Raw genomic sequence first — 56,307 nt, forward strand, 5'->3', positions numbered from 1 at the left:
GAGACACCAGGACATCCTCCCTCCAGACCACCGTCTGGAATCAAGGTGTCCGGCCCCACGGGGCAACTCCACGTGATTGGGGAGGCATCACGCGTGATTGGGGAGGCATCACGGTGATGCCCCGCCAGTCACGCGAGATGCCCCTCGGCACACGCATGATGCCCCGCTGATCACGCGAGACTGGCGGGCGAGCCCGTGCTGCGGGTTCGATCCGCGGGTCAGGTGAGGGAGAGGGCGATGCCGTCGAGGATGTCGTGCTCGCTGACCACCAGCTCCGTCGGGCCGCCGCGGGCCGCCAGCTGCTCGGCCAGGGTCTGGACCACCACCGCGCCGCCGCCGATCACGTCCACGCGGCCCGGGTGGATCACCGGGTTCGCCGCCCGGGTGGCGTGGTCCTCCATGAGCAGGCGGGCCGCGAGCCCGTCGATGTCCGCCGCCGTCAGCTTGGACAGGTGCACCCGGTCGCTGTCGTACTCCGGGAGCCCCAGCGCGATCGCCGACAGCGTGGTCACCGTGCCCGCGACGCCGATCCAGGTCTTGGCGCGGGCCACGTCGACGACGTCGAACGCGTCGGTGAGGACCTTGCCCGCCAGGTCGCGGGCGGCGGCGATCTCGTCCGCCGACGGCGGGTCGCTCTTGAGCGCGCGCTCGGTGATCCGGACGCAGCCGATGTCGACGGACTTGGCCGCGAGCACGTCGGCCCGCCTGCCGTCCCAGGTGCCGAGGACCAGCTCGGTCGAGCCGCCGCCGACGTCGACCACGACGAACGGGCCGTCGTCCGGGTCCTGCTCGCCCACCGCGCCGGTGAAACTGAGCCGCGCCTCTTCGTCCCCGCTGATCACCTCGGCCTCGACGCCGAGGGTTTCGCGCGTCATCCGGAAGAACTCGTCCCGGTTCTTCGCGTCGCGGGTGGCGGAGGTGGCGACCATCCGCACCTTCTCCACACCCTTGCGCCGGGCGGCGATCGTGTAGTCGGCGAGCGCGACGCGGGTGCGTTCGAGGGCCTCGGGGGCCAGCTCGCCGGTGGCGTCGACGCCCTGGCCGAGCCGGACGATCCGCATCTCGCGGTGCAGGTCGCGCAGGTCGACCGTGCCATCGTGGCGCGGGGTCAGCTCGGCGACGAGCAGGCGGATGGAGTTGGTCCCACAGTCGATCGCGGCAACACGAGGCATGCGGTCACCCTAGCTGGCGGGTGTCGTCGTCCCGACGGTCGTCGTGGTCGGGGTGGTCGACGTGGTGACCGAGGTGACGACCTGCCCGCACGTCGGCTTCGGCGACGTCGACTCGGCCGGCGGCGTGCTCTCGCCCGGCGGCGTGGACGTCGGCGACGGCACGGTGGTGACGCTCGTGACCGTCGTCGTGGTCACGGTCGTGGTCGGTGGCACGCAGGTCGGCGACGACGTGGTCGGCGGCGTGCTCATGCCCGGCGTGGTCGGCGGCGGTGAGGAGACCGTGGCCGGCGGCACCGGCGGCGGCGGGATCGCGGGCAACGGCGGGGCCGCGGCCGCGTTCGGGGCGCCGACCGGGACCGTGCTGTCCGGCACCTGCATGATCCCGTTGCGGTAGGCGTCGGCCCACAGGATCACCGTGTTCACGTACGTGTCGGAGTTGTTGTACCGGTAGATCGCCCCGCGCAGCTGGTCCGGCTTCGCCAGGTCGAACCCGCCGGAGCACAGGTACCGGCCGGTGGCCAGGGCCGCGTCGAAGAGGTTGTTGGGGTCGGACTTGCCGTCGCCGTTGCCGTCGGAGGCGTAGCCCTTCCAGGTCCCCGGGATGAACTGGGTCGGGCCGACCGCGCGGTCCCACACCGGGTCCGTGTCGAGCAGGCCCTGGTCGGTGTCCGGGATCGCGGCGAACGCGCCCTGGCCGTTGAGCTGCGGGCCGAGGATCGGCTCGCGGGTGGTCCCGGCACTGTCCACGTAGCCGCCGCGGGCGTGGTTGGACTCGATCCGGCCGATGCTGGCGATCAGGGCCCAGTCGATGTGGCAGGCGGGCTGCTCGCGGCCGAGGATGTCGGCGGCGTTCTTGTACGCGGCGAGCGCGGTGGCCGGGATGCCGAGCGGGCCGTCGGGGAGCTCGTAGGCCGGCAGCGGCAGCGGGGTGGGAGCGCCGGGGAGGGTGCCGTCGACGGCGATCTGCTGGATGGCGGCGTTGCCGGGGTCGTAACCCTGGCCGAGCGCGGCGTCGCGGGTGTGGTCACCGCTCCCGCCGAGCCAGCCGAGGGTGCCACCGCCGGCGGCCAGCGCCGGGACGACCGCGATGACGCCGGCGATCAGGGGGTACGCGGTGCGGTGGCGGATCCCGAATCTCCGGGCGTAGCTCCCGACTGCGTCTGGCAGCCGCCGCACCCGCATGTCTTAAAGCCCTCCTGGCCGGATCGATCACACCTTCGGGTGACAGCCTGCCGTAAGTGCGGCAAGGTTTCATCCCATCGAGAGGCACGATCGAGGTTTTCGCTCACCCAGACCAGTTATCTGTTCACACGGCGCGAGTGTTACGCGGCGCAGTCACCCGTGGGCCACCCGTTCGCCTCAAGCAGGGCCAACGTCTCGTCACCGAACGGGTTCACGCCCGGGCCGACGGCCAGCGAGTGGGCGACGTGCACGTGCAAGCACTTGACGCGGCCGGGCATGCCCCCCGCCGTGACCTGGTGGCCGAGGGGCTCGATGGCGTCCCGCTCGGCGAGGTAGGCCTCGTGGGTGCGCTGGTACTGCGCGGCCAGTTCCGGGTCGGTGGTCAGCCGCTCGGTCATTTCCTTCATGATCCCGGAAGCTTCGATGGTGCCGATCATCGAGTTCAGCTTCGGGCAGGTCAGGTAGTAGAGCGTCGGGAACGGCGTGCCGTTCTCCAGCCGCGGGCTGGTCTGCACCACGGAGGGGTGCCCGCTCGGGCACCGCGCGGCGATGGCGCGCAGCGCTCGCGGCGGCCGCCCGAGCTGCTCCGCGATGATCTCGCGGTCGGCGTCGGTGACGGGCTCGAACCGGTGCTGCTGCGTGCTGTTCACGCCGACCAGGCTAATGCGTGGGCCCCGCCACCGGCCCCGCGCCCCAAGCGCCCCAATGTGGCGTTCGGTGCGTTGAACGCGACCAATGTGGCGTTCGGTGCGTTGGACGCGACCAACGCCACATTGGGGCGTTCGGGCTCAGCCGCCCGAGACCTGGTTCCAGAGGTTCTCGTACCAGGAGCTGCCCGCGACCTGCTGCGGCCCGGACGGCGGGGCCGCGTCGGGCGCCTTGTCCTCCGGCAGCTGGACGATGTACGGCGTCTCGCCCGGCTTGACGTACCGCAGCCGCCGCCGGGCTTCGGCCTCGATCTGCGCCGGGTCGCTCAGCTCCGCCTTGCGGCCCTGGAGCTGAGCGACCTCCTGCTGCAGCTGGGCCTGCTGGGCCTGCTGTTCGCGGACCTCGGTCCGCTGGGAAAGGTACGTGCGCAGGGGCACGGCGATGGTGAACGCCAGCGCGCACACCACGATCGCCACCACCGCCGCGCGGCGGGTGGTGGACATGCCGAGCACCTTCGCCGCACCCGACGCGCGCTTCGCCGCCAGGCCCCGGCGCAACCGGGCCCTGGTGGTTTCCGCGTCGCCGGTGCGGCGCCGCGCGGCTTCGGGGCGGCGGGCCGGCGCGGGCCGGTTGGCCCGCGTTGCCCCGCCGCCACCGCCGCGGCGGCCGCGTGTCCTCCCCCGGTCCGCCATGGGCGTCAGGCCTCGGCGCTGAACCGCGGGAAGGCCAGCTCGCCGGCGTACCGGGCGGCGTCACCGAGGGTTTCCTCGATGCGCAGCAGCTGGTTGTACTTGGCGATCCGCTCGCCGCGGGCCGGGGCACCGGTCTTGATCTGGCCGACGCCGGTGGCGACCGCCAGGTCCGCGATGAAGGTGTCCTCGGTCTCGCCGGAGCGGTGGCTCATCATCGACTTGTAGCCGAACGACGTGGCCAGCGAGATCGCGTCGAGCGTCTCGGACAGGGTGCCGATCTGGTTGACCTTCACCAGCAGCGCGTTGGCGGCGCGGCGGGTGATGCCCTCCTCGAGGCGGTCCGGGTTGGTGACGAACAGGTCGTCGCCGACGATCTGGACCTTGTCGCCGACCTCGGCGGTCATCGTGACCCAGCCGTCCCAGTCGTCCTCGCTCAGCGGGTCCTCGATCGACACGAGCGGGTAGTTCGCCAGCAGCTCGCTATAGTAGCCGGACATCTGCTCCGCGCTCTTCTTGCTGCCTTCGAAGGTGTACGCGCCGTCGGCGAAGAACTCCGTCGCGGCGACGTCCAGCGCGAGCGCCACGTCGCGGCCCGGGGTGTAGCCGGCCTTCTCGATGGCCTGCAGGATCAGGTCGAGCGCCTCGCGGTTGTTCGCCAGGTTCGGCGCGAAGCCGCCTTCGTCGCCGAGGCCGGTCGAGAGGCCGCGGCCCTTCAGCACCGACTTCAGCGAGTGGTAGACCTCGGTGCCCCAGCGCAGGGCCTCGCGGAAGGTCTCCGCGCCGATCGGCGCGATCATGAACTCCTGGACGTCGACGTTGCTGTCCGCGTGCGAACCGCCGTTGAGGATGTTCAGCATCGGCACCGGCAGCACGTGCGCGTTCGGCCCGCCCAGGTAGCGGAACAGCTCCAGCTCGGCCGACTCGGCGGCGGCCTTCGCGACGGCCAGCGAGACGCCGAGGATGGCGTTCGCGCCGAGGCGGGACTTCGCCGGGGTGCCGTCGAGGTCGACCAGCTTCTGGTCGACGATCCGCTGGTCGACGGCCTCGATGCCGACCATCTCCGGGCCGATCTCGTCGAGCACCGCGGCGACCGCGCGCTCGACGCCCTTGCCGTTGTAGCGGCCGGTGTCGCCGTCCCGCAGCTCGACCGCCTCGTGCTCGCCGGTCGACGCCCCCGACGGGACCGCGGCCCGCGCCAGGGTGCCGTCGTCGAGAGCCACCTCCACCTCGACCGTCGGGTTGCCGCGAGAGTCCAGAATCTCGCGCGCGCCTACCTGCTCGATGAGAGCCACGCCATGCTCCTCGGTGCGTCGTGCCTGCGGTAACGCGCCCAGCCTAGCCTTCGCGGGAGTTCACCCGTTGGAGGACTCACCGCCCGCGCGGACCGCCTGCCAGCCCGGCGGCAGCTCGACGGTGTCGGACGTCTGCTGCCAGAACGTCCAGCTGTTGCCCCCGACATCGGCGACCGTGAACACGCGGGCGCCGTAGGGCTGGTCCTGCGGCGGCTCCAGCTCGCACTCGTCGCCGAGGGCGGCTTCGACCCGCTCGTAGGTTTTGTCGACGTCGTCGACGTAGAGGATGTTGAGCTGGCCGACCGGGCCGTCGACGCCCTTGGCCTGCCAGTAGTCCGGCCCGACGCCCGCGAGCTGGATCCGCGCGTCGCCCGCGCGCAGCGTCGCCTGGAAGACCTCGCCGGCGCCGTCGCAGAACCGGACCTCTTCGGTGAACCCGAAGACCCTGGTCAGCCAGGCGAGCGCCGCCGTGGCGTCGGAGTAGTAGAGGTAGGGCGCCAGGCCCCGGTACCCGCTGCTCATGGCGGCACAGTCCATCACGTCCCCCGTTTCCAGGCGTGTGCAACCCCCTCCCCCGGGGGTAACGTGGGAGTGACCATGACGGACGCCGCAGCTGCTTCGCAGCCTCCCGAGGAGTCGCGGTTCCATGCCTTCCGCCAGGCCGAAGCCCTGGTGGGCCGCCGTCGCCCGCTCGACGCGCTGAAGGCGTTGCAGCCCCTGCTGGAGTCGGAAGCGGACAAACCGTCGGTGCACCTGCTGGCCGGGCGCGCGTACTTCCACTCCGCGCAGTTGCGGCGCGCCGAGCAGGCGTTCACCCGGGTGCTGGAGCTGGACCCGACGGACCACTACGCGCGGTTCATCCTGGGCCGGACCCTGCAGCGCCTCGGCCGGTTCGTCGAGGCGCTGGCGCAGATGCGGATGGCGTCGGCGATGAACCCGGTGCCGGAGTACCTCGAGGCGATCAACGAGGTCAAGGCCCGCATCGCCCTGCGCGAACCGTGACGTGACCAGGGCCGAACGGCCCGGGAGACCTCAGCCTTTCGGCCGATCGGGCCAGGCCCCTCGACCGATGTCCCGCACCCCCTCGTCCGGCGAAGCTGGTTCCAGACCGAACAGGGAGGACCACGATGTCGATCTTCGTCACGCTGGGCGCTTACGCCGGACTGCTGCTGCTGGTGCTGATGGCCGTCACGCCGTTCGTCGCCGACCGCGAGCTCTGAACCCTCAGGGCGCGACGCTCGCCTCCGCGTAGGCGTCCGCCGCGCTGAAGACGTCCTGGCCGTACGCCAGGGCCTGGTTGTAGAACAGGATCGCCCGCCACCAGCCGGCCGGGGTGCCGAGGTCGTCGCCCCCGGAACACAGGAACCGCGCCGCCGTGAAGGCCGCGTCGTCGATGTTCTGCGGGTCGGGCGTGCCGCCGTCGCCGTTCGCGCGTTCCTGGTACTTCTTCCACGTCGACGGCAGGAACTGCATCGGGCCGATCAGGTGGTCCCACGACTTGTCGCCGTCGAGTTTGCCGCCGTCGCTGTCGTGCACCGCCGGGACGCCCGGCGAGCCGTCCAGCGGCGGGCCGACCACCGGCTTCGCCACCCGGCCGTCCGCGCCGATCGCCGCGAGGTCGAACTCCCCGCGCTCGGTCTCGACCCGGCCGATGCCCGCGAGCGTCGCCCAGGAGAGGTGGCACGTCGGCTTCTGGCGCTGCATCCACATCTCCGCCCGGCCGTACGCCGTCAGCACGCGCACCGGGACGTGTGTCTTGTCCGCGACGCGGGTGGCCCACGCGTCCAGCTCGACCCGGTCGGACACCTGCGGCCGGTCGACCGGCGCGGCCAGCCCGGCTCGCGGTGCTTCGGCGCCGGGCTGCGGACGCTGCTCGGGAATCGCGAGGGCCGGCTGGACCGGCGGCGACGCGACCGGCGCGGCCGGGTTCCGGACACCGATGGTGACGACCAGCACCACGCCGGTGAGCACGAGTCCCACCGCGAGGGCCGCCCGGCCGAGGTACCGCCTGGGCGGGCCGCCCGAGGGCGACGACGGAGGCGTGTCGGTCGGCTGAGCGGTATCGGCCACCCGAACAGGTTACGGACGCACTCAAGAGGGACGGTGTCGTCCGGGGGCTTCGCCCCGGGCCGGGGGCTCCGCCACCCGAACCCCTGAATGGCGGAAGTCGAGCGGCTGGCCAGGCAAGCGGAGGGTAAAAACCCTCCCCCTGCCAGCGACATCACAAATTTTGTTATCGAGTCGACGCGCAGGCCCCTGACCTGCGGTTACCCTAACCTAACTTTCGCCGTCAGTCCCATTTGCCCGGTTCCGTCGTCGCGCGCGGGCGTACGCTCGCTGGACTTACAGGTGAGCCTTACCTAAAACCATCTCGAAGCAGAAACCCAGGGAGGCGGACCGGTGTTGTTCTCGAGTGCGCTGATCGGGCTGCGCGAAGGCCTGGAAGCCGCGCTGGTCGTCAGCATCCTGGTGGCTTTCCTCGTCAAGACCGAGCGGCGGCACGCGCTGCGCTGGGTGTGGCCCGGCGTCGGCGCCGCGGTGCTGCTGTCGATCGCCGTCGGCGCGATCCTCACCTACACGACCGCCCAGCTGTCCTTCGAGCACCAGGAGCTGCTCGGCGGGAGCCTGTCGATCGTCGCCGTCGTGTTCGTCACCGCGATGATCTTCTGGATGCGCAAGGCTTCCAAGAGCATCGCCGCCGAACTGCGCGGGAAGATGGACGACGCGCTGGACGTCGGCCCCGCGGCCGTGCTGCTGCTGTCGTTCCTCGCCGTCGGACGCGAAGGACTGGAGACCGCGGTGTTCTTCTACTCCGCCGTCCAGACCGCGCAGTCGGACACCGTGCAGCCGCTGATCGGCTTCGCCGTCGGCATCGCGGCCGCGGTCGTGCTCGCTTGGCTGCTCTACAAGGGCGCCGTGCGGTTCAACCTGAGCAAGTTCTTCACGATCACCGGCGTCCTGCTGGTGTTCGTCGCTGCGGGCGTGCTCGGCTACGGCCTCCACGACCTGCAGGAGGCCGCCTTCCTCCCCGGCATCGGCACCCTCGCCTTCGACGCCTCGGCGACGCTGCCCGAGACGTCCTGGTACGGCGCGCTGCTGAAGGGCATCTTCAACTACTCGCAGCAGACGACCGTGCTGCAGGCCGTCGCCTGGGTCGCCTACGTCGCCATCGTGCTGCCCCTGTTCCTCAAGCCCAGCAAGAAGACCGCGCCGGCGCCCGCCGTCGCGGCCGCCTCGAAGGAGTGACCGTGCGCAAGACCCCCTCGCTGGCCGTACTGGCCGGCGCCGCCGTCCTGGTGACGCTGGCCGCGTGCGACAGCAAGAGCGACACCCCGGGTGCCGCGGCGGGCGGCGGCCCGATCAAGGTCTCGGCGTCCGACACCGCGTGCGAGGTCTCCGCGACCACGGCCGACGCCGGCAACGTGACCTTCGAGATCACCAACAAGGGCACCAAGGTCACCGAGTTCTACCTCTACGCCGAGGGCGACCGGATCATGGGCGAGGTCGAGAACATCGCCCCGGGCCTGAACCGGCGGCTGATCGTCGAGGTCGCCGACGCCGGCAAGTACCAGACCGCGTGCAAGCCGGGCATGGCGGGCAACGGCATCCGCGGCGACTTCACCGTCACCGGCGGCGTCGCGAAGCAGAACGACACCAACGCCCAGAAGGCGCAGGCCACCAAGAGCTACGCCGACTACATCGCGAACAACACCGGGGCGCTGCAGGACGAGACGGTGAAGTTCGCCGACCTCGTCAAGGCGGGCAAGGCCGACGAGGCGAAGGCCGCGTACGCGCGCACCCGCGTCTACTACGAGCGGATCGAGCCGGTCGCCGAGAAGTTCGGCGACCTCGACCCGGCCATCGACGTCCGCGAGGCCGACCTCGAGCCGAACCAGCAGTTCACCGGGTTCCACCGGCTGGAGAAGGACCTGTTCAAGACGGGCCTGCAGCCCGACAGCGCGCAGATCGCCGACAAGCTGGTGACCGACGTCAAGGACCTGGTCGCCAAGACCAAGACCCTCGAACTGTCCGCTTTGGACCTCGCGAACGGCGCGAAGGGCCTGCTCGACGAGGTCGCGACCGGCAAGATCACCGGCGAGGAAGAGGCCTTCTCCCACACCGACCTCTGGGACTTCCAGGCCAACGTGGACGGTTCGAAGGGCGCGATCGCCTCGCTGCGGCCGATCCTGCAGGCCAAGGACCCCGCGCTCGTGTCCACTCTGGACAAGGAGTTCGCGAACGTCCAGAGCCTGCTCGACAAGCAGCGGGCCGGTGACGGCTTCAAGCTGTACACCGACCTGTCCCAGGACCAGGTCAAGGAGTTCGCCTCGGCCGTCGACGCGCTGAGCGAACCGCTGAGCAAGGTTGCGGAGGTCGTCTCCAAGTGACGTCGGCAGAGGGCACGCGGGTCTCGCGGCGGAAGCTCTTCGGCCTGGCGGGCGCGGGTGTCGCGCTCGCCGGGGCCGGGGCCGCCGCCGGCATCGGGATCGACAAGGCGACGAGCGGCAACGCCGAGGCGTCGACGAACACCGTCGACTTCCACGGCGAGCACCAGGCCGGGATCGTCACGCCGGCGCAGGCGAACCTGCACTTCGCGGCCCTCGACGTCACCACGAAGGACCGCGAGAAGCTGCGGCAGCTGCTCAAGACGTGGACCGACGCGGCCCGCCGGATGACGGCGGGCCAGGAGGTCGTGGCGAACGGCGCGGTGGGCAGCGGCGCGTACGCCCCGCCCGGCGACACCGGCGAGGCGCTCGACCTGCCGCCGTCGAACCTGACGCTGACCATCGGGTTCGGGCCGTCGCTGTTCGACGGCCGGTTCGGCCTGGCGGGCAAGCGCCCGCCGCAGCTGATCGACCTGCCGCTGTTCCCGAAGGACAAGCTCGACCCGGCCCGCAGCGGCGGCGACCTGTGCATCCAGGCCTGCGCGGACGACCCGCAGGTGGCGGTGCACGCGGTGCGCAACCTGGTGCGGCTCGGGTTCGGCGTCACCGAGGTCCGCTGGTCGCAGCTCGGCTTCGGCCGCAGCTCGTCGACGTCGCGGGCGCAGCAGACGCCCCGCAACCTGTTCGGCTTCAAGGACGGGACGAACAACATCAAGTCCGAGGACACGGACTTCCTGCGCGACCAGGTGTGGGCATCGGCGGAGGACGGCCAGGCCTGGATGGCCGGCGGCAGCTACCTGGTGGCGCGCCGGATCCGGATGCACATCGAGACGTGGGACCGCGAGACCCTCGACGGCCAGGAGAAGATCGTCGGCCGCACGAAGGGCACCGGCGCCCCGCTGGGCCAGACCGCGGAGTTCGACGAGCTCGACCTGGACGTCGGCGGCGCGGGCGGCGAGAAGGTGATCCCGGAGGACGCGCACGTCCGGCTGGCCTCGCACCAGGCGCTGAACGGCGTCCGGATCCTGCGGCGCGGCTACAACTTCGTCGACGGCTCCGACGGCCTCGGGCACCTCGAAGCGGGTCTGTTCTTCCTGGCGTTCAACCGCGACACCCGGAAGCAGTACGTGCCGATGCAGCAGGCGCTGTCGTCGAAGGACGCGATGATGGAGTACGTCCAGCACACCGGCTCCGCGCACTTCGCCATTCCGCCGGGCCTGACCCGCGAGTCGAGCTGGGCGGACGCGCTGTTCTCCTGAACCCGCTTGCCTAAAGTCTTTAGGTTGATCTAGCCTGGCTTTAGGCAACCGGGAGAAGGATGATGGTTCGAGCAGGGCTGACCACGGAACGCGTGGTGCGCGCCGCGGCGGAGCTGGCCGATGAGATCGGCTTCGACCGGGTGACGCCGTCGGAGCTGGCCCGGCGGTTCGGCGTCCAGGTCGCCAGCCTGTATTCGCACGTCAAGAACGCTCATGACCTGCGGACGAAGGTCGCGCTGCTGGCGCTGGCCGAGCTCGCCGACCGGGCCGCCGCCGCGCTCGCGGGCCGGGCCGGACGGGACGCGCTCGTCGCTTTCGCCGACGTCTACCGCGACTACGCCCGCGAGCACCCCGGCCGGTACGCCGCCGCGCAGCTGCGGCTCGATCCGGAGACCGCGGCCGCGAGCGCCGGCCCCCGGCACGCCGAGATGATGCGCGCGATCCTGCGCGGCTACGACCTGACGGGGCCGGACGAGACGCACGCCGTGCGGCTGCTGGGCAGCGTCTTCCACGGGTTCGTCAGCCTCGAAACCCGCGGCGGGTTCGACCACAGCCCGCCCGCCGCGCCCGAGAGCTGGGTCCGCATCCTCGCCGTCCTCGATTCCCTCCTGCGTGATTGGCCACGATCTTGATCGACGTCCCCCTGACCACGGACCTCGTCCGCGGCGCCCTCGAACTCGAACGCACCGGGCGCGGCCTGGTGCCGCACCGGCTCCCGGCTCGCGCGCGGGCCCAGAACAGCGATCCGCGGCTCGCCATGGCCGAGGCGCAGCCCGCGGGCGTCCGGCTGCGGTTCCGGACCACGGCGGACGTCGTCGAGCTGGAAACGCTCCCGACGAAGCAGGTGTACGCCGGTGCCCCGCCGCGGCCGGACGGCGTGTACGACCTGCTCGTCGACGGTTCGCTCATCGCCCAGGCGAGCGTGGCCGGCGGCAACACCCTGACCGTCGACATGGCGACCGGGGCGTCTTCGCTCACTGCGGGTTCCCCCGGTGTCGTCCGGTTCGCCGGGCTGGGCGGGCACGCCAAGGACGTCGAGATCTGGTTGCCGCACAACGAACTCACCGAGCTCGTCGCCCTGCGGGCCGACGCGCCGGCCGAGGCCGTGCCCAGCGACCGGAGGGTGTGGCTGCACCACGGCAGCTCGATCAGCCACGGCTCGAACGCGGCGAGCCCCGCCACGACGTGGCCCGCGCTCGCCGCCACCGCGGCCGGCGTGGACCTGGTGAACCTCGGGTTCAGCGGCAACGCGCTGCTCGACCCGTTCACCGCGCGGGCCCTGCGCGACACGCCCGCCGACCTGATCAGCGTCAAGCTCGGCATCAACGTCGTCAACGCGGACCTGATGCGCCTGCGCGCGTTCGGGCCCGCCGTCCACGGCTTCCTCGACACCATCCGCGACGGGCACCCGGACACGCCGCTGGTGGTCGTCTCGCCGCTGTACTGCCCGATCCACGAGCAGACCCCCGGCCCGGGCGACTTCGACCACGCGGCACTGGCGCGCGGCGAGGTCCGGTTCCGCGCGACGGGCGACCCGGCCGAGCGGGCGGCGGGCAAGCTGACGTTGGAGGTCATCCGCGACGAGCTGGCCCGGATCGTGGCGCAGCGGCAGGACCCGCACTTGAGCTACCTCGACGGCCTGTCGCTGTACGGCGCGGAGGACTTCGCGGAGTTACCGCTGCCGGACGACCTCCACCCCAGCCCGGCGGCCCACCGCCGGATCGGCGCGCGGTTCGCCTCGCTGGTGCTTGACTTCAAGGGAGCTTGAAGTTGGAGGCTTCGGGCATGTTCACCGAAGCAGAACTCGCCTACCTCGCCGCCCAGCCGCTGGGCCGGCTGGCGACCCAGCAGCCGGACGGAACCCTCCAGGCCAACCCGGTCGGCTTCCGCTACAACCCGGACGCGCAGACCATCGACGTCACGGGGCACAACCTGCGCACCAGCAAGAAGTTCCGCAACATCGCGACGCACGACCGCGTGGCGTTCGTCGTCGACGACCTGCCCTCGACGAACCCGTGGCGCGTGCGGTGCCTGGAGATCCGGGGCCGGGCCGAGGCGCTGGTGGGCGTCAACCTCCCGGACAACCACTTCGACGACGCGGTGATCCGCATCCACCCGGAGCGGATCCTGGCGTTCGGCGTCGAGGACTGGGACCGCGAGCCCCTGGAGCTGGAGACGAACATCCGCAACGTGTAACCCCGGCTCAAGCGCCCCAATGTGGCGTTGGTTGCGCTCGACGCACCGAACGCCACATTGGGTACATCCAACGCACCGAACGCCACATTGGGGCGCTAGCGGCGGCCGCCCCAGACGGTGTACGCCAGCGTGCCCGAGACCGCCAGGATCACCGCTGTCCACGTCGCCGCCGGGGTGCCCGGCGGCTGCAGCAGCCACGCCACGATCTGGTTCACCGTGGTGTCCTCGTGCGGGACGAACGGGCTGATCGCGCACCAGAGCAGCGGGAGCGTCCAGCCGAACTGGCCGCCGCCGACCGTGGCCGCGAGGCCCGCCAAGCCCAGCAAGCCCGCCGCGTCGCGCGAGATGATCGGCAGACCGACGGTCGACGGGCCCAGTTCCTGGACCGCCAGCACCGCGCCCCCGGCCGCCAGGCCGATCAGGGCCAGATGGGCGAACCGGCGGATCGGCCACGGCAGCGCCGCCGCGCGGTCGAGGTCGGGGTCCTGGCCGCTGAGCCCGATCGCCGCCATCGCGACCCCCGCGGTCAGCGTCAACGTCACCGGCAGCGTCGACCACGAGTCGCGCGCCAGGAACCACAGCCCGGCCGTCGCCACCAGCAGGGCCGTGAACGCCGCCGGGACCTGCCGCGAACGCGCGTAGAGCGCGGCCCACCTCATCGCAAAGCCCCTGGGACCAGCGTGTCCATCGGGTCGCCCTGGCAGGTCGAAAGCACCTGGCGCAGCGCGACGATCCGGGCGAATCGGACCTCCGCCGGCAAGGCCCGGAACTTCGCCCACGCCTGTTCGACCAGGCCGTCTTGGCGGGCGGCCCAATTCGCGCCGTACTCGGGCAACGGCTTCAGCTCACCGGTGAAGTACGCCGCCGCGATCATCCGGGCGCCCACGTCGGCCAGGCTGCCGGCGTACGGCGGGTCGCACGAGGGCAGCCCGGCGCCGGACAGCACCGCGAGTTTCAGGTCGTCGGCGCCCGCCGTGAGCAGGACGGCGTTGCGCTGGAAGTCCAGGTAGACGACGCCGGGATCACGGGGAACGGGGCCGGTGACGGAGTTCGGCGCCGTCTGCTCCTCGATCCGGGTCGGGGCGCCGGGCAGCTTCGCCAGCACGGCCAACGCTTCCCGGCCCGGCCCGGCCAGCCCGGCCAGCCTGTCCTCGTGCGCCCGGCTGACGCAGACCGGCCCGTCGCAGACCTTCCGGGTGGCGACGCTGTCGGGGACCAGGAGCCCGTCGGCCGAAGCCGGGAAGACCGGCAACGCGATCGCGGCGCCGGCCAGCACCGGGAGCAGGCCGAGGAGCCGCGCCCGCGCGGAGCTCGCCGCCAGCAGCAGGAATCCGGTGACCGCGAGGCCCACGAACCACACCACCTGCCCGACGTCCACCGAAGCCGCCGTCGTCACCAGCGCGCCCCGTGGCTGCCCCAGCGCCGGCGCCAACAGCCCGAACCGGCTGTACGGCATCGACAGCACCCCCGCCTCGACCGAAGTCCAGGCCGTGATCCCCCCGGCGAGCGTCAGCACGGCCAGCGCGGGAGCGGTCAGCGGGTGCGGCAGCAGCCGCCCGATCGCCAGGCCGATCCAGGTCCCCGCCACGACAGCGAGCAGGCCGACGAGCACCACCGGCAGGAACGCGGCGGAGACGAACCCGCCGTGGCCGAGCACCTCGGCGAAGCCGACGCCGAACACCACCAGGTACCCGAGCGCGCTCAACGCGCCGACGGCACCGGCCAGTTTCGCCGCCCGGTGCCAGCCCGGACGGGACGTCGTGGCCAGCAGTTCGACCATGCCCGAACGGCTGTCGCGCATGCCCTGGATCGCGCCGGCGCCGACGGTGATCGGCCACACGAACACCAGCAGGAACCGCAGCCACAGCGCGGTGGTCGTGGTGTGCCCGGTCCACGGCGCGGGTACCTTCCACCACGGCCCGGACAGCAGGAACAGGAAACCGAGCGAGACGACGAGCAACGCCAGCCCGGCCCAGGGCGCGATCGAGCGCCGCAGTTCGGTGCGCAGGACCATCACCACGCCCCCTTGCCCTGCTCGTGGTTCAGCAGCGCCGAATAACCGCGCTCGATCGGGCTGTCACCGGTGTGCGCCGAGGTGCCCGCGGCCGCCAGTTCGTCCGGGGTGCCCTGGAACACCAGCTTGCCCTCGGCGAACAGGATGACGTCGGTGCACGCCGTCCCCACGTCTTCGACGAGGTGCGTCGAGATCAGCACGCACGAGTCCTGCCCGATTTCCTGCACCAGTTCGCGGAACCGCACGCGCTGCGCCGGGTCGAGCCCGGCGGTCGGCTCGTCCAGCAGCAGGATGTCCGGGTCGTTGACGATCGCCTGCGCGATCCCGACCCGCCGCACCATGCCGCCGGACAGCGTCTTCATCCGGTCGTCGGCCCGGTCGGCCAGCCCCACCCGCTCGATCGCGCGCTGCACCGCACCCGGGATGTCCTCTTTGGACATCTCTTTGAGCCAGGCGATGTACTCGACGAACTCACGGACGGTGAACCGTTTGTAGAACCCGAAGTTCTGCGGCAGGTAGCCGATCCGCCGGCGCAGGCCGCGCTGCCCGGTGTGCCCCCCGACCGGCGCACCGAGCAGCGACAACCCGCCTTCCGCCGGCCGGAGCACCGTCGCCAGCGCCCGGATCAGCGTCGTCTTGCCCGCGCCGTTCGGCCCGAGCAAGCCGTGCACCCCCTTGCCGAGGGACAGGTCCAGCCCGTCCACGGCCATTTTCCGCCGTCCCACCCGCACCTTCAGCCCTTCGGCCTGGATCTCCCAGGCGTAGGCCGTTGGCGCGACCTCGGCGGCTCCGACAGCACGCATGTTTCTTCCTCCCTAGTTGCGCGCGCCGAGCCGGGTGAACGCGCCCTTGTGCAGGGCGACGACCACCGTCGTCAACGCGAAGATCCCCGCCCACACCGGCAACGCACCGGTGGTGAGCGCAAACGCGGGCTGCCGGGCCGCCACCGTGGGCAGGACCAGCACCGCGACCCACGTCGCGACCAGCGCGTACGCCGCCCGCGTCATGCCGATCAGCCCGCCGAGCGCGAGCGTCCCCGTGGTGAAGGCCAGGCTCGGCAGCAGCCAGAGCGCGAGCGCCGTCCCGGTCAGCCACCCGGCGACGCCGAGCACCGGCAGGACGACGACGAGCACGGCCAGCGTCCGCCGCGCGATCAGGTACAGCCCGGCGCGCGGCGTCGCGACGACGACCTCGTACGCCGGATCCAGCCCCCGCGCCCACGACACGGCGACGCCGAGCACCGGCAGCACCGGCGCGAAGAGCTGCACCGCCGTCACGTCGAGCATCGAGCGCCCGATGTGGTCGAACACCACCGCGAGCAGCGTGACCAGCACGATCATCGCCAGCCACGGCAGCATCACCGGGGTGGCCCAGGTGTTGAGCCACCGCCGCCGGCGCCGCCGCGGCCGGGGCTGGGACTGGAGCTGCGGCTGGGCCTGGGGCCCGTGGAACGGGCCAGCGGACAGCTGGACCTCCACCGCCAGCCGGTTCCAGACCAGGTCCACCACCGGCTGGACCGGCGCCACCTCGGCGAGCCGCGCCCGGCACACCGGGCACGTCTCGAGGTGGGCCTCGAGGCCCCACAGCTGGTCACCCGGGAGGTCGTCGCCCGCCACGTACGCGGCGATGAGCCGGTCCGGCGCATGGTTCATGACAGTGCCTCCCGCATCGCGATCCGCGCCCGGCGAGCGCGGGTCTTGACGGTTCCTTCCGGCAGTCCCAGCAGGACGGCGGTTTCGCGGACGGTCAGCCCGTCGAGCACCATCGCCTGCAGCACCTCCCGCAGCTCCGGTGCGAGGTCGCGCAGCGCGGCGCCGACCTCGTCGCCCACCGTCGCCGCCAGCGCTTCGTCTTCGGCCGCCACCACCGGTGCGACGTCGAGGGCCACCTCCGGCGGCGGCTGCGCGTGGTGCGCCCGGCGCCGGAAGGCGTCGACCAGCCGGCGCGCGGCGATCGTCCACACCCAGCCGACCGCGCTCCCGCCGGTGGCGGCGCCCGCGAACGAGCCCGCCGCCCGCCAGACGGCCAGGAACGTCTCCTGCATGACCTCCGCGACGATCTGCTCGTCCGCGCACCGGCGGCGCAGGCGCACGGCGAGCCAGGGCGACGTGCGACGGTAGAGCTCCTCGAACGCCGCGCGATCGCCCTTGGCCGTGCGCCGGACGAGGTGCTCCTCGTCGGCGTCCTCCAGTGGCTTCTGTCTCACACCAGGCAAGACGCCGGAAGCCCGGAAACGGTTCTCACCCGATTGTGTGCTGCGTCACACTGGACGTGAGGGCCAGAACTTCCGCCAGCCGTCGGCCTCGAGGGTGGTCGGCTCCAGCCCGGCGTCACGGGCGGCCTGCTCGGCGGCCTGGATGTCCTTCGCGAACTGCTTCGCCAATCCCCTGAGCTCACCCTCGGCGTCGACCCCCGCGCGGCGCGCCGTGGCCGCGATGCGGAACAGCTGGGCGGCGGCACTGGTCCCCTCGGGGAAGAGGTCGAGCGGGATGCCGGCGCGTCCGGAACGCTGCCCCAGCTTGCCGGCCAGCGCGACCGCGGGCTGGCCGAGCGCCACGCCGTCCACAATGGACCGACGCTGTTTCTCGCGCTGCTTCAGCTCTTCCCACTTGAGGTTCTGGTGCTCGACCGTGTGCACCTCGTCGGCGCCGGCGAAGACGTGCGGGTGCCGCCCGACCAGCTTCGCGACGAGCCCCGCGGCGACGTCGTCGATGCCGAACGGGTCTTCGGCGTCTTCGGCCCCGACGCGCGCGTGGAAGAGCACCTGCAGCAGGACGTCGCCGAGCTCCTCGCGCAGCGCCTCGCGGTCGCCTTCTTCGATGGCGTCGAGCAGCTCGTAGGTCTCCTCGACCAGGTACTGCCGCAGCGAATCGTGCGTCTGCACCGCGTCCCACGGGCAGCCGCCCGGCGAGCGGAGCCGGTCCATCACGTCGGCGGCCTCGACCAGGGGCGGCACCGGCGTCTCGATGACGTCGGCGCCGGTCGCGATGAGCAGCGCCGCCGCGGGCTCGTCCCGGGAACCGGCGAGCAGCACGACGTCCTTCAGCGAAGGGGCCTCGATGACGGCCGGGACGCCGAACGCGGCCGGATCGACGTCCGTGGCCGCGTAGACGGCGGGAGACTCACGCAGGATCTTGAGTGCCGCGCCGGGCAGCGTCGTCCCGCGGACGACTACGACGACCCCCCTGCTCACTGCCGGCTACGACCGGAACCACCTGGGGACAGCACGATGCCCTGGGCGGCGTCCTCGTTCGCCACGACGTTCATGGCCACCACGTCCCACACGCCGTACCGCTTGTTGACCCGCACGCCGAGCTCGTCGAACAGCGGCTGCACCTGCCGCATGCCGGCCGCGGTCTTCGTGGCGGCGTCGAGGTCGGGCGCCTGCTCGGTGGCGACGGGCTTGTCCGTGCGCTGCCGGACCACCCCGACGAACCAGCCGCCCTGGTTGCCCGGGAAGGGGAAGACCACGGCGGAGCCGACCGGCGAACCGAAGAGCGGCCCGGCGGCGAGCGCGCCCGCCTGGGCGGCCGGCAGCGCCTCGCCGACGCCGGCGAACGGCGGGATCGATTCGGCGCCCTGCCCCATCTGGGTCGCCCGCTGCCGCAGCGCGGACAGGTACTGGACGTCGGCGCCGATCCGCTTGGCCGAAGCCGCCGGGTCGGCGGCGAACTGCCGGGCGAGGTCGACGGCGGTCTTCTTCGCTTCGGGTCCCTCGATCGCGGCGCCGGTCGTGGCGTCCGGCACCAGACCGACCGAGGTGTAGTCGAAGGTGACCGAGGCGTTCGGCACGACCTTGTCGGCCAGCGCCTGGGCGAGGAAGGTGTCGGTCAGCTCCTCGCGGTGGTCGCGCGTGCGGGCGACGACCTGGCTGACCGCCTGGGTCTCGTTGCTCGCGTCCGCGGGAACCGGGCCGTTGAGGGGATCCTTGGCCAGCTGGGCGTCGATCTGCGCGTAGTTCGGCGTGATGCCCTGCTTTTCGGCGGCCTTGACGAGCAGCTCGTGCAGGACGAGCTGGCTGACGACGGCCCGGCCGACCAGTTCGAGCTTGTGCTCGCTCGCGAGCTTCTGCGCGTACGGCTGTTCGCGGACGGCTTTGTCGATCAGTTCCTGCACCCGGTCGATCGAGATGGTGCGGTCCCCGATGACGGCGGCGGCACCGACCTGGCTGGGACCCGAGCCGCACCCGGCGAGCAGAAGAGCACCGGCAACAACCGCGACCAGCGCGCGAGGGCGCCCCATGATCCGCATCACAGGCCATACCCTCTCACACCATCGCCCCCGAAACGCAACACCCATGGCGTGGCGGCGGCGGTAATGTCGACTTATGGACCATTGGCTGACCATCGAGGTGTTCGACGGAGAGCATTCGGCGTCGCTGTGGCGCCTGTCCCGCGGTGACGCACTCACCGAAGCGGCCCTGACGAACGGCGCTGAGCAGTGGGTTTGGCACGAGCACCGGTGGGGCGTGGTGCTGGAGATCGAGTTTTCGACGGAGGAGCGGCGCGACGCGTTCCGGCAGCTGCCGGTCGTGACGGCGGCGCTGGACGCGGTGCCGGACCCGGCGCGGGGGCTGCTGGTGTACCCGGGGCGGGGCGGGGGTGCGGGGTCACGGATGCCGCGGAACCCCCGGCCGTTGCCGATGGCGGGGGCCGGGGCGGTTCCGGTGCCGGTGGAGTCGGTGCGGATGGGTTTGGCGGAGGCTTTGCCGCCGATGTTCAGCGAAGTTTGCTGAGGAGTTCTCGCCAGGCCGGGGTGGAGGCGGTGAGGTGGCCGCCTTCGCGGTCTTTGGTGTCCCGGATCAGGACCTCGGGGCCGGTGGCGACCTCGACACAGTCGCCTTGACTGCTATAGGTGCTCTTGCGCCAGGCTTCGGGCATCTGCTCCTCCGATGAGGTCGGCGATGAACTGCTTTGAGTTTGCCTCATCGAGGGCGCCACCTTCTAGGCCGCTTAGCACTCTTCGGTAAGCCTCGATCTCCCGTGGTTCCTCCAGGTACAGCGAGGTCACCTCGCTTTCGATGCAGACGACCGGCTGGTACGAGTCCGACTCCATCAGCTGGAAATGCCCGGCCGAGGCGGCGTGCCCACCCAGTCTCGCGGGGACGATCCGGACGGTGGTGTTCTGCTGGGCAGATATCCGCAAGAGCTGCCTGAGCTGGCCGATCATCACGCTCGGAGGGCCGACCGGCAGGAGAAGCACGAATTCGTGCAGGAAAAACCGAAATCGCACACGCGGCCTGGTGAGGATCGCCTGTCGTGACAGCCTGGCAAAAACGTGCTCATCCAGCTTGTCGAGTTCGGGCTGGTTGCCCATCTCGATCGCCAGATTGCGGGCATAGTCGCCCGTTTGCAGCAATCCCGGCACCACGTTCGCCTGGAAGACCGAGATGGCATTGGCGTGCTCTTCGAGGCTTATCAGAGTACGGATGTTCTCAGAGCGTTCGAGCAAGCCCGGGTTGCGCATTTCGTCGCCCATGGCCATCAGCTCGCGGTATTCCTCACCCCGGAACCCGAGCGTCGTCAGAAACCGGGCCAGGTGCACCGGACTCGGCCGGGCGCGGCCGCGGGTCACCGCCGAGACCCATTGTGCGCTCATCTCCAGGCGCCGGGACATTTCCCGGACGCCCCAGCCCTTCTCCGCCATGCGCTGGAGCAGCCGGTCGCCGAGCTGCCGGGCCCGGATGTTCGGCTCGCGATATTCCGCCATGGGCCGAACGTAGGGCCGCAAGCACAAGAAACCCCGGCGCCACAACGGAAAGTCCCCCGAAATGGCGCCGGGTGTCCGCTCCCCTTTACACCGCCGCGGGCTTCTTCGTCAGCTGCACCAGCAGCTTCGTGCACCACTCCAGCAGCTCTTCGTCCCGCAGTGTCGGCGCACCGATCCGCCCACCGGCCGGACCCTCCGTCGGCTTCGGCACCGACACCGTGTTCGTCACCGCCTTGAACACCGCCTTCGGGTACAGCCGCTTCAACCGCACCATCTGCGAGTCCAGCAACGGCAACGGCGCGAACCGGATCGTGTTGCCCTGGACCGCCACCTCCGTCACGCCCGCCTCGCGGCACGTGTGCCGGAACTTCGCCACCGCCAGCAACCGGTTGACCGGTGCCGGCGGCTGGCCGTACCGGTCGATCAGCTCTTCGCGGACCGCGTCCAGGCCCTCGGTGTCCGGCGCCGCCGCGATCTTGCGGTACGCCTCCAGGCGCAGCCGCTCGCCCGGCACGTAGTCGTGCGGGATGTGGGCGTCGATCGGGAGGTCGACGCGGACGTCGGCCATCTCTTCGTCCTCCGCCGGATCCGCGCCCGCGTGGCGGCGGAACGCGTCGACCGCTTCGCCGACCAACCGCACGTACAGGTCGAAACCGACGCCCGCGATGTGCCCGGACTGCTCCGCACCGAGGATGTTGCCCGCGCCGCGGATCTCCAGGTCCTTCATCGCGACCGCCATGCCCGCGCCGAGCTCGGTGTTCTGGGCGATCGTCGCCAAGCGGTCGTGGGCCATCTCCGTCAGCGGGGCCTCCGGCGGGTACAGGAAGTACGCGTACCCGCGCTCGCGCCCACGCCCGACCCGGCCGCGCAGCTGGTGCAGCTGTGCCAAACCCAGCAGGTCGCCGCGCTCGACCAGCAGCGTGTTGGCGTTCGAGATGTCCAGCCCGGTCTCGACGATCGTCGTGCACACCAGGACGTCGTACTCGTTCTCCCAGAAGCCCTGGATGATCTTTTCGAGCTTGTCCTCGTTCATCTGGCCGTGCGCGGTGACGACCCGCGCCTCCGGCACCAGCTCGCGGATCCGCCGCGCCGCCTTCTCGATCGAGGAGACGCGGTTGTGGACGTAGAAGACCTGGCCGTCGCGCAGCAGCTCACGCCGGATGGCCGCGCCGACCTGCTTGTCGTCGTACGCGCCGACGTAGGTCAGGATCGGGTGGCGGTCTTCCGGCGGGGTCAGGATCGTCGACATCTCGCGGATCCCGGCCAGCGACATCTCCAGCGTGCGCGGGATCGGCGTCGCGGACATCGTGAGCACGTCGACGTGCGTGCGCAGCGCCTTGATGTGCTCCTTGTGCTCGACGCCGAACCGCTGCTCCTCGTCGACGATGATCAGGCCCAGGTCCTTCCAGCGGACGCCGGTCTGCAGCAGGCGGTGCGTGCCGATGACGATGTCGATCTCGCCGCTGGCCAGCTGCTCCAAGGTCGCGTCGGTCTCGCTCTTGGCGGAGAACCGCGACAGACCGCGGATCTTCACCGGGAACGAGCGCATGCGCTCGGTGAACGTGTTCAGGTGCTGCTGGGCGAGCAGCGTCGTCGGGACGAGGACGGCGACCTGCTTGCCGTCCTGCACCGCCTTGAACGCCGCCCGCACGGCGATCTCCGTCTTGCCGTAGCCGACGTCGCCGCAGATGACGCGGTCCATCGGGACGCCGCGTTCCATGTCCGCCTTGACCTCGTCGATCGCGGCGAGCTGGTCGTTCGTCTCCGTGAACGGGAACGCGTCTTCCAGCTCGCCCTGCCACGGCGTGTCCGGGCCGAACGCGTGCCCGGGCGCGGACTGGCGCGCGGCGTACAGCTGGACGAGCTCCGCGGCGATCTCCTTGACCGCCTTCTTGGCCTTGGCCTTGGTGTTCTTCCAGTCGGAGCCGCCGAGCTTGTTCAGCGTGGGCAGCTCGCCGCCGACGTAGCGGGAGACCTCGTCGAGCTGGTCGGTGGGCACGAACAGGCGGTCGCCCGGGTGGCCGCGCTTCGACGACGCGTACTCCAGCAGGAGGTATTCGCGGGTGGCGCCGGCGACCGTCCGCTGGACCATCTCGACGAACCGGCCGATGCCGTGCTGTTCGTGCACGACGTAGTCGCCGGCCTTGAGCGCGAGCGGGTCGACCGCGTTGCGCCGCCGGGACGGCATCTTGGTGTTCAAGTCCTTTGTGGACGTTCCCGCGCCCGCGCCGCGGCCGGTGAGGTCCGCTTCGCTCAGCACGACCAGCGCGCGCTCCGGCGAGACGAACCCGTCGGTGAGGCCGCCGCAGGTGACCGTGACCATGCCCGGGGCCGGAGTGCCCTTGAGGCCGTCGCCGGCCTGGGTCGCCGGGACGTCGGCGGCCGAGAGCTGCTCCACCGCGCGCGCCGCGGTGCCGTGGCCGGCGACGACGAGCACCGCCGTGCCGCCCGCCGCCGTGTGCGCGCGCAGGTCCGTCATCGCGCGCTCGAGCTCGCCGCGGTAGGCGGGCGCGGCCTCGATCGAGACGCGGTAGACGTCGGGGTCTTCGCTGGTCAGCTGGGTGATCGTCCACCAGGCGCGCTTGGTGTCCTGCGCGTGGGACGCGATCTCGTCGAGGCCGCGGTAGGCCGACGCGCCGAGGTCGATCGGAGCCTGGCCACCCGCCGCGGCCGTCGTCCAGGACGCTTCGAGGAACTCCTGGCCGGTGCGGACGAGGTCGGCGGCGCGGGCGCGGATCTTCTCCGGATCGGTGAGCAGGACGTGCGTGCCGGCCGGCATCGCGTCGGTGAGCACCTCCAGCTCGCCTTCGCAGAGGACCGGGATGAGCGCCTCCATGCCCTCGACCGGGATGCCGTCGGCGAGCTTGGTGAGCATCTCGGCCAGGTGCGCGTCCGCTTCGTAGGTCTTCGCCAGCTCCGCGGCCTTTTCCTTGACCGGCGGCGTGAGCAGCAGCTCGCGGCACGGCGGCGCGGTGACCCGCGGGATCTCGCCGGGCAGCGACCGCTGGTCGGAAACGGCGAACGCGCGGATCTCGCTGACCTCGTCGCCCCAGAACTCCACCCGGACGGGGTGCTGCGCGGTGGGGCCGAACAGGTCGAGGATGCCGCCGCGGACAGCGAACTCGCCGCGCTTCTCGACCATGTCGACGCGGGTGTAGGCCAGCTCGACCAGCCGTTCGAGGAGGCCCTCGAAACTCTGTTCCTCGCCGACGACGAGGTCGACCGGGGCGAGGGAGCCGAGACCGGGCGCCATGGGCTGGATCAGGCTGCGGACGGTGGCGACGACCACCCGCAGGTCGTCGTCGCCGGTCTTCAGCCGGTGCAGCACCTCGAGGCGGCGGCCGACGGTGTCCGCGCGCGGCGAGAGGCGCTCGTGCGGGAGGGTTTCCCAGGACGGGAAGTCGGTGACTCTGCCGGTGCCGAGGAGCGCGCCGAGTGACGCGGTCAGCTCGTCGGCCTCGCGGCCGGTGGCGGTGACGGCGAGCACGGGCTTGCCGGCGCCGTCGTCGGAGGCGACGGCGGCGGCGACGAGCTGCCGCGCGGCGATCGGGCCCTGGAGCTCGAGCAGCGGCGCACCGGCGCGCTCGACCACGCCGCGCAAGGCCGCGTCGGGAAGGATGGCGGTGAGGAGTCCGGACAGTGGAGCGTCGGTCACGGTCCCAGCCTACGTGCCACCCCCGACAGGTTTCCGATCACGGCTGGTCGCGCAGGAGGTCCACCACCTCCGCGACGCGGGGCAGCTGCTCGTCGAACACCTTCGGGTCCGTGCTCGCGATCCGCAGCAGGAAGTGCTCCACCCCTTCGTACTTCCGCAGCTGCGCAGCCACCTCCGAAGCGCTTCCGCTCACCTGCAGCTGGATCCCCTGGACGAACGCCGCCGGACGGCCGTAGTTGCGCCGGCAGTACTCCTCCAGCAACGCCTGTCCGCGGTCGGCGTCGTCCTCCACCAGGACCGTCGCGAACAACGCCGGGGTCACCGGCCGGGACGACAACGCACGGATCCGCGCCAGGCCCGATCCGTAGTCCGCGGGGTCCGGCGGGTAGGGCAGCCAGCCGTCGTACAGCCGGCCGACGCGCTCCAGCGCGCCCGGCGTGTACGCCGCCAGCCACACCGGAGGACCACCCGGACGGGTGGGAGCGGGGAACACCGGCAGCGAGTCGTGGTGCAGCACCGCACCCTGGAACGAAGACTCACCGCTCCAGACGGCGCGCCAGAGCGCCACGATGTCGTCCAGCCGGGCCCGGCGGCGCTCCCACGGCACCCCCGCGAACGCGAACTCCGGCTCGCTGCGCCCGGCGAACCCCGCCCCGACCGCCACCGTGAGACGGCCGGCGCTGAGGAGATCGAGGGACAGCAGCTGGTTCGCCGTCAAAAGGGGGTTCCGCAACGCCGGGAGCAGCGCCGCCGTCCCCAGCGTCACCCGCGAAGTCCGGGCGGCGAACGCGGCCAGCGCCGCGAGAGCGTCCAGGGGCGCCCGGGCCAGGGTGTCGCCCACCCAGACCGAGTCGAGGCCGAGCTCTTCGGCGAGCACGGCGACGCCGACCAGCTCGGGCGCGGTGCGCCCGGCGTCGAGGATGGGCTGGTAGGTCGGCACGACCAAGCCGTAGTTCGTCATGGCCGAAGCGTCGCCGAACCGGGGTATGCCCTCAATTCCCCGCGGGGAATGGACCGGCCGAGCAGGATGGGGCCGTGGACTTCGGAACGGCGCTCAAGGACTGGCGCACCCGGCGGCGGATCAGCCAGCTCGACCTGGCCCTGCGCGCGGGCACGACCCAGCGGCACGTCAGCTTCATGGAAAGCGGGCGTTCGGTGCCCGGCCGCGGCATGGTCCTGCGCGTCGCCGAGTCCCTCGAACTGCCCCTGCGGGAGCGCAACGGCCTGCTCCACGCCGCCGGCTACGCGCCGACCTACCCCGAAACGCGGCTCGACGACCCGGCGATCCGGCCGGTGCTCGACGGGCTGCGGCGGCTGCTCGACGGCCACCGGCCCTACCCCGCCATCGTCGTCGACCGCTACGGCGTGCTGGTCGCCGCCAACGACGGGTTCGGGTTGCTCACCGAGGGGGTCGCGCCGGAACTGCTCCGGGAGCCGGTCGACACGCTGCGGCTCGCGCTGCACCCGCGCGGGATGGCGCCGCGTGTGCGGAACCTCGACGACTGGGCGCGGCACATCCTCGAGCGCCTCCGCAACGACCTGGCCCGCACCCCGGACGACCGGCTGGCCGCCCAGCTCGCCGAGCTGGCGGGGTACCTGCCGCCGCCGTCCGCGCCCGGTCCGGAGCACCTGGGGTTCGCGGTGCCGGTCCGGCTGGCCACCTCGGCCGGCGAGCTGCGGCTGATCACGGCGATCACGACGTTCGCGACCGCGGCGGACGTGACGGTGTCGGAACTCAAGCTGGAGACGTTCCTGCCCGCGGACGCCGAGACCGCGCAACGCCTTCACACCACCAGGGCCGTCGTGTGACCCACCAGCAGTTCCGCGCTCGCCCACAGCACCGCCGCCGCCACGCTGCCCGCCGCGAACCGGCGGTACGGCATCGCCGCCGAGCCCGCGACGCGCGGCACCAGCGTCCGGACGCCGGCCAGGCAGCGGCCCGCGATCACCGCCGGGACGCCGTAGCGCGCGACCGCCGTTTCCGCGCGCTCCCAGCGCTCGCGGCCGACGCGGCGGGACAGGCGCGGTCCCCAGTGGCGTCCCTCGAGGTACGCGAGCTGGTCGCCCAGCACGGCCGCGGCGACGGCCACCGCCCAAGCGAGCCCGAGGTCGAGCGTGCCCCGCTCGGCGAGGAACCCCATCAGCAGCACCGTCGACAACGTCGGCAGCACGATGCCCGGCAGCAACGCGGTTTCCGCCGTGATCACCAGGGCGCAGACCAGGTAAACGACCACCGCGGGCGCGTCAAGCAGGGGCCGCAGCAGGCTGTCCACGCCGGGCCCTCCCCACCGTCACCGGCAGCGCCGCGCGGTAGACGAACGCGGGCGGCAGGTTGCCCCAGACGACCGGAGTGCGCTCCACGACCGCGAACCGGCTGCGCAGCGACGCGGCGAAGCGCCGTGCGGGTGGCGTCCAGGCCGCGTGGGCGTACGCGAACGTCGTGAACCGGCCGTTCTGGGCCAGCGCGGCGGCGACCGCGTCGAGGATGCGCTGCTGCCGGGCCGCCGTCATGGCCGTCCACGGCAGACCGGAGACGACGACGTCGACGCCGTCGAGAGCCAGGTGCTCGGCCGAGCCGGTGACGACGTCGACCTGCGGAAAGCGCTCCCGCAGCGAAGTCGCGAAACGCGGGTTGATCTCTACGGCCGTCAAGCGCGCTTCGGGGCGAAGCAGCGCGAGAACCGCTTCGGTGAACACGCCGGTGCCCGGGCCGAGCTCGGCGACGCTCGTCGCGCGTTCCAGGCCGAGGCCCGCTGTCATCTCCCCGGCCAGCCGCGGCGAGCTCGGCGCGATCGCGCCCGTCAGCACCGGGTGGCGGAGGAATTCGCTGGTGATCGACATGTTCCCGACGCTAGGAACGGCGGCGGTGGCCGCGAATCCGCTGTCCTGGCCGGTCTCGTCCTCCCGCGGGATGACCCGGACCGCCCGGCGGGATGACGCCGCGAGCCCCGCCGCCACGTTACGTTCGGCGCGTGGAACGACTCGTGAGATGGGTGCGCAGGCACCGGTGGACGGTGGACCTGCCGCTGTACGGCGTGTTCGTCTTCCTCGCCCCCAACTGGGCCGGCCCCGGCACGTACGCCGTCCGCGCGTTCCCGATGCTGTTCCTGCTCCCGCTGCTGCTGCGCCGCCGGTACCCGCGCACGGTGGCGGTGCTGATCATCGCCGGGGCGGCGACGGTGTACCTCAACGACGTCTGGGCGTACGACCGCGGCCGCACCGAACTGGCCATGGCGGTCGTGCTGTTCAACCTCGTCAAGCTGCGGTACCGGTGGTTCGCCGCGCTGATCGCCTTCGCGATCGTCGTGCTCGACGTCCAGTGGGCCGCCCTCTACGCGCCGGAAACCGAGTACCCGACCTTCACGCTGGTCAGCATCCTGCCGCTGCACATCGCCGCGTGGGCGCTCGGGGAGTTCTTCCGCGCCAAGGAACAGCTCACCACCGAGGAAGAGAAGCGCGACGACGCCCAGGCCCGCGCGGCCGTCGCGGAAGAACGCACGCGGATCGCGCGGGAGCTGCACGACGTGCTGGCGCACAGCATGAGCGTGATCGTGCTGAACGCCGAGGGCGCGAAGCTCGCCCGGCACCGCGACCCCGCGGCCGTCGACCGCACGCTCGACACGATCGTCCAGACCGGCCGCGACGCGCTGGCCGAGCTGCGGCGGCTCCTCGAAGTCCTGCACGCCGGCCAGGCGGCGCGCAGTCCCCAGCCGACGCTCGCCGAACTGCGGGCGCTCGTCGAGCAGTCCGGGCGCGACGTCACGCTCGACGTCACCGGCGACCCGGGCACGCTGCCCGCGAGCGCCGCGCTGCAGGCGTACCGGATCGTCCAGGAGGCACTGACCAACATGATCAAGCACGCTCCCGCCGACGCGACCGGCCGCGTCAGCGTCGCCTTCGCACCGCCGGAAGTCCGGATCGAGGTGACGAACACCGGCGGCCACGCACCGCCCGCCCCGGCGCTGCCGTCGTCCGGGCGCGGGCTGACCGGGATGCGCCAGCGCGTCGAGATGTACCACGGCGAGCTGACGGCCGGGCCGCTGCCCGACGGCGGCTACCGCGTCCGCGCGACGCTGGTGGTGCGGCCGTGACCACCCGGATCCTGCTCTGCGACGACCAGCAGCTCGTGCGCGTCGGCCTGCGGATGATCGTCGAAAGCCAGGACGACCTCGTGGTCGCGGGCGAGGCCGCCAACGGCGAGGAAGCCGTCGCCATGGCCCGGGAGCTGCGGCCCGACCTGGTGCTGATGGACGTCCGGATGCCGGTGCTCGACGGCGTCACGGCGACCGCGCGGATCTGCGCCGAGCTGCCGGACGTGCGCGTCCTCATCATCACGACCTTCGACCTCGACGAGTACGCCTACGCCGCGCTGCGCGGCGGGGCCAGCGGGTTCCTGGTGAAGGACGCGCCGTCGGAGGAGATGCTCGTCGCGATCCGCGGCGTGCTGCGGGGCGACTCGATGGTTTCGCCGTCGGTGACGCGGCGGCTGCTCGACCGGTACCTCGCCGACGACCGCGACCCCGTGGACGTCGCGAAGCTCGAGGTGCTGACCGAACGCGAGAAGGACGTGCTGGGCCTCATCGCGCGCGGGCTGTCGAACAGCGAGATCGCCGCGAAGCTGTACATCGGCGAAACGACGGTGAAGACGCACGTCGGGCGGATCCTCGGCAAGCTGCGGCTGCGCGACCGGGTGCACGCGGTGGTCTTCGCCTACGAGTCCGGCCTGGTGCGGCCGGGGTCCTGAGCATTACCCGATCCGGCAATTCCGCACCCGCGCGGCGTCGCACGGCGATTTCACCGGTTGATGGCAGGATGGGGCCTTATGCGGCGTGCGCTGGGTCTCATCGGAGCGGTATCCCTGCTGGTCATCAGCTGTTCAGGGGCGGCGAGCGAGCCCGTGCAGAGCGTCCCGCCCGCGGCCAGCCCGGCCGCCGCGACCGGGAAGTTCGAGGTCGAGACGGTGACCGCCGGGCTGGAGCACGGCTGGGACGTCGGGTTCCTGCCCGACGGCGGCATCCTCGTGCCGCAGCGGCCCGGCAAGCTCGCGCTGGTCCGGAACGGCCAGGCGGCCGAGGTGCGCGCCGACTTCTCCGACGTCCTGGTCAAGGGCGAAGGCGGGCTGCTCGGGCTGGCCGTCAGCCCGGACTTCGCGACCAGCCGGGAGTTCATCACCTGCCAGGACCACCAGGACGGCGGCAAGGCCGTCGACATCCGGCTGGTGACGTGGAAGCTCGCCGACGACGGCGGCAGCGCTTCGAAGGTCAAGGACCTGCTCACCGGCCTGCCGGTGAACCCGAGCGGGCGGCACTCCGGCTGCCGCCCGACGTTCGCCCCGGACGGCGCGCTGCTGGTCGGCACCGGCGACACCGCCCGCGCGTCGATCGCGCAGGACCGCCACTCCCTCGGCGGCAAGGTGCTGCGGCTGGACGCGAAGACCGGCAACCCGCTGCCGGACAACCCGTTCATCACCTCGAGCGACCGGCGCGAACAGCTGATCTACACCTACGGCCACCGCAACGTCCAGGGCGTGGCGATCCGCCCGGGCAGCGGCCAGGTGATCACCGCCGAGCACGGCCCGACGTTCGACGACGAGGTCAACCTGCTCAAGCCGGGCGGCAACTACGGCTGGGACCCGTCGAAGGGCGGCACCGAATCGAGCTACGACGAGAGCGTGCCGATGACCGACCTCAAGCGGTTCCCGGACGCGGTGAGTCCACTGTGGACGTCCGGGGAGATCACCGAGGCGATCAGCGGCAACGCGTTCCTGACGGGCGCACAGTGGGGCTCGAACGACGGCGCGCTGGTCGTGGTGGCGCTGAAGGGCCAGAAGCTCCTGCTGTACCACTTGGACCCGGCGGGCAAGGTCCTCGACGTGACGCTGCCCCCGGAGTTCGACGACAAGTTCGGCCGCTTGCGCGCGGTCCGCAGCGGCCCGGACGGCGCTCTCTACGTGACGACTTCGGACGGGACGGACGACAAGCTGCTGAAGGTCACGCCCGCCTGACCATGAGAAAAGCACGGCCGCGCGGTGCCGTGGACACTTCCGCCGGGGTGGCGGATCGCGGAACATGGTGTGTACCAAGAGTTTTCGCCCGCCCCCGACGCGTGTTGGACGCGGTCCGAAGAGTCCGTTCCCGCGGCAGCACCGCGCCGGTCCCCGGGCGCCATCGCCGACCTGGCGATCCGGGGACCGGCATCCAAAACCCGGTTCAGGCCCGGCCGGCCTGGAGTGAGCCCTTCAACGCGCTGATGGCCGTGGTCAGGGCCGTGGTCGCGGTGGGCCAGTCGATGCTCTCGTTCCAGGAAGCCATCACCGCGACGGCGTAGGTGCCGGACGCGGTCCGGACCAGGCCGGTGGTGTTGAGCACCCGGCGGGCCTCGGAACTGCCCCAGCCCTGCTTCACCGCCCAGCTCGCGCCCGGGAACGCGCGCGGGATGCCGAAGTGCTGGTCGAAACCGTCGACCGCGGTCCGTGGGGTGTTCTCCATCGCTTCGGTGAGGAACTCGCGTCCTTCTTCGGACAGCCGCGCGGTGAGGTACCGGTAGGTCGTGATGACGTCCGTGGGCGACATCCGGGTGGAGCCCCACTGGCCGGGGTCGGCGGGGGGCGTGGTGTGCGTGAGCCCCAGCTTCGCGACCTGCCGCCGGATGATGTCCGGCCCGCCGTTCTGCTGCCACAGGCGGCTGGCGACACGATCGTCGCTGGCCGCGAGCATGGCGTGCACGGCCGTCGCTTCGCTGCCCGACGGCACGCCGGAGCGGTCGATCAGGTCGACGGCGATGAGCAGTTTCACCACGGACGCGGTGGGCTGGGGCTGGTCGGCCTTCCAGCTCGTTTCGACGGCGCACGCACCCAGGTCGACGATCTCGATCCCGAGCCGCGGCTCGTTCCCCGTGTTCAGGAGCGCTTTCCGGGCGTCGGCGACGGCACTCGCCTGCTTCCCGGCCGGAGCGGACGGCGCCGAGCTGCATCCGGCGTGCCAGTCGTCGCTTCCGGACGCGCTGCCGACGGCGATGGCGGTGAGCACGCCGCCGGTCACGACGACCGCGGCCAGGCCCGCGAGCACCTTGACGTTGTCGAGTTGCTTGAGCAACGGTCCACCTCCGCCGGATACGTGAGGAATCCGAAGCTATGCGGGAGGAGGACCGCCGGGATCGTCCGATGAGCCGGGCTATTCGGCCATCCGGTGGACAACCACGCCCCGGCGGGCGCGCGCATCGGCCGGATGGCCGGGAGTTCCGGCCACCCGAGCCGGCGTGGTGACGGCTACTTGCCCAGGTGGGCTCCGCCGTTGACGTGCACCACCTGCCCGGTGACGTGCCCGGCGGCGGGGCTCGCCACGAACGTCACCACGGCGACGACGTCGTCCGGCGTGCCCGGGCGCTTGTTCATCGTGTTGCCGATCAGCCACTCGCGGCGCTGCTCGCTCAGCTGCCCGTGGAAGAACTCGGTGTCCCCGATCAACCCCGGCGCGACGACGTTCGCGGTGATCCCGCGCGGCCCGAAGTCCCGGGCCACGCTCACGTTCCAGGCTTCGACGGCCGCCTTCGCGGCACCGTAGGACCCGGCGCCGGTGTGCGCGGCGATCGAGCCGACGGTGATGATCCGGGCCCCGTCCGCGAGCCGGTCGCGCAGTGCGTGCGTCACCAGCGCGGCACCGACCACATTGGACCGCAGGTTCCGCTCGAACGCGGCCGCGAAGCCGGCCAGCCCTTCTTCGCCGCCACCGTCGAGGAAATCCGTGTTGCCGCCGGCGTTGTTGACGAGAACGTCGACGCGCTCCGGCAACTCCGCCAGCGCGGCTTCGACGGCCGCGGGATCGGCGGCGTCGAACACGACGGGCCGCGCGCCGAGGAGCGTCGCGGCTTCGGTGAGCACCTTCTCCCGGCGCCCGGTGATCGTGACGCGCTCGCCGGCCTGGGCGAAGGCCGCCGCCACGGCGTACCCGATGCCCGTGCCGCCGCCCGTCACCACGATTTCCCTGTTGTCCGCCATGAACCCGACCCCAGTGCCTAGGATCGGGGGATGAGCAAGATCGACAAGATCGCCTGGACCCACGTGGTGGACGGCCGCATCCTGGCGGCGCGCTCGCGCGGAAAGGACAAGTTCTACCTGCCGGGCGGCAAGCGCGAGCCGGGCGAGAGCGACGCCGAGACGCTGGTCCGGGAGATCCGCGAGGAACTCGGCGTCGAGATCGCGGTGGAGTCGATCAAGCCGGCGGGCACGTTCGAGGGCCAGGCGCACGGCCACGCGGACGGAACGCTGGTCCACACGACGGCTTACTCGGCGGAGTACCGGGGAACACCGCGGGCCTGCGCGGAGATCGAGGAGATCGCCTGGCTGGGGTATGCGGACCGGCCGCGGGTTTCGTTGGTGGCCCAGCTGATCTTCGACCACCTGCGTGACTCCGGCCGGCTCCGGTGATCGACAAGATCGCCTGGATCCACCTGCTCGACGGCCGGGTCCTCAGCACGCGCTCGCGCGGCAAGGACGTCTGCTACCTGCCCGGCGGCAAGCGCGAGCCCGGCGAAACGGACGCCGAGACGCTGGTTCGCGAAATCCGCGAGGAACTCGACGTGGCGATCGCGCCCGAGTCGATCACCCCGGCGGGGACGTTCGAAGCGCAGGCGCACGGCCACGCGGCCGGCACGTTGGTGCGGATGACCTGCTACACCGCCGAATATCACGGCATCCTCAAAGCCAGCAGCGAGATCGAAGAGATCGTGTGGCTCGGCTACGCCGACCGCGGCCGGGTTTCCGCGGTGGACAAGCTGATCTTCGACCACCTCCGGGAAGCCGGGAAGCTCACCTGACCTTGATCAGCGGCACGTCCCGCGACAGCTCCCGGAACCCGACGCTGTAGTACAGGTCCCGAGCCTGTGTCGGCGTCCCCATGCAGGCGACCGTCGCGTGCCCCGCACCCGCTTCCCGGGCCCGCTGCATCCCGTGCAGGAGCAGCGCCCTCGCCAGGCCGCGGCGCCGGTACCCCGGGTGCGTCCCGACCGGCTCGAACTCGACCGTCGAGTTCGCCTCGTCGAGCCACACGATCGCCGAACACGCCATCGTCCCGTCCGGCGCTTCCACCAGGATGTGCAGGTCGCCGCGGTATCCCGGAGCCCGGCACAGACCCTCGTACGACGAAACCGTGTACGACGTCGGCTCCCACGCGGCCACGTGCGCCTGGACCACGGCCTCCGGCGAGGCCTCCGCCGCGGTGCGGAAGGAAAACCCGGACGGCAGCGACGGCTCCGCCACGTCGGTGAGGTCGCGCTCGTTGAGCTGGGACCAGGCCTCGGCCGGGTCGGTCTCGTAACCGTGCGCCGCCCAGCGCCGCAAGGCGAACTCGTCGGCGGCGCCCGGCAGCACCGTGCGCTCGAGGCCGTCCGCTGTCGTGTCGTACCAGGCGATCACGTCGTCGACCAGCACGGCGTGGTCCGGGTGCACCTGGTACGCCAGGTAGGCGCCGGTGATGTCCTTGACCGATCCGTCGCTGCGGTGCACCCGGCGGGGAAGCTGGGCCCAGCCCCACGCCACGAGCTGCTCGCCGGAGAACCACAGCCGGTGCCGCCAGCTCGCGCCGAAGGCGGCGTGGTCCTTGCCCCAGTTCCAGGCCAGCTCGCCGAACGACGCGTCGCTGTTCACCAGGTCCGGGCGGGCCGCGGTGACGCGCTGCGCCAGTTCCTGCATGAGCTGCAAGTCCGCTGCGGTCAACGCCATCGCGCTAAGCCAGCCGGAGCTTCGGCTTGTGCTCCAGGTGCGACAACCCGTTCCAAGCCAGGTTGACCAGGTGCGCGGCCACTTCGTCGCGCTTCGGCTTGCGCGCGTCGAGCCACCACTGGCCGGTCAGCGCGACCATGCCCACCAAAGCCTGCGCGTACAGCGCCGCCAGCTTCTCGTCGTAGCCGAGGGATCCGAACTGCTGGGCCAGGATGTGCTCGACCTGGCTCGCGATGTCGTTCAGCACCGTGGAAAACGTGCCCGTCGAACTCGCCACCGGGGAATCGCGGACCAGGATGCGGAAGCCGTCGTGGGAGTCTTCGACGTACGACAGCAGCGCCGTCGCCGCCTGTTCCAGCATCACCCTCGGGTGACCGCCGTGGAGGGTCGAGACCATCCGGTCGAGCAGCAGCTGGGTTTCACGGTCGACGACCACCGCGTAGATGCCTTCTTTGCCGCCGAAGTGCTCGTAGACCACGGGTTTCGACACGTTGGCGCGGTGGGCGATCTCCTCGATCGACGTGCCGTCGAACCCCTTCTCGGCGAACAGGGCCCGCGCCACGTTCAGCAGCTGCTGACGCCGCTCGGTCCCGGTCATCCGCACGCGGGTCACCGGGACGGCCGGACGCGCCCCAGTGACCTGCTGCTCTCGCTTCGAACGTCGTCTCCCCGCCATCGGGGCAGCCTAGTTGCCGATCCGGCCAAAAGTAGGCCGCCCCCCACACGGCACGTGACCGTTGTGAGGAAGCCATGCGGCCGTGGCTGTGGTCTGATCGGCAACAGTCGGCACCGTGACTAGGCCTTTTCCGTGGCGATTCGGGCCAAGCGCTGCGGCGTCGGCCAGCGCACGTCGTGCACCCAGCCGAACTTCTCGAAGATCCAGATCAGCCGGGCGGAGATGTCGATCTGGCCGCGCTTGACGCCGTGGCGCGCGGACGTCGGGTCGGCGTGGTGCAGGTTGTGCCACGACTCGCCGAACGAGAAGATCGCCAGCGGCCAGAAGTTCGCCGACTTGTCACGGGCGGCGAACGGGCGCTCGCCGATCATGTGGCAGATCGAGTTGACCGACCAGGTCACGTGGTGCAGCACGCAGATGCGCACCAGCCCGGCCCAGAAGAACGCCGTCACCGCGCCCCACAGCGACCACGAGATCAGCCCGCCGAGCAACGCCGGCAGCGTCAGGCTGAGCAGCGCCCACAGCCAGAACAGCTCGTCGACCTTCTTGATCGCCGGGTCCTTGACCAGGTCGGGCGCGAAGCGCTCGGCGTTGGTCTGGTCGCGCTCGAACAGCCAGCCCATGTGCGCGTGCCAGAAACCCTTGGCGATGGCCCACGGCGAGGTGCCGAACGCCCACGGCGAGTGCGGGTCGCCGTCGCGGTCGGAGAACGCGTGGTGGCGGCGGTGGTCGGCGACCCAGGTGATCACCGGGCCCTGCAGGGCGATGCTGCCCGCGATGGCCATGACCACGCGCAGCCACTGCTTGGCCTTGAACGAACCGTGCGTGAAGTAACGGTGGTACGACACCGTGATCCCGAGCCCGCTGATCGCGTAGAACAGGACGAACAGACCGACGTCGACCCAGCTCAGTCCCCAGCCCCAGGCGAACGGCACAGCTACCAGCAGAGCCAGCAGCGGCGCGATCACGCCGAAGTAGACCGACAGCTGCACGCCCATGCCGCGCGTGCCTTCTGTGACTGGTTTGGGGCCCTTCGGGGCCGAAGGTTCTCCGGTGGGCTGAGAACGGTCGAGCGTGGCCGTCATACGCTTCACTTCTTCCTACACAGGCACACTTCTACCAAGGGCGCCCTTACCTACGATGCCGTAAGTTACGGTACAGGAGGTTCGGGCCGCTGTGGAGAGCCCGAACTCACACCGTTCCTCGGAACCCGGGTACCCGGCGGACGGGCGCCAAACGCATCCCCCGCGCGGACGACACCCGATCGTCGCTATCCTGACCAGGATCGATCCGCCGTAGTGTAATCGGCAGCACTTCAGATTTTGGTTCTGACAGTTCAGGTTCGAATCCTGGCGGCGGAGCAGAAGGAACCGGAAACCCACGACACCGGGAGGTTGGCGCTGACCGACGAGGCGACCGACCCGGTAACGGCCAGGCGACCCGCGCTGGCCGAGATGTCCGACGCCTGGCTGGTCGGGCGCGCGCGGGAGCTGGGCGCCGCGGTCCAGCGGCACGAGTACACCCAGCAGCTCGAGATCGTCGCGATGATGGACGAGCTGCTCGACGAGACCCAGCGGCGCGGCGAGCCCCTGCTCGTGGCCCAGCTGCTGCGCTCGTCCGCCCTCGCCCGGCTGGCCACCAAGGGCCTGGCCGCGGAGGCCGAACCCCGGCTCGACGAGATGCTCGCGCACACCCGGCGGCACGGCATCGCCCTGCTGCGGGCCGACGCGCACGCGCTGCGCGGACGCCGCCTCGTGATCGCCGCGCAGGAGGACGCCGCGCTCACCGAGATCGCCCGGGCGCTGGCCATCCTGGACGACTCCACCATCCCGGACCGGCAGGTCGGCCTGCGCAACTGGAACCGGCTGCTCTCCTCCACGCTCATCGACTGCTGGCTGGTGCTCAACCAGCTCGGCGTCTACGAAGCGGCCGAGGAGGTGATCGGCCGGGCCGCCGCGGCGATCCGCGAGAGCGCGAGCCCGCACGACATCGCCCTGCAGCTGATCAACCGGATCAAGATGCTGCTCGGCTGGGGCCTGCGGCTCGAACGCATCGACGAGTACGACGAGAGCGCCGAGAAGTTCCGCACCGCGGCGTCGATGGGGGCCGCCGCCGAAGGCCCGTTCGCCGAGTCGCTGTTCCCGCGCCGGGCGAACGTCGCGGCGATCGACCAGGTCGGCGTCCTGGCCGCGGCGCCGGCGCTGAACCAGCCGGGCGCCGACCACATCGAACGGCTGGAGAAGCTCTACACCGAGCGCGCCTTCGGGCACGACCGGGAGATCGTCGCGATCGCGCTGGCGCGCTGCCTGGACAAGGAGGGCCGCCGCGAGGAGGCCCTCTCGGTCCTGCGCGAGACGCGTCAATCCATCTCGGACGACACCTCGCAGCCGTCGATGCGGCTGAACATCGCCCGCGAGCTGGCCCGGCTCGACACCAGCCCGGACTACGCGTCCGGCGCGAGCGAGTCGCTGATCGACTACGCGCGGCGCCTCGAGTCGGAGATGTGGAGCCTGCGCGAGTCGCAGATCGCCACGCTGAACGCCCGCCGCGAGCACGAACGGCTGTCCGCCGAGCACGGCGCGATCACCCAGCAGGCGCTGCAGGACCCGCTCACCGGCCTGCCGAACCGGCGCGCGCTAGACGAGAAGCTGCGGCAGCTCGCTTCGTCGGCCGACGCGCAGCCCCTCGCCGTCGCGCTGGTGGACCTCGACGGCTTCAAGGGCGTCAACGACAAGCAGTCGCACGCCGAGGGCGACAACGTGCTGCGTGTCGTCGCGAGCACGCTTCGCGACGCCCTGCGCGGTGACGACCTGGTGGCGCGCTACGGCGGTGACGAGTTCATCGTCCTGCTCCCGGGCACGCCGGCGTCCGCGGCGAAGATGGCGCTCGGGCGCGCGGTGAAGTCCGTTGCGAACCTGCCGCACCACCTCTCGCACGGCGTCACGTTGTCGATCGGCTTGGTCTCACTGCGGCCGCAGGAGCGCGGCGAGCAGGTCCTCGCGCGTGCGGACGCGGCCATGTACCAGGCGAAACGCGGCGGCGGCAACCAGGTGGCCTCCGCCAACTCCATGGCCGCCGACCCGGCCGCGGCCTGGGCGGCCGAAGCCCCTCCGACCGACCCCGCGTGGGACGCCGAAGACCACAGTTAGGATCGATCCCCGACAAACGCGCAGCTTTCACGTGAAAGCTAGCCGGAGGTGGCGCCTCCGGATAGCTTTCACGTGAAAGCTGTGACCGGAGCCATCGTTTGGAGCGTCGTGAGCGGCCCGCTGAGCACGTTGATCCTCGCCGCGGGTGAGGGCACCCGCATGCGTTCCTCGACCCCGAAGGTGCTGCACCCGATCGCCGGGCGCCCCCTGGTCGAGCACGCCGTCCGGGCCGCCGCCGGCCTGAACCCCGACCACCTCGTGGTGGTCGTCGGCCACGGCCGCGAAGCGGTCGGCGAACACCTGGCCGCGGTCGGGGAAGCGCTCGGGCGGGCCGTCGGCACCGCGGTGCAGGCCGAGCAGAAGGGCACCGGCCACGCCGTGTCCTGCGCGCTCGCGACGCTGCCCGCCGACGTCACCGGCACCGTGCTCGTCAGCTACGGCGACGTCCCGCTGCTCGACACCGCGACCCTCGGCGCGCTGCTCGACGAGCACACCGAGGCGAAGAACGCGGTCACCGTGCTCACCTCCGTGGTCGCCGACCCGGCGGGTTACGGCCGGATCGTGCGCGACGCGGCGGGCAAGGTCACCGGGATCGTCGAGCACAAGGACGCCACGCCGGAGCAGGCCGGGATCACCGAGATCAACTCGGGCGTCTACGCCTTCGACGCCGCGGTGCTGCGCGACGGCCTTTCGCGCCTCTCGACCGACAACGCCCAGGGCGAGCTCTACCTCACCGACGTGCTGGGCATCGCGAACGGCGACGGGCTCGACGTCGGCGCGCTGGTCGTCGAGGACCCGTGGCTGACCGAAGGCGTCAACGACCGCGTGCAGCTGTCGGTGCTCGGCGCCGAGCTCAACCGCCGGATCGTCCAGCGCTGGCAGCGCGAGGGCGTCACCGTCGTCGACCCGGCCACGACGTGGATCGACGCCGGCGTGACCCTCTCCCGTGACGTCGTCATCCAGCCCGGCGTGCAGCTCAAGGGCGCCACGTCGGTCGGCGAGGGCAGCACGGTCGGGCCGGACAGCACGCTGACGGACGTCACGATCGGCGCGGGCGCCTCGGTGGTCCGCGTGCACGGCTCGGACTCGGAACTCGGCGACGGCGTCAACGTCGGCCCGTTCACCTACCTGCGGCCGGGCACGAAGCTGGGCGTCAAGGCGAAGCTGGGCGCGTTCGTCGAGACGAAGGCCGCCGACATCGGTGCCGGCACGAAGGTGCCGCACCTGACCTACGTGGGGGACGCCACGATCGGTGAGCACAGCAACATCGGGTGCTCCAGCGTGTTCGTGAACTACGACGGGGTGAACAAGCACCGGACCGTTATCGGGTCGTATGTCCGGTTGGGCGCGGACAACACCTTCGTCGCCCCGGTGCACATCGGTGACGGCGCTTACAGTGGTGCGGGTGCCGTGATCCGCGAAGACGTCCCGCCGGGCACACTCGCGGTGTCGGCGCCGCCGCAGCGCAACATCGAAGGCTGGGCGATCCGGCGCCGGCCGGGTACGCCCGCGGCGGAGGCGGCCCAGGCCGCCCTCGACGCCGATTCAGCAGCAGGAACCGACGGGGAGTCACCAGCATGAGTCCGAAGCAAGGCACGCCGAAGAAGAACTTGATGCTCTTCTCCGGACGGGCGCACAAGGAGCTCGCCGAAGAGGTGGCCCAGCACCTCAACGTGACGATCACCCCGCAGACGGCGCACACGTTCGCCAACGGTGAGCTGTTCGTCCGGTTCGAGGAATCCGTCCGCGGCACCGACGCCTTCGTCATCCAGGCGCACACCACGCCCATCAACGAGTTCGTGATGGAACAGCTGATCATGGTCGACGCGCTCAAGCGGGCGAGCGCGAAGCGGATCACCGTGGTGATGCCGTTCTACCCGTACGCGCGCCAGGACAAGAAGCACAAGGGCCGCGAGCCGATCTCGGCGCGGCTGATCGCGGACCTGTTCAAGACCGCGGGCGCCGACCGGATCATGACGGTCGACCTGCACACCGCGCAGATCCAGGGCTTCTTCGACGGCCCGGTCGACCACCTGATGGCGCAGACCGTGCTGGCCGACCACATCAAGAAGACCTACGGCGACGCCGACATCACGGTCGTCTCCCCGGACTCGGGCCGCGTGCGGCTGGCCGAGAAGTGGGCGCAGACGCTGGGCGACCGCCCGATCGCGTTCATCCACAAGACGCGCGACCCGGACAAGCCCAACCAGGCCGTGGCCAACCGCGTCGTCGGCAAGGTCGAGGGCAAGCTCTGCGTGCTGATCGACGACATGATCGACACCGGCGGCACGATCGTGAAGGCGACCGAGGCCCTGATCGACGAGGGCGCGGCCGACGTCGTCATCGCGACGACCCACGGCATCCTGTCCGACCCGGCCACCCAGCGGCTCTCGGCGTGCAAGGCGCGCGAGGTCATCGTGACGAACTCGCTGCCGATCCCGGAAGAGAAGCGGTTCCCGGGGCTGACGGTCCTGTCGATCGCGCCGATGCTGGCCGAGGCGATCCAGCAGGTCTTCGAAGACGGCTCGGTGACGTCGCTGTTCGACGGCAACGCCTGAGTCCCAGCTCTGCCGCAGCCGTCGTGAGTGGTAAGGCGGGTTAGAACCCGCCTTACCACTCACGACCAGGTCGCCCAGGTCGCCGGGACGAGGGAGTCGTCGTCGGGTTCCGGCGGGCGGTCCGGTCGCGCGGCCGTGCCGGGCTCGTCCGGCAGCAAGTCCCCCAGCAGCTCGCGGCCCTGTCGCAAGGCGTCCGCACCCGCCTCCGCGGCCAGCCGCCGGATCACCCCGGCCAGCTCCCCCGGCGACCGGTTCAGCGCCCACCGGTCGAACCGCAGGTCCACCAGCGCCCCGTGCAGGTCGACCACCACCGCAACCCCGTCGGCCGCCGCGGCCGCGCGGATCGCCGCCAGCCGGGCCCCGTATCCCGGCTCCGGAGCCGCGAAAGCGTCGTCGGCCGGCTCCACAGCCGTCCTGGTCACTGGGCCCGCCAGCTGTCCGGTGTGGTCGCTTCCGCGGCTTCCCCCGGCTCCGGCAAGCCGAGGGCCTCGACGCCGTCCCGGTTGTGCCACAGGGAAGCCGTGGCCCGCGCCGAAGCGGCCGCCGTCAGCAGCAGGATCCGGCGCGCCAGCTCGTCCGGCTCCAGCCGCAGCGCCGCGGCTTCCAGGGTCAGCTCCTGCAGCGCCCCACCGGGCGCGACCTCCACGGCGACCGTCCGGTCGGCGGCTCTTCCGGTGATCACGGGTGGACCCCTCCGTAGAACGTCGACGCCGAGAGCGGGTGCGTGTTCCGGCGGACGGCGTCCCCGGAGTTGCCCTCGATCATCGTGACCTGGTTCCCTTCGACCTTCTCGACGATGCCGATGTGCGTGCTCGTCGACGTGTTCTGCGGGCCGGTGCCGAAGATCAGCACGTCCCCCGGCTTCGCTTCGTGCAGCGCGTGCTTGCCGTAGGCGTGCCCGTTGCGTTCGCCCCAGTGGTAGACGTCGCCGCTGAAGGGCAGGACCGGGATCTTCACCCCGGCCTTGCGCCACATCGCCGTCGCGAACGACGAGCACCACGCGGCAGCCGGCCCGTACGGGTTCCGGTTGCTGCCCGGCGGGTTCTCGCGCGTACCCAGTTCCTTCCGCGCCGCGTGGACGATCTCCTTGCCCCGTCCCGAAACCTTGCTGGGGTGCGTCGCCTTCGCCGTCTTGTCCGCGACGTGATCGTGGGCCAGGTCCTTCCGCAGCTCGTGCAGCTTCTTCGCCGCCGCCTTGAGTTCCGCGTCGACGTGCCGCAGGGTCGACGCCGACTGCCGCGTGTAGCGTGGGGCCAGGTCGGCGGCGTGCCCGACGGCCCGCATCAGCGCCGCCTGCGTCCCGGCCGCGACACCGGCGTCGAGAACCTGCTTGGCCTGGGCGGTGAACTCGTCGACCAGCCGCTGCACGGCCGTGTGCCCGCTGTCCACTGTGGACGCCACGTGCGCGACGACCTTCTCCGCCGCCGCGCCGGCCGCGCCGGTGATCCGCAGCTCCTTCGTCAGCTTCGCGCTTTGGTGGCGGAAGCCGTCGGCGCCGCGGCCGTGCCAGTGTTCCAGGACCGTGGTGCTTTCCTTGTGGTAGGCGTCGTGCTGGGCGTCCAGCGCCCCGGCCACCCGGTGCAGGGCGTATTCGGCGCGGACGGCGTCTTCCGCCTTCCCGGCGAGCTTGTTGCGGTGCGCGATGAGGTCCTTCGCGAAGGAGCGCGCGAGCGCGGCGGTGTCCATCTCAGCCCTTCCCGTGCAGCGCGGCGGCGGTGGCCGTCTCGTGGTCGCGATAGGACTTCGCGGCTTTCCCGGCCGCCGACGCGAGCCCGTCGGCGTGCGCGCCGACGCCGTTGACCTGCCGCTGCAGGGCTAGGCCGAACCCGGCCAGCGCGTCGGCGAACCCCGACTCCTCACCGATCTTCCCGAAGCTGTCGCGGGCGATCTCGCGGACGTCGCGCAGCTGCCCGGTCGCGGTGCCCAACGCATCGGCGACGTGCCGGGTCCGGCGCACATAGGAGTGCAGCACCGCGTCGTCCACCCGCAGCGGGCTGCCACCCGAGCTCGCACCACCGCTGGCTTTCCCGTGGTGCGCGGTGACGTCCCGGGCGGCCTCGCGCGCGGCCGCCAGGTGGTGCTGGTACGCCCCGTTCGTGTACGTCGACCAGGGCGTGAAGTCGTGGCCGTCGCCCGAAATGCGGTTCGCGACCCTCGCGTTGGTGTCCGGGTCGAACAGCTGGTCGTCGGACTTCAGGTGGTACTGCCGGCGCCGTTCCGGGCCGAGCGCGCCCAGCATGTTGATCTGCCAGAGGCCGTAGGAGTCGTCCGGCGGAGTGGCGTTGTGCGCGGTCGTCCGCCCGCCGGACTCGGCCAGCGCGACCGCGACCGCGGTGCTCAGGCCCGGCCCGCGGAACCCGGCCGCGTAGGCGTGCCGGGCGATCTGCTCGGCGCTCAGCTTCGTCATGGTCCGATCTTGTCCGTCCGGGCAGCCGTTCCGGTAGGCGTGCTGCACGCAGGGACAAGCCGGGTGCACGCTCGGCGAGGGGGCGCCGGCTTCGCGAACGAGTCCGCCAAAAGCTTCGCCCCGAGCTTCGGCACTTGTGCACGGCGCCTGAGGACTGTCACCAACCCCTTGCGGTGCGTAGTATCGGCTGGGTGATCGAGCTCGTGCTGGGGACGCTCGACCTGGCGAAGGTGCGGTTCGCCCGCTCGCCGATGGAAGAGCTCCGCAGCAGCGTCTCCGTGCTGGCGGGCCGGTGGGGAGCGGACCTGCACCGCCCGTGGGTGTCGGTGGCCCGGGCCCGGCTGGCCGGCCTCGACCTCACGGTGCTGTTCACCCTGCTGTCGATCGACCACGGCTTCCCGGGGTTCCTGAACCCGCTGACGGAGCCCGGCGATACCTTCGCCGACCAGCTCGAGCGCGTGCGCGCCACGAACGACGCCGATCTCCGGTGCGACTTCGACGAATTCTGGACGCCGGCGGAGCTTCCTCCGGCGCTGCGGCCGCTGTACGACGATCCCGGGCGTGCGCTCGGGCCGTTCTGCGACCTGCTCACCGAGTACTGGCGCGCCACGATCGAGCCGGTGTGGCCGCGGCTGTGCGCGCTGCACGAAGCCGACCTCGCCCACCGGTCGGCGAGGCTGACCCGCGGCGGCCTCGCCCGCCTCTTCGACGACCTCCACCCGCAGATCGAGTACGCGGACGACCGGCTCCGCATCCTGCTGCCGCACCACGACGTCCGGCACCCGGTGAACGGCGTGGGCGTGCTGCTCAAGCCGAGTGCGTTCATCTGGCCGAAGCTCAGCATCTGCGACGGCCACGACGAAGTCTCGATCGGGTACCCCGCGCGCGGTATCGGCGGGCTTTGGACCCAGGCACCGCCGGTCGCGGACACCCCGCTGGCGGACCTGGTCGGCCGCAGCCGGGCGACGTTGCTCGCGTTGCTCGACCTGCCCCGGTCGACCACGGAACTCGCGGAGCAGCTCGGCGTCACGCCCGCAACGGTGAGCGAACACCTCGCTGTGCTGCGCCTGAACAACCTGGTTCACTCCCGCCGCGCCGGCCGGGTCGTGCTCTACGAACGCACCCCGCGCGGTGCCGGCCTGGTGCACGGGGATTCGGTCCTGCCCTAATCGTCGCGCCGCCGCGGCCACCTGACGACGATGGGAACACGGTGCCGGCGTGCCCACGGCGGCCCGCGCCTCGCGATGAAGCGAGACCATTTCGGGGAACCGGGGAAATATCATGCACAAAGAATTGCCCGCAGCACCATTGCTTCGCGACGCCTCGCTCGGTATGGATACGGCGTGGCGGGCAATCGTGCGTCAATACACACCACTCGTCTTCGCGGTCTGCCGCCGCCTCGGTATCGGGAACGCGGACGCTGACGACGTTTGCGGCTCGGTGTGGTTGAAGCTGATGACAAATCTCGATCGCATCCACGAGCCGGAGGCACTGCCCGGCTGGCTGCGGACCGTCACCCGGCGCGAGTGCCTGCAGGTGCTGCGGCACAGGCAGCGCCAGATCCCCACCGATCCTGCACTTTTCCGCGAGGTGGTGGCGCCCGGATTCGACGCCGACCTGCACGGCCGCGAGCTGCGGGACACGGCCCGGCACATCACCGCAGCGTTGCCCGGCCGGGACCGGCGGCTGCTCTCGCTGCTGTTCGGCGACCCCGCCAAGACCTACCGGGAAATCAGCGAGATCCTGGGCATTCCGATCGGCTCGATCGGACCGTCCAGAGCCCGGTGCCTGGCCAGAGCCCGGCGCACCCCGGCCGCCGCGGCGCTGAACGACCTCCGAAGCGATCAGCTCGCCGGCTGATACCACGTCGGGACCCGGGTCCGCACGGCCTCGGCGTCGGCGGGCGTGGTCAGGTTGTCCAGGACGAGCAGCCGGTCACCGGCGCTGCCGAGCCACCGGATCGCCACTTCGACGTGCTCGCTGACAAGCAGGGCTGCGGCATCCGGCGCAACGGCCACGGCCGGCTCGCCCAGCCCGGCCCGGATCTCGGCGGGAGAGCCGTGATCCACGAGGTGAACCGGTCGGCGTGGAGGTGCGCGTATCGCGTCACCAGAGTGCTTTTCCCGCCCAGGCCGAGCACGACCACGATCGGCTCCTCCTCGCGGAGGAGGCGGTCCAGGCCGGCGAAACCGGTACCGTGACGAGAAACCCCGAAACGGCCCACGCCTTTCGGAGGGTTTCGCTGGTGCGGACATCGGCCGAAAGCACTAGGGGCAGCAATTCGGGACTGGTCTCCGGTGCTGTTGAGGCGGGTGGCGAATCTGCTGGTCAACGGGCAAGGTTTCTGCCCGTTGGGTCAGACGAAGTGGCCACTGCCGGACGGCGAATGCTACGTTCGAACGAGATTCTCTCGTGCAAGATGGATCAGTTCCGGCCGGTCCTTGTCCCCCGCAAGAGCCACATCCAGTGTCCACCCAGCGGTGATGTCCTCGCTTCGCCGGATCTCTAGCGTACGACGTAGCCGCGGCGCTTCGGCCGCGGGAGCTTACGGGGAGTTTGTCATGCGATCGATCCTGCGTCCGGCGCCGCGACCCACCGTCCCAGCCGGGGGAGGCGCGGGGGTCCGGGCCGCCGGACGGTGATCGGTCAGCGGTTCACGCTCGGCATGCCGAGTTCCCGCGGGAGAACTCATGGGGGTCAGATGGGTCACCACCGCACGTCGCCGTCCGGCAGCGGACACGTCGCAACGGTCGGCGGAATCGAGGCAGCGGAGCGGGGATGCCCGTTCGGGAGCCGGTGTCCCAGCGCCTGCGTGGGGTGGTGCGGCCGATGCGGGAGCGCACCGCACTGACCATGCGCGACGCGCTGGCCGATTTCCTCCGCCGGCGGCGGGACGCGTTGTCACCGCAGGCGGTCGGCTTGGGGTTCGGCCGGCGGCGCCGGACGCCGGGACTGCGCCGAGACGAGGTGGCGCGCCTGGCGAACATGTCGGCGACCTACTACGAGCGGCTGGAGCAGGGACGCGGCCCGCAGCCCTCGGCCGCCATCCTCGCCGGGCTCGCGCACGCGTTGCGGCTGGACCGGGACGAACGGGCCTACCTGTACCGGCTGGCGGGACACGCCGAGCCGGCCGCGGCGACCACGGACGGTGGCGCCGACACCCGGCTGCTGTCGGTCATGCGGGCGGTGGCGGCGACGTCTCCGGCGTTCGCCGCCGACGATCTGGGCACCGTCTTGGCCCAGAACGAGCCGCACACCAAGCTGTTCGGCCTCGCCGCGGGCCTGCCGGGCTGGGAGGGAAATCTGTTCTGGTGCTGGTTCGCCTCACACCGGTGGCGGCGGTACGTGCTGAACCCGGCCGACCAGCAGGAGTCCATCGGCCGTGCCTACGCCGCCTACCTGCGCACGATCGTGGCCAAACGCGGCTACGACGCGGCCGCGGTGGCGCTGGTCGGGGATCTCCGCGCCGCGAGTGCCGAGTTCGCGGCCCTGTGGGACGACCACCGGGTGTCCCGGCCCCCGTCCTCGCCGGTGCTGATCGTGCAGGACGAACGCGTCGGCCGCCTGGACTTCGACCACGCGCTGATGGTCAGCCCGCAGTCACGCCAGTGCCTGTACTCGCTCCACGCGGTCCACGGCACCCCCACCCAGCAACGTATCACCGAGCTCCTCGACCGCGGCCGGTGATAGCGCTATCCACGTATCGAGAGTACGTGGCTAAGCCCGCCTGCCGACCGTAGCGTTCGACAATGAATTCCCGGAAAAACCCGGATCGGGGGAAGATTGTGGCAGCAATCCGAAGTATGCGGCAAACGGAGCAATGTCTTGCGCTGTCCGTTCTTTGACAATACCGGACATTGCTCACCGACCGTGATCGTTCTGCTGGTTCCATGAATTCCTGCCATTCGCGGTCCACCCTCTGCCCGTGACCGGCGACGTGCTCGCTTCCGACGAACGAGGAGAGACGCTGCATGACTGCGCCGAGCCAAGCTCTCGACCACCGGTCCTTGATAGTGGAAAAGCACGCTTCCGGCGCGAACGGCGACCTCTTGCGCTGCCGGCCGTCGGGCAGCTGGCTCGCCATCATCGCCCTGCTGCGGGGGGCGTGCCGGATCGAGGGCCAGGACCGGCGTGGCCGACGGGGCGTCACGCTCCTCACCGGCGAGATCTGCCGGGTGGCGCCCAGCGCCCAGGTGCGGCTCCGCCGGACACCGCCGGATTACCCGCCGTTCGAAGTCGCCTACATCTGGCTGTCCGTCGAGGTGCTCCACGAGGTCGCGGGCAAATGCCCCGAAACCACGTTCCGAGATCCAGCCGAACTACACACCCTGCAGGAATTCGATTCACACGTCGCATCCATGGCACCCGTACTGCTTCATGACCAAGATGCCGCCGCCGACGACTGCCGCGCGAACATCGCCGCTCACTACCTGGCCACGCACCTGCTCTACCCACGACGCATCGTGGCGGCCCGGGAGGGAAATCTCACCTCGGAACAGTTGTCCGCGGTGACCGGATACATGCTCGAGCACCTGAGTTCCGGAGTCACTCTCGACCAGCTGGCCGAGCAGGCCGGAGTAAGCCGTTACCACTTCATCCGCCAGTTCGCCGCCACCACCGGAAAAACACCGATGAAATATCTGGCCGAATTGCGCATCGACGCCGCGCGCCACCGCCTGACGGCCGACAGCGAGCCGATCTCCCGGGTCGGCAGGCGGTGCGGCTTCCCCAATCCGGACAACTTCGCCCGCACGTTCCGCAAGCACGTGGGGTGCACACCCTCGCAGTACCGGATGCGGACCCGGCCGGCGTGACCGCGCAACATGGGCCGGGGAACGAGCAACATCCGACATTCCTGGACCCGAGGTCGGCCGTACAGTATTCACCGTGCCTTCAGGGAGTACGTTGCCGGGAAACGCCGGATTTCGGCCGCCGCCGGCTCGTTTCGCCGGCCGTGTACCGAATGGACCGGCGCCGGGGGAAGTTCGCCGGCAGGAATGGTGAAGGTGGATCCGGGAAAGGGAGGTCATGGCCAGAGCGGATTCCGGGTCGGCTTTGTGCGGCACTTGCGGCGGCATCATCGGCGTGCGGAGCGCCTCGTACTGTTCCAACGCCTGCCGGCAGCGCGCCTACCGGGACCGGCAGAAGACGAGCTGGACCGGCGAGTCGGCGATCGGCGGCATGTCGACGCAGCTGAGCAGCTTCCTCGGCCGCGCCGAGGAACTGGTCGAGCTGAGAAGGCTGCTCCGCACGGCCCGCCTGCTGACCCTCACCGGCCCGCCCGGTGTCGGCAAGACGCGCCTGGCCGTCGAACTGGCCAAACAGGAGGAGCGCAGCCGCCGCTGCGACGTCACGCTGGTCGACCTCGCCGCCGCGGACGGCGACCTGTCGGCGATGGCCGTCCCTGACGACGACCGCGAACGCCTGCTGGTCGTGGACAATTGCGAGCACCTGCTCGACACGTGCATCCCGGTACTCGCCACCTTGTTGCTGCGCCACCCCAAACTGCGCATCCTCGCCACCAGCCGGGAGCTCCTGCGGGTGCCGGGCGAGGTGGTGCACGCGATGACCGGCTTGACGCTGCCGGCCACCGACCGGATCACCGACCACCTGCGCGCGGACGCGGTGCGGCTGTTCGTCGACCGCGCCCGCGCGGTGGTGCCCGGGCTCCGGCTCACCGAGGACAACGCCCGCGTCATCGGCGCCATCTGCACCGAGCTCGCCGGCCTGCCGCTGGCCATCGAGCTGGCGGCCCGCTTGGCGCAGACGTTCCCGCTGACCGAGGTCCGGGACAACCTCGACGAGCACCTGTGCGCGCTGACCGGCGGCTGGCGCACCGCCCACCCCCGGCACCAGAGCTGGCACCAGGCCATGACCTGGAGCTACGAGCTGCTGACCCCGGCCCAGCGCAGCATGTTCCGCCGCATCTCGGTGCTGCCCGGCGGCGTGCTGGCCGAGGTGGCCGCCGCCGTGGCGACCGACGGTACGGAGACCACCTCCGTGGTGCTGGACCAGCTGATGGCCTTGGAGGCGAAGTCGCTCATCACGGCGCACCGCTCGGGACGGCTGCGGATGCCGGCGCCGATCCGGCACTACGCCCACGAGCGGCTGACCGAGGCGAGTGAGCAGAAACAGACCTACGACCGGCTCGCGGACTGGCTGACGGGGCTCGCCGAGCCGCTGGGCCGCGCCTGCGCCACGCCGCCGGCCGTGCTGCACCGGCTCGCCGCCGAGCGCCCGACCATCGAACACGTCCTGACCCGGCTGCACGACGACGACCGTCAGCTGCTGCTGGCCGGCACCGTGTTCCTCGTGGACCTGCTGGAGCGCCGGCCGAGCCACCGCACCCGGGCGATGCTGCGGTCCGCGTTGGACAACACCCGCGTCGACTCGCCGTACCGGGAAATCGCTTTGCGGGGCGCCACCGTGCTGGCCGCGTGGTTCTGCGACCTGACGGAGATGCGCCGCCTCGCCGCGCAGTGGACGGCGTCGGACCTGCTCGGCCGCCTGCTGCTCGGCTTGGCCTCGACCCGGCGGGTGGTGCTGTCCCCCACGACCGGTGCCGTCGACGCGGACGCGGTGACCACGGCAGGCTGGCTCGACGGCGTTCCGTGGCACGAGCGGTCCTGGGAGGAACTGGCGCTGGCGGCCGAGCTGGCCGACCGGCTGCTGCCCGTGCTTCGCGCCGGCGGCCCGTCCGCCCGGCTGCGCGGGACGATCCGCGCCGCCGCCGTCATCGCGCTGTCCGGTGGCGAGCACGAACTCGCCGACCGGCACTGCACGGACATGTTGCGGTCCGACGGGGATCTCCCCGACGACGACTTCGCCCACGCGGTGACGTGTCTGGGGCTCAGCGCCGCCGGCATCGGCAGGCTGGGCCGGGCCATCCAGCTGCTGTCCTACGCGGAGGCGGCCGGCTCGCCGTTGCTGGATCGGCCGTGGTGGCGGGACAGGGTCGAGGCGGTGCGGATGGCTGCGGTCGGCGTGCTGCCGCGGGAGACGCTCGTCAGCGCCGCGGCGGCGGGGCGTGCGCTCGACCGCGCCCAGGCGCTGGCCTTCGCGCTGGAACACCGGCAGCAGGGCCCCACCGAGACGGCCCGCGACGACGTCCTGAGCCAGCGCGAACGGGACGTGGTCGCGCTGCTGGCGGAGGGGTTCACCAACCGTCAGATCGCCGCCCGCATGCACCTGTCGGTCCGTACGGTCGAAACGCACGTGCGCAACATCCGCACCGAACTCGGGTTGCGGTCCCGCGCGCACGTGGCGGCCTGGTCGGCCCGGCACGGCTCCGGTGACGCCACGACACGCGTGATGCGGCTGGCGCACTGAGGTTCCCCGGTAGCGGCCTTGTGTTCGCGGATCCCGGTCCGCCGGCCCGGGCCTGCGGCGGCCGGCTCGACGCGGTGGTGCGCAGCTCCGCGGTCTCCGCATCAACGACGGGGGGTGAGCGCCGGTCGGCGCGTGGCCGGCACGGCCAGGTGGCCGGCCAGCCCGGCGACCGTCGGGGCGTCGAAGAACGCACGCAGGGAGCATTCCGCGCCCAGTTCCGCGCGGATCCGCCCGAGCAGGCGGGTGGCGAGCAGCGACTGCCCGCCCAGTGCGAAGAAGTTGTCGTCGACGCCGACCCCGTCCAGGCCCAGCACCTCCGCGAAGAGGACACACAGCCGCTCCTCGCGCTCGGTGCGCGCTCGGCGTGAGGCGCCACCCCGCGGCACCGCGGGTGCGGGCAGCGCCGCCTTGTCGAGCTTGCCGTTGCGGGTGAGCGGCAAGGCGTCCAGGGCCACCACCGCCGAGGGCACCATGTAGGCGGGCAGCCGCTCCCCCAGCGCCCTCAGCACCGCCTGCGGTGCGACGTCCCCGGGGACGACGTAGCCGACGAGGCGCGGCACCCCGTCGTCCGTCCGCAGGTCCGCGGCCGCCTGGGCGACCCCCGGCTGGTCGAGCAGCGCCGCCACGACCTCGGCCGGTTCGACCCGGTAGCCGCTGATCTTGACCTGGTCGTCGACGCGGCCGACGAACTCCAGGATGCCGCCGGGCCGGAACCGCCCGACGTCGCCGGTGCGGTACATGCGGGCGCCGGGCGGCCCGGCCACGTCGGCCACGAACCGTTCCGCGGTCAGGTCCGGCCGGCCGAGGTAACCGCGGGCGAGTCCCGGGCCGCCGAGGTAGATCTCCCCGGGCACGCCGGCCGGCACCGGCCGCAGCCCCCGGTCCAGCACGTACAGCCGGGTGTTGTCCATCGGCGCGCCGACGGGCACGTTGGCCGGTACCGGCTCCCCGGCGGGCAGCGGGAACCAGGTCGAGATGACCGTGGCTTCGGTCGCGCCGTACGCGTTGGCCACCCTCATCCCCGGCGCCTCGTCGCGCAGCTTGCGCACCGCCGCGGGGCTGAGCACGTCGCCGCCCGACCACGCCAGCCCGAGCCGCGCCATCGGCTCGGTGGCTTCCTCCGCCAGGACGTTGAACAGGGCCGCCGCGAAGACCGCCGACGTCACCTGCCCGGCGACGGCCGTCATCGCGGCGCGGTCGAGCGGGCCGGGCGGCAGCACCACGCGGCCGCCCGACAGCAGCGGAAGCCACAGCTCGTAGGTGGACGGGTCGAACGCGTGCGGCGAGTGGTGCAGCACCGCCCGCCGGTCCTCGGGCCGCCACCGCCGGTCCGCCGTGAAGGCGACGATGCTGCGGTGGCTGACGCCGACGCCCTTGGGCACACCGGTGGACCCGGAGGTGTACATGACGTAGGCGAGCTGATCGGGGTGCACCTTCCGCCCGGGGCGGGACGCGGGCCGGTCGATGGGGTCGTCGGCGTACACGACGGGTACGCCGGCGGCACCGAGCAGCGGGTGCGCGGCCGAGGCGCGGTCCGTGAGCACGACCGGTGCCCCGGTGCTCTCCACGACCCAGCGCATGCGCGCGAGCGGGAACCCGTCCGGCAGCGGAACGTAGTAGGCGCCGGCCTTGAGCACGGCGAGGATCCCCACCACCACGTCGGCCGACTTCCGCTGGAGCACGACGACCGGCTGCTCGGGCCGGGCCCCCGCCGCGATCAGCACGTGCGCGAGCCGGTTGGCCCGCTCGTCCAGCTCGGCGTAGGTCAGCACGCCCCGCGGGCCGGTCACGGCCGGTGCGTGCGGAGCGTGGTCCACCTGCTGCTCGAACAGCTCGACCAGCGACGCCGCCGGGAACTCGGCGGCGGTGTTGTTGCGGTCGGCCAGCACCCGCTTGCGTTCGGCGGCACCGAGCACGTCCACGGTGTGCAGCGCCGTCTCCGGGTGCCCGCCCAGCGCCGCCACGACGTTCGCCGTGGTGGTGTGCAGCGCGTCGAGCACCACCTCCACCGGGATTGCGGGCACCGCCTGCACCACGAACGTGAACCCGGTGCCGTCGTCGTCGATGGAGACCACCAGGGGGTAGTTCGTGCGCTCCCGTTCGCCGAGGTCCGCCACGCCGGCCAGGTCGGTGCCGCCGGCCGCGGTGTCGTGCCGGTGGTTGAGCACGGTCGTGAACAGCGGCACGGGGAACGGCACGCCGGAGGCCCGCTGCGCGTCCGCCAGCGACGCGTGTTCGTGGACCAGGAGCTCGGCGAGCTGGGCGTGCATGGTCCCGACCGCTTCCCGGACGCCGGCCCGGTACGTCCGCGCCCGCACGGGCAGCGTGTTGATGAACAGCCCCGGCACCCGCTCGGCGTCGGCGCCGCCCCGCATCCGGCCGAACAGCAGCGTGCCGAACACGACGTCGTCGCGGCCGGTCAGCCCGGCGAGCACCCGCGCCCAGACGACGTGGAGCACCGTGGCGGGACTGGTGCCGGCCAGGCGCGCGGCGGTGCGCAGCCGCGCCGCGAGCTCCGGATCCAGCGGGCTGTGCCGCTCGGCGACGTCACCACCGTCGTGGTGCACCTCCAGCACGCCGAACGGGGCGGTCGGCTCGGTGACGTCGCCGAGCAGCCGGGCGAACCGGGCCCGGTGCTGCTCGGCCGGCACCCCGAGCAGCGCCTGGGCGACGTAGTTCCGGTACGGCTCGGGCGGCGGGAGCTGCCCGCCCCGGCCGGCCAGCAGCTCCGCCAGCTCGTCAAGCAGGACCTCGCCCGTCGTGTGGTCCTGCGTGACGTGGTGCATGCGCCAGACGAGCAGCCAGTGGCCGGTGCCGGGCTCGGGGGCGACGTACACGTCCATCAGGGGCGCTCGGCGCAGGTCCAGCACGGTGTCGCAGGCGGCCAGCAGCTCGCGGACGCCGTCGTCGCCCGCGGCGGCGACGGTCACCTCGGTGACCGGCAGCCCGGCGGTGCGGTGCACGACCTGGACCGGGTGCGGCAGACCTTCCCAGGCCAATGAGGTGCGCAGGACCTCGTGCCGCGCCAGCAGGGTGCGGCAGGCGGCCAGGAACTCCTCGAGCCGCTCCCGCGAGGCGATGCGGAACGGGTGGCGCAGCAGGTAGGGGTCCCGGTCGCGGTCCTCGTGCAGCCGGTGGTGGAAGAACAGCCCGTCCTGCAGCGGCCCGAGCCGGTAGACGTCGGCGATCGCCGCGGCCCCGCCGGGCACCGCCGCCGTCACGAGCGCCAGCTGCTCCTCGGTGAGCTGCGCGAGGGGCACCATCGCGGGCGTGAGCGCGGTGGCGCCCGGGGGGATGACCGTGGGCGGGACCACGACCGGGCCGGTGACCGCCACCGTCGCCAGCTGGGCCGGGGTCGGCGTGGCGAACAGGGTGCGCACGTCCACGGGCACGCCCCGCGCGCGCAGCAGGTCGGCCAGGCGCACCAGCAGCAGCGAGTGCCCGCCCAGCGCGAAGAAGCTGTCGTCCGCGCCGACCCGGGGCAGCCCGAGCACCTCCGCGAACGCCGCGCAGAACAGCTCCTCACGCGGGTTCGCGGGGGCGCGCCCGCCGGCTGCGGCGTAGGCGGGGCGGGGCAGCGCCGCCCGGTCGACCTTGCCGTTGACCGTCGCGGGGATCGCGTCGAGGACGACCACGGCCGCGGGGACCATGTACTCGGGCAGCTCGGCGGCGGCGTGCGCGCGCAGCGTGGCGGCCAGGCCGGGCGGGGCGCTCGCCGGAGTGACCACATAGGCCACGAGGCGGCGGTCGCCGGGCTCGTCCTCGCGCACGACGACGACCGCCTGCGCGACCGATCCGTGCGCGGCCAGTACCGCCTCGATCTCGCCCGGTTCGATCCGCTGGCCGCGGAGCTTGACCTGGTCGTCGGCGCGGCCGGCGAACTCCAGCCGCCCGGCCGCGTTCCACTTCACCAGGTCGCCGGTGCGGTACATGCGTTCGCCGGGCGGGCCGTCCACAGCGGGCACGAACCGCTCGGCGGTGAGGCCCGGCCGGCCGAGGTAGCCGCGGGCCAGCTGGACACCGGCGATGTAGAGCTCGCCGGGCACGCCGGCCGGGACGGGGCGCAGCCGGTCGTCGAGCACGTGCAGCCGGGTGTGCCAGACCGGCCCGCCGATCGGCACCATCGCGCCGGGCGCGTCCGCCGCGTCGCGGAACAGGTGCTCGGTGGCGGTGTTGGTGGTCTCGGTGGGGCCGTACTGGTTGGACACGGGCGCGCCGAGCACGGCACGCACCTGCGCCGCCTGGGTCGTGGTGAGCGCCTCGCCGCCGCTGAACAGGACGCGCAGGCTGTCGCAGCGCGCCGCCGCGGCCTCGCGCAGCAGGGGACCCAGCATCGACGGCACCATTTCGACGACCGTCACCCGGTGCTCCGAGATCAGCTCGGCGAGGTACGCGGGGTCGCGGTGCCCGCCCGGCTCGGCCACGACCATGGTGGCGCCGTGCAGCAGCGGCCAGATCAGCTCGACGAGCGAGGCGTCGTAGCTGAACGGGGTCTTCAGCAGCGTCCGGTCGGCCGGGCCGATCCGGTGCGCGTCCTGCATCCACGCGAGGTGGTTGACGATCGCGCGGTGCGGCACCGGCACGCCCTTGGGCGCGCCGGTCGAGCCGGAGGTGAAGATGATGTACGCCGTGTGCTCCGGGTGCAGCGCCACACCTTCGACCGGCCGGGCGTCGTACCGCCGCAGCGCGGCGATCGTCGCCGGATCGTCGAGGATCAGGCGGCTCGACCCGGCGGGCAGCCGGTCGGCGAGATCCGAGGTGGTCAGCACGAGCGGGGCCCGGGTGGCGGCGAGGATCCGGTCCAGCCGGGCGGCCGGCAACCCGGGGTCCAGCGGCACGTACACCCCGCCCGCGTTCAGCACGCCCTGCACCACGGCCGGCAGCTCCAGCGACCGGTTCAGCAGCAGCCCCACCGGGACCTCCGGGCCGACACCGAGGCCGGCGAGGTGCCGGGCGAGGCGGTTCGCACGCTCCGCCAGACCCGCGTAGGTCAAGCGCCGCTCCCCCTGCACCACGGCGGTCGACTCCGGGTACAGCCGCGCCGCGCGGGCGAAGAGCTGCGGCAGGGTCTCCCGCGAGACGGGCGGCGCGGCGGCGAGCGTGTCGGTCATGACGGTCGGCCTCTTTCCTCGGAAGTCGGTACGGGTGCCGGCCGGCGGCGGGACAGGGCCACGGCGGTGACGAGCGCGCCGAGCACCATCAGCGCGATGACCTGCCGGAAGCTGAGCAGGGCGACCAGGCCCGAACCGGCGCCGAGCGCGGCCGCCTGCGGGACGGTCAGGCAGAGGTTCACCGCCGCCTGGGTGCGGCCCATGACGTGGTCGGGCGTCGCCGCCTGCGCGACCGTGGCCAGTCCGATCACCGCCAGCGGCCCCGCGGCGCCGGCGAGCACCAGCCCGGCGACCACCACGGGGAGGACCGCCACCGCCTGCAGGGCGGTGCCGAGCGCGAACACCAGCGCCCCGGCCACCACCAGCCGCTGCGGCCGGAACCGGGCGATCGCCACGCTGCCGCCCACCGCACCGGCCAGGCCGCCGAGCGCCAGCACGCTCTCCAGCACGCCGAGCAGGGTCGGCGGGCGGTGCAGGCCGTGCTCGATCAGTGCCAGCAGCATCGGCGAGGTCAGGCCGATCACCGCCGTCATGGTGACCATCGCGACCAGCAACGGCCGGATTTCGGCGGAGCCGCGCACGTGGTGGAGGCCGGCGGTGAGCTCCGCGGCCCACCCGGTGCGTTCCCGGCGCGCGGGGCGCTCGCGATCCGGCAGCGTGGCGAAGGCCAGAGCCGCGGTCAGCAGGCAGGCCATGGCCACCACGGCGACGCCGTGACCGCCGATCCACCCGTACACGGTGGCTCCCGCGACCGGGGACAGCAACGTCGTCCCGGACCGGACGCTCTGGCTGAGCCCGGCGGCGGCGCCGAACTCCGCCTCCTCCACCAGCATCGAGCGCAGCAGCGCGCTCTGCGCCGGGCTCAGCACCGCGGAGGCGGCACCGTAAGCGGCGGCCACGGCGTAGAGGACACCCACGTCGCCCGGGCCGTCGACGAGCAGCAGCGCCGCCGACGCGAGCGCGACGGCCAGGTTCGTGCCGACCAGCAGCGGCCGGCGCCGCACCCGGTCGGCGAGCACCCCGCCGAGCGGCAGCAGCACCGTCGGTGCCATGTACGTGAACATGACCAGCGCCGCCACCGAGCTGCTGCCGGTCAGCACCTTCGCCCAGACGCCGAGCGCGATGAGGGCGACGCCGTCGCCGAACAGGGACAGG

The 56,307-nt window shown here is 71.9% G+C and carries 54 protein-coding genes and 1 tRNA gene (1 of these 55 only partly in view); 23 read left to right on the forward strand and 32 right to left on the reverse strand.

The genetic code is table 11. The annotated features are described in order from the left end of the window. Positions 1-218: 218 nt before the first annotated feature. The 6 genes from Q5425_RS27215 to Q5425_RS27240 form a co-directional block, all read right to left on the reverse strand. Entirely contained in the window at positions 219-1,172 is a 954-nt protein-coding gene (locus tag Q5425_RS27215) for a Ppx/GppA phosphatase family protein (protein WP_308675158.1), read from the reverse strand. Between the two features lie 9 nt (positions 1,173-1,181). After that, on the reverse strand, positions 1,182-2,354 hold the full coding sequence (locus Q5425_RS27220) for a lytic murein transglycosylase (RefSeq protein ID WP_308675159.1): 1,173 nt from the start codon (positions 2,352-2,354) through the stop codon (positions 1,182-1,184). Between the two features lie 140 nt (positions 2,355-2,494). Then, complete coding sequence (locus Q5425_RS27225) at positions 2,495-3,004, reverse strand: DUF501 domain-containing protein (protein WP_308675160.1); 510 nt, start codon at positions 3,002-3,004, stop codon at positions 2,495-2,497. Between the two features lie 138 nt (positions 3,005-3,142). After that, positions 3,143-3,505, reverse strand: coding sequence for a septum formation initiator family protein (locus Q5425_RS27230; RefSeq protein ID WP_308675351.1), 363 nt, complete (start codon positions 3,503-3,505; stop codon positions 3,143-3,145). 194 nt (positions 3,506-3,699) lie between these two features. Then, entirely contained in the window at positions 3,700-4,986 is a 1,287-nt protein-coding gene (eno, locus tag Q5425_RS27235) for a phosphopyruvate hydratase (RefSeq protein ID WP_308675161.1), read from the reverse strand. 60 nt (positions 4,987-5,046) lie between these two features. Beyond that, the gene (locus tag Q5425_RS27240; RefSeq protein WP_308675162.1) at positions 5,047-5,508 is read right to left on the reverse strand and encodes a VOC family protein; all 462 of its coding nucleotides are present in this window, start codon (positions 5,506-5,508) and stop codon (positions 5,047-5,049) included. 75 nt (positions 5,509-5,583) lie between these two features. Here Q5425_RS27240 and Q5425_RS27245 point away from each other — a divergent pair, with 75 nt between their 5' ends. After that, positions 5,584-5,988 carry a tetratricopeptide repeat protein gene (locus Q5425_RS27245; RefSeq protein WP_308675163.1) on the forward strand — a complete coding sequence of 135 codons (405 nt, stop codon included), beginning with the start codon at positions 5,584-5,586 and terminating at the stop codon, positions 5,986-5,988. Positions 5,989-6,210: 222 nt separating this feature from the next. On the opposite strand, the gene Q5425_RS27250 is transcribed toward Q5425_RS27245, so the two are convergent. After that, entirely contained in the window at positions 6,211-6,957 is a 747-nt protein-coding gene (locus Q5425_RS27250) for a murein transglycosylase (protein ID WP_308675352.1), read from the reverse strand. A gap of 429 nt (positions 6,958-7,386) precedes the next feature. On the opposite strand from Q5425_RS27250, the gene efeU reads away from it, so the two are divergent. From efeU to Q5425_RS27280, 6 genes are all read left to right on the forward strand, one after another. Next, complete coding sequence (gene efeU / locus Q5425_RS27255; protein WP_308675164.1) at positions 7,387-8,232, forward strand: iron uptake transporter permease EfeU; 846 nt, start codon at positions 7,387-7,389, stop codon at positions 8,230-8,232. Then, positions 8,229-9,374: an iron uptake system protein EfeO gene (gene efeO, locus Q5425_RS27260; protein WP_308675165.1), complete on the forward strand. Its 1,146-nt coding sequence runs from the start codon at positions 8,229-8,231 to the stop codon at positions 9,372-9,374. Before efeU ends, efeO begins: the two co-directional genes overlap by 4 nt. Then, positions 9,371-10,630 (forward strand): iron uptake transporter deferrochelatase/peroxidase subunit, encoded by a 1,260-nt coding sequence (efeB, locus tag Q5425_RS27265; RefSeq protein WP_308675166.1) that lies wholly within the window; start codon positions 9,371-9,373, stop codon positions 10,628-10,630. Before efeO ends, efeB begins: the two co-directional genes overlap by 4 nt. Before the next feature lie 62 nt (positions 10,631-10,692). After that, positions 10,693-11,262, forward strand: a complete 570-nt coding sequence (locus Q5425_RS27270; protein WP_308675353.1) for a WHG domain-containing protein — start codon at positions 10,693-10,695, stop codon at positions 11,260-11,262. Beyond that, positions 11,259-12,398, forward strand: coding sequence for a GDSL-type esterase/lipase family protein (locus tag Q5425_RS27275; RefSeq protein WP_308675354.1), 1,140 nt, complete (start codon positions 11,259-11,261; stop codon positions 12,396-12,398). The genes Q5425_RS27270 and Q5425_RS27275 overlap by 4 nt, the downstream gene beginning before the upstream one ends. A gap of 17 nt (positions 12,399-12,415) precedes the next feature. Beyond that, entirely contained in the window at positions 12,416-12,826 is a 411-nt protein-coding gene (locus Q5425_RS27280; protein WP_308675167.1) for a PPOX class F420-dependent oxidoreductase, read from the forward strand. Between the two features lie 95 nt (positions 12,827-12,921). On the opposite strand, the gene Q5425_RS27285 is transcribed toward Q5425_RS27280, so the two are convergent. The 7 genes from Q5425_RS27285 to Q5425_RS27315 are packed head-to-tail and all read right to left on the reverse strand — an operon-like array spanning position 12,922 to position 19,082. Continuing rightward, the gene (locus Q5425_RS27285) at positions 12,922-13,485 is read right to left on the reverse strand and encodes a hypothetical protein (protein ID WP_308675168.1); all 564 of its coding nucleotides are present in this window, start codon (positions 13,483-13,485) and stop codon (positions 12,922-12,924) included. After that, positions 13,482-14,840, reverse strand: a complete 1,359-nt coding sequence (locus Q5425_RS27290; RefSeq protein ID WP_308675169.1) for a hypothetical protein — start codon at positions 14,838-14,840, stop codon at positions 13,482-13,484. The genes Q5425_RS27285 and Q5425_RS27290 overlap by 4 nt, the downstream gene beginning before the upstream one ends. After that, a complete protein-coding gene (locus tag Q5425_RS27295; protein ID WP_308675170.1) occupies positions 14,840-15,643 on the reverse strand; it encodes an ABC transporter ATP-binding protein in 804 nt (267 codons plus the stop codon). Before Q5425_RS27295 ends, Q5425_RS27290 begins: the two co-directional genes overlap by 1 nt. Positions 15,644-15,655: 12 nt before the next feature. Beyond that, complete coding sequence (locus Q5425_RS27300) at positions 15,656-16,492, reverse strand: zf-HC2 domain-containing protein (protein WP_308675171.1); 837 nt, start codon at positions 16,490-16,492, stop codon at positions 15,656-15,658. Continuing rightward, positions 16,489-17,046, reverse strand: a complete 558-nt coding sequence (locus Q5425_RS27305; RefSeq protein WP_308675172.1) for an RNA polymerase sigma factor — start codon at positions 17,044-17,046, stop codon at positions 16,489-16,491. The genes Q5425_RS27300 and Q5425_RS27305 overlap by 4 nt, the downstream gene beginning before the upstream one ends. Positions 17,047-17,100: 54 nt before the next feature. Then, the gene (locus Q5425_RS27310) at positions 17,101-18,033 is read right to left on the reverse strand and encodes a MazG family protein (protein ID WP_308675173.1); all 933 of its coding nucleotides are present in this window, start codon (positions 18,031-18,033) and stop codon (positions 17,101-17,103) included. Further along, a complete protein-coding gene (locus Q5425_RS27315; protein WP_308675174.1) occupies positions 18,030-19,082 on the reverse strand; it encodes a SurA N-terminal domain-containing protein in 1,053 nt (350 codons plus the stop codon). Before Q5425_RS27315 ends, Q5425_RS27310 begins: the two co-directional genes overlap by 4 nt. 85 nt (positions 19,083-19,167) lie before the next feature. Here Q5425_RS27315 and Q5425_RS27320 point away from each other — a divergent pair, with 85 nt between their 5' ends. Next, complete coding sequence (locus tag Q5425_RS27320; protein WP_308675175.1) at positions 19,168-19,575, forward strand: hypothetical protein; 408 nt, start codon at positions 19,168-19,170, stop codon at positions 19,573-19,575. On the opposite strand, the gene Q5425_RS27325 is transcribed toward Q5425_RS27320, so the two are convergent. The 4 genes from Q5425_RS27325 to Q5425_RS27340 all read right to left on the reverse strand — a co-directional run bounded on the left by Q5425_RS27325 (position 19,559) and on the right by Q5425_RS27340 (position 25,165). Beyond that, entirely contained in the window at positions 19,559-19,768 is a 210-nt protein-coding gene (locus Q5425_RS27325; RefSeq protein ID WP_396135253.1) for a DUF397 domain-containing protein, read from the reverse strand. The two genes, Q5425_RS27320 and Q5425_RS27325, sit on opposite strands and share 17 nt — an antisense overlap. Beyond that, the gene (locus Q5425_RS27330) at positions 19,689-20,549 is read right to left on the reverse strand and encodes a helix-turn-helix transcriptional regulator (RefSeq protein WP_308675177.1); all 861 of its coding nucleotides are present in this window, start codon (positions 20,547-20,549) and stop codon (positions 19,689-19,691) included. The genes Q5425_RS27325 and Q5425_RS27330 overlap by 80 nt, the downstream gene beginning before the upstream one ends. 85 nt (positions 20,550-20,634) lie before the next feature. Continuing rightward, the gene (gene mfd / locus Q5425_RS27335; protein WP_308675355.1) at positions 20,635-24,189 is read right to left on the reverse strand and encodes a transcription-repair coupling factor; all 3,555 of its coding nucleotides are present in this window, start codon (positions 24,187-24,189) and stop codon (positions 20,635-20,637) included. Between the two features lie 52 nt (positions 24,190-24,241). Then, entirely contained in the window at positions 24,242-25,165 is a 924-nt protein-coding gene (locus tag Q5425_RS27340; protein ID WP_308675178.1) for an LLM class flavin-dependent oxidoreductase, read from the reverse strand. A gap of 74 nt (positions 25,166-25,239) precedes the next feature. Here Q5425_RS27340 and Q5425_RS27345 point away from each other — a divergent pair, with 74 nt between their 5' ends. After that, a complete protein-coding gene (locus Q5425_RS27345) occupies positions 25,240-26,013 on the forward strand; it encodes a helix-turn-helix transcriptional regulator (protein ID WP_308675179.1) in 774 nt (257 codons plus the stop codon). Here the strand turns inward: Q5425_RS27345 and Q5425_RS27350 are convergent. Together Q5425_RS27350 and Q5425_RS27355 are read right to left on the reverse strand one after the other, a co-directional pair. After that, positions 25,989-26,477, reverse strand: coding sequence for a DedA family protein (locus Q5425_RS27350; RefSeq protein ID WP_308675180.1), 489 nt, complete (start codon positions 26,475-26,477; stop codon positions 25,989-25,991). The two genes, Q5425_RS27345 and Q5425_RS27350, sit on opposite strands and share 25 nt — an antisense overlap. Further along, positions 26,449-27,045, reverse strand: coding sequence for a methyltransferase domain-containing protein (locus tag Q5425_RS27355; protein WP_308675181.1), 597 nt, complete (start codon positions 27,043-27,045; stop codon positions 26,449-26,451). Before Q5425_RS27355 ends, Q5425_RS27350 begins: the two co-directional genes overlap by 29 nt. A gap of 92 nt (positions 27,046-27,137) precedes the next feature. Between Q5425_RS27355 and Q5425_RS27360 the strand changes: the two genes are divergently transcribed. The 3 genes from Q5425_RS27360 (at position 27,138) to Q5425_RS27370 (ending at position 30,208) form a co-directional block, all read left to right on the forward strand. Further along, positions 27,138-28,295 (forward strand): histidine kinase, encoded by a 1,158-nt coding sequence (locus Q5425_RS27360; protein WP_308675182.1) that lies wholly within the window; start codon positions 27,138-27,140, stop codon positions 28,293-28,295. Further along, complete coding sequence (locus Q5425_RS27365) at positions 28,292-28,948, forward strand: response regulator transcription factor (RefSeq protein WP_308675183.1); 657 nt, start codon at positions 28,292-28,294, stop codon at positions 28,946-28,948. The genes Q5425_RS27360 and Q5425_RS27365 overlap by 4 nt, the downstream gene beginning before the upstream one ends. A 78-nt stretch (positions 28,949-29,026) precedes the next feature. Beyond that, a complete protein-coding gene (locus tag Q5425_RS27370; RefSeq protein ID WP_308675184.1) occupies positions 29,027-30,208 on the forward strand; it encodes a PQQ-dependent sugar dehydrogenase in 1,182 nt (393 codons plus the stop codon). A 205-nt stretch (positions 30,209-30,413) separates the two neighbouring features. Here Q5425_RS27370 and Q5425_RS27375 read toward each other — a convergent pair whose 3' ends face one another. Then, complete coding sequence (locus tag Q5425_RS27375) at positions 30,414-31,298, reverse strand: serine hydrolase (protein ID WP_308675185.1); 885 nt, start codon at positions 31,296-31,298, stop codon at positions 30,414-30,416. A 173-nt stretch (positions 31,299-31,471) separates the two neighbouring features. Beyond that, positions 31,472-32,200, reverse strand: coding sequence for an SDR family oxidoreductase (locus Q5425_RS27380; protein WP_308675186.1), 729 nt, complete (start codon positions 32,198-32,200; stop codon positions 31,472-31,474). Positions 32,201-32,230: 30 nt separating this feature from the next. Here Q5425_RS27380 and Q5425_RS27385 point away from each other — a divergent pair, with 30 nt between their 5' ends. Both Q5425_RS27385 and Q5425_RS27390 read left to right on the forward strand, forming a co-directional pair. Next, positions 32,231-32,629, forward strand: a complete 399-nt coding sequence (locus Q5425_RS27385; RefSeq protein WP_308675187.1) for an NUDIX domain-containing protein — start codon at positions 32,231-32,233, stop codon at positions 32,627-32,629. Next, a complete protein-coding gene (locus Q5425_RS27390; protein WP_308675188.1) occupies positions 32,626-33,018 on the forward strand; it encodes an NUDIX domain-containing protein in 393 nt (130 codons plus the stop codon). Before Q5425_RS27385 ends, Q5425_RS27390 begins: the two co-directional genes overlap by 4 nt. On the opposite strand, the gene Q5425_RS27395 is transcribed toward Q5425_RS27390, so the two are convergent. The 3 genes from Q5425_RS27395 to Q5425_RS27405 form a co-directional block, all read right to left on the reverse strand. Continuing rightward, complete coding sequence (locus tag Q5425_RS27395; RefSeq protein ID WP_308675189.1) at positions 33,011-33,922, reverse strand: GNAT family N-acetyltransferase; 912 nt, start codon at positions 33,920-33,922, stop codon at positions 33,011-33,013. The two genes, Q5425_RS27390 and Q5425_RS27395, sit on opposite strands and share 8 nt — an antisense overlap. A gap of 4 nt (positions 33,923-33,926) precedes the next feature. Then, positions 33,927-34,520, reverse strand: a complete 594-nt coding sequence (locus Q5425_RS27400; RefSeq protein ID WP_308675190.1) for a TetR/AcrR family transcriptional regulator — start codon at positions 34,518-34,520, stop codon at positions 33,927-33,929. Positions 34,521-34,717: 197 nt separating this feature from the next. After that, the gene (locus Q5425_RS27405; RefSeq protein ID WP_308675191.1) at positions 34,718-35,683 is read right to left on the reverse strand and encodes an acyl-CoA desaturase; all 966 of its coding nucleotides are present in this window, start codon (positions 35,681-35,683) and stop codon (positions 34,718-34,720) included. Between the two features lie 204 nt (positions 35,684-35,887). On the opposite strand from Q5425_RS27405, the gene Q5425_RS27410 reads away from it, so the two are divergent. From Q5425_RS27410 to Q5425_RS27425, 4 genes are all read left to right on the forward strand, one after another. Further along, positions 35,888-35,959: transfer RNA gene (locus tag Q5425_RS27410), tRNA-Gln, on the forward strand. A 33-nt stretch (positions 35,960-35,992) separates the two neighbouring features. Continuing rightward, positions 35,993-37,747, forward strand: a complete 1,755-nt coding sequence (locus Q5425_RS27415) for a GGDEF domain-containing protein (RefSeq protein ID WP_308675192.1) — start codon at positions 35,993-35,995, stop codon at positions 37,745-37,747. 108 nt (positions 37,748-37,855) lie between these two features. Next, positions 37,856-39,328 carry a bifunctional UDP-N-acetylglucosamine diphosphorylase/glucosamine-1-phosphate N-acetyltransferase GlmU gene (gene glmU / locus Q5425_RS27420; RefSeq protein WP_308675193.1) on the forward strand — a complete coding sequence of 491 codons (1,473 nt, stop codon included), beginning with the start codon at positions 37,856-37,858 and terminating at the stop codon, positions 39,326-39,328. After that, positions 39,325-40,305, forward strand: a complete 981-nt coding sequence (locus tag Q5425_RS27425; protein WP_308675194.1) for a ribose-phosphate diphosphokinase — start codon at positions 39,325-39,327, stop codon at positions 40,303-40,305. Before glmU ends, Q5425_RS27425 begins: the two co-directional genes overlap by 4 nt. Before the next feature lie 59 nt (positions 40,306-40,364). Here Q5425_RS27425 and Q5425_RS27430 read toward each other — a convergent pair whose 3' ends face one another. The 4 genes from Q5425_RS27430 to Q5425_RS27445 are packed head-to-tail and all read right to left on the reverse strand — an operon-like array spanning position 40,365 to position 42,712. Beyond that, positions 40,365-40,727, reverse strand: coding sequence for a hypothetical protein (locus tag Q5425_RS27430; protein WP_308675195.1), 363 nt, complete (start codon positions 40,725-40,727; stop codon positions 40,365-40,367). Further along, positions 40,724-40,987 carry a YbaB/EbfC family DNA-binding protein gene (locus tag Q5425_RS27435; protein WP_308675196.1) on the reverse strand — a complete coding sequence of 88 codons (264 nt, stop codon included), beginning with the start codon at positions 40,985-40,987 and terminating at the stop codon, positions 40,724-40,726. Before Q5425_RS27435 ends, Q5425_RS27430 begins: the two co-directional genes overlap by 4 nt. Further along, positions 40,984-41,991: a CHAP domain-containing protein gene (locus tag Q5425_RS27440; protein ID WP_308675197.1), complete on the reverse strand. Its 1,008-nt coding sequence runs from the start codon at positions 41,989-41,991 to the stop codon at positions 40,984-40,986. The genes Q5425_RS27435 and Q5425_RS27440 overlap by 4 nt, the downstream gene beginning before the upstream one ends. Before the next feature lies 1 nt (position 41,992). After that, positions 41,993-42,712: a transglycosylase SLT domain-containing protein gene (locus Q5425_RS27445; protein WP_308675198.1), complete on the reverse strand. Its 720-nt coding sequence runs from the start codon at positions 42,710-42,712 to the stop codon at positions 41,993-41,995. A gap of 191 nt (positions 42,713-42,903) precedes the next feature. Between Q5425_RS27445 and Q5425_RS27450 the strand changes: the two genes are divergently transcribed. Together Q5425_RS27450 and Q5425_RS27455 are read left to right on the forward strand one after the other, a co-directional pair. After that, positions 42,904-43,881, forward strand: a complete 978-nt coding sequence (locus Q5425_RS27450; protein WP_308675199.1) for an ArsR family transcriptional regulator — start codon at positions 42,904-42,906, stop codon at positions 43,879-43,881. Positions 43,882-43,993: 112 nt separating this feature from the next. Next, positions 43,994-44,572, forward strand: coding sequence for a sigma-70 family RNA polymerase sigma factor (locus tag Q5425_RS27455; protein ID WP_308675200.1), 579 nt, complete (start codon positions 43,994-43,996; stop codon positions 44,570-44,572). Here Q5425_RS27455 and Q5425_RS27460 read toward each other — a convergent pair. Next, a complete protein-coding gene (locus Q5425_RS27460) occupies positions 44,557-44,781 on the reverse strand; it encodes a hypothetical protein (protein WP_308675201.1) in 225 nt (74 codons plus the stop codon). The two genes, Q5425_RS27455 and Q5425_RS27460, sit on opposite strands and share 16 nt — an antisense overlap. A 709-nt stretch (positions 44,782-45,490) precedes the next feature. Here Q5425_RS27460 and Q5425_RS27465 point away from each other — a divergent pair. The 3 genes from Q5425_RS27465 to Q5425_RS27475 all read left to right on the forward strand — a co-directional run bounded on the left by Q5425_RS27465 (position 45,491) and on the right by Q5425_RS27475 (position 50,041). Next, positions 45,491-46,399, forward strand: a complete 909-nt coding sequence (locus Q5425_RS27465) for a helix-turn-helix transcriptional regulator (RefSeq protein ID WP_308675202.1) — start codon at positions 45,491-45,493, stop codon at positions 46,397-46,399. A 284-nt stretch (positions 46,400-46,683) separates the two neighbouring features. Next, positions 46,684-47,526, forward strand: a complete 843-nt coding sequence (locus Q5425_RS27470; RefSeq protein ID WP_308675203.1) for an AraC family transcriptional regulator — start codon at positions 46,684-46,686, stop codon at positions 47,524-47,526. A gap of 214 nt (positions 47,527-47,740) precedes the next feature. Next, complete coding sequence (locus Q5425_RS27475) at positions 47,741-50,041, forward strand: LuxR C-terminal-related transcriptional regulator (RefSeq protein ID WP_308675204.1); 2,301 nt, start codon at positions 47,741-47,743, stop codon at positions 50,039-50,041. A gap of 101 nt (positions 50,042-50,142) precedes the next feature. Here the strand turns inward: Q5425_RS27475 and Q5425_RS27480 are convergent, their stop codons facing one another. Next, positions 50,143-55,152: a non-ribosomal peptide synthetase gene (locus Q5425_RS27480; protein WP_308675205.1), complete on the reverse strand. Its 5,010-nt coding sequence runs from the start codon at positions 55,150-55,152 to the stop codon at positions 50,143-50,145. Continuing rightward, positions 55,149-56,307, reverse strand: the 3' portion of a protein-coding gene (locus tag Q5425_RS27485) for an MFS transporter (RefSeq protein WP_308675206.1). 47 nt of this gene lie beyond the right edge of the window; the window shows 1,159 of its 1,206 coding nt (coding positions 48-1,206); its start codon lies beyond the right edge, outside the window; its stop codon occupies positions 55,149-55,151. The genes Q5425_RS27480 and Q5425_RS27485 overlap by 4 nt, the downstream gene beginning before the upstream one ends.

The organism is Amycolatopsis sp. A133, assembly GCF_031082405.1.
Classification (GTDB): Bacteria; Actinomycetota; Actinomycetes; order Mycobacteriales; family Pseudonocardiaceae; genus Amycolatopsis.

Bases quoted from the DNA above. Each gene is read 5' to 3' on its own strand.
- Q5425_RS27240 (WP_308675162.1), bottom strand. From the start codon at position 5,508: ATGAGCAGCGGGTACCGGGGCCTGGCGCCCTACCTCTACTACTCCGAC.
- Q5425_RS27320 (WP_308675175.1), top strand. From the start codon at position 19,168: ATGGACCATTGGCTGACCATCGAGGTGTTCGACGGAGAGCATTCGGCG.
- Q5425_RS27330 (WP_308675177.1), bottom strand. From the start codon at position 20,549: ATGGCGGAATATCGCGAGCCGAACATCCGGGCCCGGCAGCTCGGCGAC.
- Q5425_RS27480 (WP_308675205.1), bottom strand. From the start codon at position 55,152: ATGACCGACACGCTCGCCGCCGCGCCGCCCGTCTCGCGGGAGACCCTG.
- Q5425_RS27280 (WP_308675167.1), top strand. From the start codon at position 12,416: ATGTTCACCGAAGCAGAACTCGCCTACCTCGCCGCCCAGCCGCTGGGC.
- Q5425_RS27290 (WP_308675169.1), bottom strand. From the start codon at position 14,840: ATGGTCCTGCGCACCGAACTGCGGCGCTCGATCGCGCCCTGGGCCGGG.
- Q5425_RS27325 (WP_396135253.1), bottom strand. From the start codon at position 19,768: ATGAGGCAAACTCAAAGCAGTTCATCGCCGACCTCATCGGAGGAGCAG.
- Q5425_RS27215 (WP_308675158.1), bottom strand. From the start codon at position 1,172: ATGCCTCGTGTTGCCGCGATCGACTGTGGGACCAACTCCATCCGCCTG.
- Q5425_RS27360 (WP_308675182.1), top strand. From the start codon at position 27,138: ATGACGCCGCGAGCCCCGCCGCCACGTTACGTTCGGCGCGTGGAACGA.
- Q5425_RS27400 (WP_308675190.1), bottom strand. From the start codon at position 34,520: ATGACCGGGACCGAGCGGCGTCAGCAGCTGCTGAACGTGGCGCGGGCC.
- Q5425_RS27220 (WP_308675159.1), bottom strand. From the start codon at position 2,354: ATGCGGGTGCGGCGGCTGCCAGACGCAGTCGGGAGCTACGCCCGGAGA.
- Q5425_RS27385 (WP_308675187.1), top strand. From the start codon at position 32,231: ATGAGCAAGATCGACAAGATCGCCTGGACCCACGTGGTGGACGGCCGC.
- Q5425_RS27300 (WP_308675171.1), bottom strand. From the start codon at position 16,492: ATGAACCATGCGCCGGACCGGCTCATCGCCGCGTACGTGGCGGGCGAC.
- Q5425_RS27270 (WP_308675353.1), top strand. From the start codon at position 10,693: ATGGTTCGAGCAGGGCTGACCACGGAACGCGTGGTGCGCGCCGCGGCG.
- Q5425_RS27425 (WP_308675194.1), top strand. From the start codon at position 39,325: ATGAGTCCGAAGCAAGGCACGCCGAAGAAGAACTTGATGCTCTTCTCC.
- Q5425_RS27475 (WP_308675204.1), top strand. From the start codon at position 47,741: ATGGCCAGAGCGGATTCCGGGTCGGCTTTGTGCGGCACTTGCGGCGGC.
- Q5425_RS27355 (WP_308675181.1), bottom strand. From the start codon at position 27,045: ATGTCGATCACCAGCGAATTCCTCCGCCACCCGGTGCTGACGGGCGCG.
- Q5425_RS27395 (WP_308675189.1), bottom strand. From the start codon at position 33,922: ATGGCGTTGACCGCAGCGGACTTGCAGCTCATGCAGGAACTGGCGCAG.
- Q5425_RS27230 (WP_308675351.1), bottom strand. From the start codon at position 3,505: ATGTCCACCACCCGCCGCGCGGCGGTGGTGGCGATCGTGGTGTGCGCG.
- Q5425_RS27285 (WP_308675168.1), bottom strand. From the start codon at position 13,485: ATGAGGTGGGCCGCGCTCTACGCGCGTTCGCGGCAGGTCCCGGCGGCG.
- Q5425_RS27465 (WP_308675202.1), top strand. From the start codon at position 45,491: ATGCCCGTTCGGGAGCCGGTGTCCCAGCGCCTGCGTGGGGTGGTGCGG.
- Q5425_RS27295 (WP_308675170.1), bottom strand. From the start codon at position 15,643: ATGCGTGCTGTCGGAGCCGCCGAGGTCGCGCCAACGGCCTACGCCTGG.
- Q5425_RS27440 (WP_308675197.1), bottom strand. From the start codon at position 41,991: ATGGACACCGCCGCGCTCGCGCGCTCCTTCGCGAAGGACCTCATCGCG.
- Q5425_RS27340 (WP_308675178.1), bottom strand. From the start codon at position 25,165: ATGACGAACTACGGCTTGGTCGTGCCGACCTACCAGCCCATCCTCGAC.
- Q5425_RS27445 (WP_308675198.1), bottom strand. From the start codon at position 42,712: ATGACGAAGCTGAGCGCCGAGCAGATCGCCCGGCACGCCTACGCGGCC.
- Q5425_RS27380 (WP_308675186.1), bottom strand. From the start codon at position 32,200: ATGGCGGACAACAGGGAAATCGTGGTGACGGGCGGCGGCACGGGCATC.
- Q5425_RS27245 (WP_308675163.1), top strand. From the start codon at position 5,584: ATGACGGACGCCGCAGCTGCTTCGCAGCCTCCCGAGGAGTCGCGGTTC.
- Q5425_RS27405 (WP_308675191.1), bottom strand. From the start codon at position 35,683: ATGACGGCCACGCTCGACCGTTCTCAGCCCACCGGAGAACCTTCGGCC.
- Q5425_RS27470 (WP_308675203.1), top strand. From the start codon at position 46,684: ATGACTGCGCCGAGCCAAGCTCTCGACCACCGGTCCTTGATAGTGGAA.
- Q5425_RS27455 (WP_308675200.1), top strand. From the start codon at position 43,994: ATGCACAAAGAATTGCCCGCAGCACCATTGCTTCGCGACGCCTCGCTC.
- Q5425_RS27370 (WP_308675184.1), top strand. From the start codon at position 29,027: ATGCGGCGTGCGCTGGGTCTCATCGGAGCGGTATCCCTGCTGGTCATC.
- Q5425_RS27315 (WP_308675174.1), bottom strand. From the start codon at position 19,082: ATGGGGCGCCCTCGCGCGCTGGTCGCGGTTGTTGCCGGTGCTCTTCTG.